Raw genomic sequence first — 56,312 nt, 5'->3', positions numbered from 1 at the left:
TTCGATCCCCGCGACCTATTGGCAGTTACTGCGCACCGCTTGGGTCTACATCGGCTCCGGCGCGCTTTGGCGGTTGATGCGGCTGCGCAAGGGGCCGGTGATCGCGGCGCTTTATCCGGTGGGAATGTTGATTGTGCAGGCGCTGCTGGCTGTTGCGCTTGGCCTGCTGACCTATCGCGCCCTTGGATTGGTGACGGACCATTGGGCGGCGCGGCTCGCCTTCGCGGCAGTGGGCATCGGGCTGGGCATCGCGCTGCTGCGTTGGTTCAAGAAAAAGGACGGCAAGTTTTTCGCCTATTACCTGATGCATGACTACGCCTATTCAGCCGCCACGCGGGGCGCGAACCCGCCGGAGTTGGAAGCCCGCATGGCGCAGTTTGGCGATGACATCGCCGCTGCTCTGACCGAGGATATAGACGAGGTGCTGGTTGTCGGCCACTCATCCGGCGCGCATCTGGGCGTCTCGGTACTGGCCGATCTGATCCGCGCGGGCAGGGTGCCCGCGCGCGGGCCTGCCTTGGGTTTTCTCTCGCTCGGGCAGGTGGTGCCAATGGTGTCCTTCTTGCCCCGGGCCGAGCGTTTGCGAGGCGACTTGCGCTATCTCTCCACCCGCGAAGAACTGGCTTGGGTCGACGTGACGGCCCCCGGCGATGGCTGCGCCTTTGCGCTTTGCGATCCGGTCTCCGTCTCCGGCGTGGCGCATGAGGGGAAACGCTGGCCGCTGGTCTTTTCGGCTGCCTTCACCCAAACGCTCAGCCCCGCACGTTGGAAAGCGCTGCGCTGGCGGTTCTTTCGGCTGCATTTCCAGTATCTTTGCGCCTTCGATCGCCCGCGCGACTATGACTATTTCCAGATCACCGCCGGGCCACAGACCTTGGCCGCGCGCTATGACGGGCGGCCCGCGTCGAAATCCCGGATCGACCACGCGGTCAGCAAATACACCTCTGTCGCCGCATGACCCAACCGCCCAAGCCCCCCGCGCGGCCCGATCGTGTGTCGCTCTGGCGCTATGCCAAGCTGTTTCGCGCCGATATCCTCTCGGCCCAGCCCGCCCGGCTTTATCGCGCGTGGATGGCGGAATTCAAAACGCCGTTCTTCCGCAGCTATTTGATGAACCAGCCCGAACTGGTGAAGACCGTTCTAAAAGACCGCCCCGAGGATTTTCCGAAATCCGACCGGATCGGCGAGGGGCTGCGCCCGCTCTTGGGCAACTCTGTCTTTCTGACCAACGGCGAGACATGGAAACGCCAACGCCGCATCATCGACCCCGCCTTTGAGGGCGGCCGCTTGCGCGAGACTTTTCCGGCCATGTGGGACGCAGCAGAGGCCGCCGCCACACGGCTGGGAGGTAAGGCGGGCCAGGTGGTCGAGATCGAAGCCGAGACCAGCCACGCCGCAGCCGATGTGATCTTTCGCACGCTGTTTTCCTTGCCGATCGAACATGAGGTTGCCCGGGCGGTCTTTGACGAATTTCGCAATTACCAGCGCAGCCAGCCGATCCTAAACCTTGGGGCGCTTCTGCCGCTGCCGCGCTGGATGCCGCGCCTGTTTCGGCGCGACACGCGGGCCAGCGCCGCGCGGATCAGGGCGCTGATCACGGACCTGACCCAAGAGCGGATGGGGCAGATCAAAGCGGGCACCGCGCCCGACGATCTTGCCACCAAGATCATGACCCAAGCCGACCCCGAAACAGGCGAGACCTTCGACACCGAGGAGATGGTCGATCAGGTCGCGATCTTCTTTCTTGCGGGGCATGAAACCAGCGCCTCGGCTCTGGCTTGGGCGCTCTATCTGATGGCGACCCATCCCGAATGGCAAGAGCGGCTGGCGGGAGAGGCACAGGCGCTTGAGACCTGTGATTTCGCGGTGATGGCAAAACTCAAGCTTAGCCGCGATGTGTTTCGCGAGACGCTGCGGCTTTATCCACCCGTGCCGATGATGGTGCGCGAAAACTGCTGCCCCGAAGCGTTTCGCGACCGAAAGGTGAAACAGGGGGCGCAACTGGTGCTCAGCCCGTGGCACCTGCACCGGCATGAACGGCTTTGGGACAATCCTGATGGTTTTGACCCAACTCGCTGGCAGACCGAAAATGGAAAGCAATGCCAGCGCGACGCCTTTATCCCATTCTCTGCCGGACCGCGGGTCTGCACTGGCGCGGGTTTTGCCATGGTGGAAGGGCCGCTGATCCTGTCGCGTATCTTGCGAGACTTTCGCGTCACCGCCCAGCCTGACCGCGTGCCGGTGCCTGTCGCACATTTGACCGTCCGTTCAGATAAGGGCATTTGGTTAGCGCTATCAAGGCGCTAGCTTCTATCATCGGCTTTGCGTTTCAATTAGAAACGCAGCGAACGGAATCAAAATAGGACGTGGGTGACATGGGCTACGACAAGGCGCAACTTGAGCAAATGAACAGCGGCAAAGGCTTCATCGCGGCGCTCGATCAATCGGGCGGCTCCACCCCCAAGGCGCTGAGCCTCTATGGCGTGGAACCGTCGGATTACAACGGCGACGCCGAGATGTTCAAAGCCGTCCACGACATGCGGGCGCGGATCATTCTGGCCGACGATTTCACCTCCGAGAAAGTGATCGGCGCGATCCTTTTTGAGCGCACGATGGATGACAGCATCAACGGAAAACCCGTCGCCAAACTTCTCTGGGAAGACCGGGGCGTGGTGCCTTTTCTGAAGATCGACAAGGGGTTGGAGGAAACCAACAACGGCGTGCAGATGATGAAGCCGATCATGGAGATCGACGACCTGCTGGCCCGCGCGGTGAAACACGGCATCTTCGGCACCAAGGAACGCTCGGTCATTCACGAGGCCAATGAGAACGGCATCGCCGCCGTGGTGGCACAGCAGTTCGAACTGGCCAAACAGGTCTGCGCCGCCGGTCTGGTGCCGATCATTGAGCCTGAAGTGAACATCAACTCCGACACGAAGGCAGAGGCCGAAGAGATCTTGCGCGGAGAGATTGAAAAGAACCTGAACGCGCTGCCCGAGGGCGAAATGGTGATGTTGAAACTGACGATTCCTGAAAAAGCCGGTCTCTATGACGAACTGGCCGGCCACGCCAACGTGCTGCGCGTCGTTGCGCTATCGGGCGGCTACTCTACGGCTGAAGCCTGCGAACGACTAGGCAAGAACCGCACTATGATCGCCAGCTTCTCGCGCGCCCTGACCGAAGGGCTGAACGTCAAGATGACAGATGCGGAGTTCAACGAGGCGCTTGGCCAGAACATCGAGAAGATTTACCAAGCGTCGATCTGCTAAATCGGAATTTTTTGAAAATTCCGGAGCCGTTTTCTTTAAAAGAAAACGGCTAGGCAATCCGCCGGATAGGTTCTCTGTTGCAAAATATGATGACCTGTCCGGCGTTCTCAACCGCTTGGAAACCACGACGTTTCAATTCGTTTTCAAATTCTCGCCGTCCCACAAATTTCTCAATATCGCGCGCTTTACGTCGAATAACTTGACCGCGGATCGCCGCCTTTGAGGCGAAAATATCATCCAACCAAGCGGCGGGTGAAAGAGGGGATGCGAGGGCCATGGCCCAACGCTATTCCGCTTTTGGTAAACGTTCCTTTAACGCGCGCAACACGAACAACCGGATTGCCCCGGCAAGCCCGATGTCCAGCCCGCGCGCCGCATCGATCTCAGCCACCAGCGCATTGATCGGCATCCCCCGCGCGGCAGCAATGGCGCGGAACTCATCCCAGAATTCATCTTCGAGAGAGATTGATGTCCGGTGACCCCGAAGGGTCACCGAATGTTTGCGGGGCCGCGCGTTCATGTCTCGCGCTTATGCGCTTCCAGATTGCGGGCGATCTGCTCGGCGCGGGCTTTCAGCGCGTCTTTCTGCGCTTTGGTCTGGCCAAAACCCACGGCGTTCTCGTTCGCGCGTGCTTTGCGAGACGAACGGTCCCGCTCTTTCTTCACCTTGTTAAGGTTGATGGGCGCACTCATTTTGGTCCGATCATATTTTCGGGCCGCACGACCCGTTCAAAGGTTTCGGCGTCCACGAAGCCCAGTGCGATGGCTTCTTCTTTCAATGTGGTGCCGTTCTTATGCGCGGTCTTGGCGACCTTGGTGGCATTGTCATAGCCGATCTCGGGGGCCAGCGCGGTCACCAGCATCAGCGACTCGCGCATCAGCTTTTCGATGCGGTCCGCGTCGGCCTTGAGGTCGACCACCAGATTATCGGTAAAGGCCGAGGCCGCGTCACCCAAAAGCTGCATGGATTGCAGAACGTTATAGGCCATCATGGGCTTGTAGACGTTCAACTCGAAATGCCCCTGAGAACCGGCAAAGCCAACCGCCGCGTCGTTGCCCATCACGTGAATGCAGACCTGCGTCAGCGCCTCGCACTGGGTCGGGTTCACCTTGCCCGGCATGATCGACGAGCCGGGCTCGTTCTCGGGCAGGATCAACTCGCCCAAGCCGCAACGCGGGCCGGACCCCAGCAGGCGAATGTCATTGGCGATTTTGAACAGGCTGGCGGAGACGGTTTTCAGCGCGCCGGAGATCTCGACCATCGCGTCATGGGCGGCGAGCGCCTCGAACTTGTTGGGCGCGGTGACGAAGGGCAGGCCTGTGATCTCGGCCATGTTATGCGCCACGGTCTCGGCCCAGCCCTTTTTGGTGTTCAGCCCGGTGCCAACGGCGGTGCCGCCTTGAGCCAATTCATAGATGCGGCCAAGTGCGTCGCGCACGCGCGCAATGCTCATGGCGACCTGATGGGTGTAGCCCGAGAACTCTTGGCTCAGCGTCAGAGGCGTCGCGTCCTGCGTGTGGGTGCGGCCAATCTTGATGATGCCGTCGAATTCCTCGACCTTCTTTTGCAGCGCGCCGTGCAGCTTCTCCAGCCCCGGCAGCAGCACGTCACGGGCGGTCATCGCGGTGGCGATATGCATGGCGGTGGGGAAAGTGTCGTTCGACGACTGGCCCATGTTGCAATGGTCGTTGGGGTGCACCGGGTCTTTGGAACCGATGGTGCCGCCCATAAGCTCAATCGCGCGGTTGGCGATAACCTCGTTGGCGTTCATGTTCGACTGGGTGCCCGAGCCGGTCTGCCAGACAACCAGCGGGAAGTTGTCGTCGAACTTGCCCTCAAAGACTTCGCCAGCGGCCTGAACGATCGCTTTGCCGCGTTCCTCGTCGAGCGAACCCTGCGCCACATTGGCCTGCGCACAGGCCTTCTTGATCACGCCAAGCGCGCGCACGATGGCGATGGGCTGCTTTTCCCAGCCGATTGGGAAGTTAATGATCGAGCGCTGCGTCTGCGCGCCCCAATATTTATCGGAAGGAACTTCGAGCGGACCAAAGCTGTCGGTTTCGGTGCGGGTATCGGCCATTTTGTGGCTCCTGCTGTGACTTATCGTTGTCCAGCGGTGTACCTACGCCTTGCGGTCTGCGCAATGCAGGGATGGCGCTAACGGCCAATCCTGCGCTACTTCCGAAAGGAATCGAGCGAGACGATCTCGGCATCCTTGGTGGGCTCTTCCGCAACTTCCAACTCTTCCTCATCGGTTTGGTCAAGCGTGGCCTCGTCGCGATCTTCGTCTTCTTCTTCGGTTTCTTGCTGTTCGAACCGCAGGCCGAACTCAACCGAAGGGTCCACAAAGGTGCGGATCGCGTCGTAGGGAATATAAAGCGGCTCGGGCGCATCGCCGAAGTTCAGCGTGATGGCAAAGCCGTCTGCGCCAACATCAAGCCCATCGTACCAGTGCTGCATGACCACGGTCATCTCATCGGGATAGCGGTCGGAGAGCCAATCGGCCAATTCCGCATCCGGGTGCGAGGTGTCGAAGGTGATGAAAAAGTGGTGATTCCCCGGCAGCCCTTGGTCCGATACGTCCTGCAAGACCCTGCGGATCAAACCCCGCATGGCTTCGTGCATCAGGTTGCCGTAATCAATGCTGCGGCTCATTCTTCTCTCCGGTCCGGGCGATGGGCAGGGGTCAGCATACCCCATTCACAGGCGAGTGAAAGGGGGCGCGGTGCTAAATCGCGCGAAGGAGCAGAGCAACCACCGCGAGCAGGATCATCGTGACGACAAAACCACGCTTGAGCGCCAGCATCAGCACTGCGGCGAGCAAGGTGAGCGCGGCGGCCAGCGGATTGAAGCTTTCCCAAACCGGCGCGGGCAGGGCGAGGTTGGCCCCGGGAGCCACCTTGTCAAACAGCACATGCAGCGAAAACCAGACCGAGAGATTAGCGATCACCCCTACCACAGCCGCCGTAATGGCCCGCAGCGCCCCCGCGATGCGCGGCTGCTCAGAAAGTGCCTCAAGATACGGGCCTGCAAGGAAAATCCACAAAAGACACGGCGTGAAAGTCACCCAAAGCGCCAACAGCCCGGCCGCGAGCGCGCCCGACGGGCCGCTTTGGGCAAAGCCTGCCAGCATCCCGACAAATTGCGTGACAAGGATCAACGGGCCGGGCGTCGTCTCGGCCAAGCCGAGCGCGTCAATCATTTGGTCCGTATTAATCCAACCGAAATCCTGAACCACCGTTTGGGTCATATAGGCCAGCACGGCATAGGCGCCGCCGAAGGTCACCACAGCGAGCTTGGAGAAGAACAGGCCGAGTTGCAGCAGAAAATCCTCGCCCAACAGCGCCATCAACACAAGCGGCGCAGCCCAAAGCCCGCCCCAGATCAGCAGGGTGCGCAGGCTGCGCGCGGGTGGCAGATTTGCCGGTTCAGCCACCGCAGCGGGGCTTTTGGTCAACATCCCGATGGCACCGGCCAGCAGAATGATCAATGGAAACGGCAAGCCCAGAACAAAAATGCCGATGAACGACCCAAAGGCCAGCGCCCAGCCAAGACGCCCATGCAACGCCTTTGAAGAAACCTTTAGAAGCGCTTGGAATACCACGATAATGACAGCGGCCTTGATGCCAAGAAAGGCCGTCTGCACAAGGGGCAACTGCCCATACCACGCATATAGCAAAGCCAGCAAAGCGATGAATGCCGCCCCTGGCACCACGAAGAGCAACCCGCCGAGCAGTCCGCCAGCCACGCCGCGCAGACGCCAGCCTGCATAGGTCGCCAGTTGCATCGCCTCCGGTCCGGGCAAAAGCATACAGAGTGACAGCGCCCGCAGGTAGGTCTGCTCGCTTAACCACGGTCGGTCTTCGACCAGCTCACGGTGCATCACGGCGATCTGTGCTGCCGGGCCGCCGAATGACATCAGCCCGATGCGTCCGAAGACGCGAAACATTTCGGGCCAGCTGGGCGTGGTCATGCGAAATTCCTGCGCGCGATAGAAACCACTGCGGCTTCGTCTCACAACGGATAGGGGCAGGGAAGCGCAGGGTCAAGAACGCCGCTCAAGCAATTGAAATCGCCGGTATATGGAGGGGAAAAGTGCAGGTTTCTGTTGCCAGGTACCTGCGAACCCCGCCTTAAGCTGCAAAGCCTAAGGACTTAGATTTCAGTCGCTGAAACCGCTTACGCGGCCATCGCAACTGGAGCACGATTGTCATTTGCAATTGTACAGTTTGAACCGATAACGGTGGTATCTCACCGAGACAAAGCAACCCCTTTAGACGTTCGTCGATCCTATTTCGGCCCCATGATCCCCAAATGAAGAATGTTTGGTGGAGCCGCCGGGTACCGCCCCCGGGTCCGAACCGCTTATTACGAGCGCGTTTATGTCCATAGTCCCGAAGGACAAGATTAAAGTAGGGCCGTCATGGGTGAATTGCAAGGGGTGCAACGGGGGGAAATTATGACATCAAGGTTCACGCGCACCCTATTGATTTATATGCGAAGCCGCAATTTCTCAGCCGGCCTTTCCGGCGTTCCGCGCAGCACGAGCGGCGAAAACGCTCTGAGCAAGGTCCTGGGTCTCCGCTTCCAGCGCCGTCAAACCTGCCGTTACCGCTTTACCGTCCTGCGCCTCCACCGCATTGGCGATCCCTTCGTGGAGGGCAATGATCCGCGCCCGATCTCTTGCAGTAAAGGTGATCATATTCATCAAGGGCTGCATGGCCTCGACCGCGCCCGCAAGTTGATAGCTCAGCACCGGGTTGCCCGCGCCGTCCACCAACGCCCGGTGGAATGCTACATCGGACGCACAGAACGCTTCATCGGTCAGCCCCGCCTGCGCCTGCCGGTGGATTTCAGCGCGCATTGTGGCAAGGTGATCCGCCGTGCGGCGTTCTGCCGAGAGGGGGGCGCAGGCGCGCTCTAGGGCGAAGCGGGCTTCGCAGGCGGTCTCAAAACTCACCGCATTCATCGACAAGAGCAACGTAGAAGTGGTGATCTGCTGCGCGTAAGCGTCTGGAAAGCTGAGGCGATTCACGAAAGCGCCTCCCGTGGCCCCGCGCTGCGTGCGGATCAGCGATTGCGCGGCAAGGCGCTTCAACGCCTCGCGCACCGTGGGGCGAGAGACCTCAAACTGTTCGGCCAATTCCGCCTCAGATGGCAGGCGTTGGTCGACGATCAGACGCCCGCCGATAATGGCGTCGCGAATGGCAGTGGCGATTTGAGCCGATAGATCGGCGGGGCTGCTTGGATCGATTTTCATATGTCTTACAATTAGTGTTTGCGAGGAGTTTAATTGTCTGACATTAAATCTACAAGAGCACGCAGGGGAGGGCGGCGATGACGGGCATGGTACGGTCAACACTTTGGCTGGGGTTTTTCGCCCTGATTCTAGCGGCTTGGTGGATGATGTACAGCATGGCGATGCAGATGGATGTCGATCTGCTGGGGCGTCCGGGCACGATGGGCGAACGGATGCGGCAGATGGATCCGGGCATGGATATGTATATGCCCATGGCGCGCTTCTTGCCACTTTTTGCAATGTGGGGCGCGATGATGGCGGCGATGATGGTCCCGACCATGGTCCCGACGCTGCGCGCTTACGAAGACCTCATGACCTCGGCCAATGGCACCCGCGCGGGCTGGCTGGCAGTGCTTGCAGGCTACTTCGCGGTCTGGCTTGCCTTTGCGGCGGGGATTGCAGGTCTGCAATTGCTCCTCTTGCACGGCGGGGTCATCGACATGCTGGGCATCGCCAAATCGCGCTGGACTGCGGCGGCGCTGCTATTGGGGGTCGGCCTGTTCCAATTCACCCGCGCCAAGGAGGTCTGCCACGGCGTCTGCCACTCTCCGATGATGTATTTCATGGGTCATTGGCGCCCCGGTGTCGCAGGCGGTTTTCGCATGGGAGTGGGCCTTGGCGGCTTTTGCGCGGGCTGCTGCTGGGGCTTTATGGTGCTGGGTTTTGCCGGTGGGGTGATGAACCTTGCTTGGATGGGACTGGCAACGCTTTTCATGGTCATTGAAAAGTTGCCGCAAATCGGACATTACGTAACAAAACCAATGGGTTTCGCCCTGATCCTCGGCGCAGGCGTCGTGGCGGGTTGGCCCGTGATCACAGGAGGATAATATGCCAAACAGAGAGATGACACCCGCGAATTGGGCCGTAAAAGGCGAGCTTTTCCTCAACTGCTCTTGCGACGTCTTCTGCCCCTGCGTGGTCAGCCTTGGCGCGCATCTGCCGACCGAAGGCCATTGCCATGCGTGGATGGGAATCGTGATCGACGAAGGCCATTTCGAAGGGGAGGATTTGGCAGGGCTGAACGTGGGCCTGTTGGTCGACATCCCGGGCCGTATGGGCGAGGGGAACTGGAAGGTCGCCGCCTATGTGGACGACCGCGCGAGCGAGGCGGCCTATGACGGGCTGTTGCAAATCTTCAGCGGCGCGGCGGGCGGCACGACGGGGCTGTTTACCATGCTCGTGAGTGAAATCATCGGCGCCGAACGCGCGCCGGTTGAGATCATTCGCGACGGCAACCGCCGTGTCATTAACATCGGCCGGAAGATCAACGGCGAGATTGAATTGCTCGCCGGGGCCGAACCGGGCGAGCCGGTAACGATCACCAACTCCAAATACTGGATGGGACCGAATATCGTGGCCGCGCGTGGGGTGAAGTCCAAGGTCCGCGACTATGGGCGGGTCTGGGATTTCGGCGGCAAGTCGGCTGAGGTCTGCGCGATCGATTGGCAGGGTGCTGCGTGATCACCCCCGGTTATGCTCAGGAAATGGCGCGATATAATGCTTGGCAAAACAGACAATTGGCAAGCGTTATTGAGGTGATGGACGAAGATGCGTTAACGCAAGATCGCAAGGCGTTTTTTGGCTCGATCTTGGGCACCCTCAACCATCTTCTTTGGTGTGATCAAATCTGGTTATCCCGTTTCGATCCCGCCTTGCCCAAGCCAGAGGGGCCGGACACCGAACTATGCCCCACCGGCATGGCTTGGCGCGCCGCGCGGCGCGAATGCGACGCGGCGATTAAGGATTGGGCCCAAGGCCTTCGACAGGAGGCTTTGGACGCCGATTTATCGTGGTATTCCGGCATCATGCAGCGCGAGGTTACCACTCCCTTGGCGCAGACCGTCGTGCATTTCTTTAACCACCAGACCCATCATCGCGGCCAAGTGCATGCCATGCTGACCAGCGCCGGGTACGATGCGCCGGTGACCGATCTTATCCTAATGCCGGAGGACGTGTGATGGCTGAACTTTCCCCATCACGCCGGATACGGCGCACGCCCTTTTCTGCCGGGGTAGAGGCGGCAGGCGTGAAGGCCTACACCGTCTATAACCGGATGCTGCTGCCCACCGTTTTTGAAAGCACCGAAGCCGATTACCATCACTTGAAGAAAGCCGTCCAAGTCTGGGACGTGGCTTGCGAAAGACAGGTTGAGCTGCGGGGGCCGGACGCGTCGCGGTTGATGCAAATGCTGACGCCGCGCGATCTGCGCGATGTGGCTCCGGGGCTCTGCGTCTATGTGCCGATCGTCGATGAGACGGGCGGTATGCTTAATGATCCGGTCGCAGTGAAACTGGCAGAGGATCGCTGGTGGATCTCCATTGCCGACAGTGATTTATTGTTGTGGGCCAAGGGGATATGCAACGGCTATCACTTGGATGTGCTGGTGGACGAGCCAGATGTGAACCTGCTGGCAGTGCAGGGGCCAAAGTCCGAAGATCTGATGGAACGCCTTTTTGGCGCGGCGGTGCGGGAGTTAAAGTTCTTCCGTTTCGGTGAATTCCACTTCCAAGGGCGCGCCATGAATATCGCGCGGTCTGGCTACTCCAAACAGGGCGGCTTTGAGATCTACGCAGAGGACGCGGATATCGCCATGCCGCTGTGGGATGCTCTGTTCGAGGCGGGGCGCGATTTCGACGTGCGCGCGGGCTGTCCAAACCTGATAGAACGGATCGAAGGGGGATTGTTGAGCTATGGCAATGACATGACCGACGATAACACCCCACATGAATGCGGCCTTGGCAAGCTTTGCGACACCCATGCCGCGATGGGCTGTATCGGCAGAGATGCGCTGCTACGGGTGGCCAAGGAAGGTCCGGTGCAACAGATACGCCCCCTAGAGATTGCGGGCGATCCGGTGCCGCTTTGTGACCGAGCTTGGCCGCTGATGACAGGTGACAAGCGCGTGGGGCAGGTGACCTCGACCATTTGGTCGCCCGATTTTGGGGTGAATGTCGCCATCGGAATGGTGCGGATGACCCATTGGGATCCGGGCACGCGGTTGCAGGTTCAGACACCCGAGGGCCTGCGGGATGTGACCGTGCGTGAGAGTTTCTGGGCCTGAGGCCCGGCAAATTGAAACCTGAGAAGGAGATGAAAGATGAGCTTTAACGCGTTGATCGTGAACAAAGATGACGATGGCAAGACCCATGCTGAGGTGACCCAGATCACCGAAGATCAACTGCCCGAGGCCGAGGTGACGGTCGCGGTGGAATATTCGACTGTGAACTACAAAGACGGGCTCTGCATTGGGCCCGGCGGTGGTCTGGTCCGCAACTATCCCCATGTGCCAGGGATCGACTTTGCCGGGACGGTCGAGACATCGAGTGACGAGCGGTACAAACCCGGCGATAAAGTCGTGCTTACCGGCTGGCGCGTGGGTGAGGCGCATTGGGGCGGCTATGCGCAAAAGGCGCGGGTCAAGGCCGACTGGCTGGTGCCGCTGCCCGAGGGGCTGGATACGCGCAAAGCGATGGCCGTGGGCACGGCGGGTTTCACCGCGATGCTGGCGGTGATGGCGCTGGAAGATCACGGGATCAAGAAAGGGCCGGTGCTGGTCACGGGGGCCGCGGGTGGCGTGGGCTCGGTCGCGACCGCGATCCTTGCAAATCTTGGTTACGAGGTGGCAGCCGTCACCGGGCGGCCCGAGACCGAGGACTACCTCAAAAGCCTCGGGGCCAGCCGGATTGTCGCGCGCGATGAGATCAATGAAACGGTCAAACGCCCGCTCGAGGGCGAGACATGGGGCGGCTGTGTCGACGCCGTGGGCGGCCCGATGCTGGCCCGTGTTTTGGGGCAGATGGAATATGGCGCAAGCGTCGCCGCCGTGGGCCTTGCGGGTGGCGCGGCCCTGCCTGCCACGGTGATCCCCTTCCTGCTGCGCGGCGTTAACCTCTTGGGCATCGACAGCGTCATGCAGCCCTATGACAACCGTCTGCGCGCATGGGAGCGGGTGGCGAAAGACCTGCCGATGGACAAGCTGGAGGCGATGGTTCAACCTGCGGGTCTCAGCGATTTGCCCCAACTCGGGGCCGACATCCTCAAAGGGCAGGTCAAGGGCCGGGTGGTCGTCGACGTAAACGCTTGATATTGCCTCGGCGCAGGGCGGTGCGGTTAATGGTCCGCGCCGCCCCGACCGCCAGAAGGAGAGCATGATGGCCGCCTATGACGACGACAATATCTTTGCCAAGATCCTGCGCAAGGAAATCCCCAGCTTCAAGGTCTATGAAGACGACAAGACCTATTGCTTTATGGACATCATGCCCCGCGCCGAGGGGCATTGCTTGGTGATCCCCAAGTCGCCTTGCCGCAATATGCTCGACGCCAGCCATACGCAGTTGGCCGATTGTCTGGCGACGGTTCAAAAGGTCGGCAATGCCTGCCTGCGGGCCTTTGGCGCTGATGGCATCACGGTGCAGCAATTCAACGAAGCCGCGGGCGGGCAAGAGGTCTTTCACCTGCACTACCATATCCTGCCCCGCCATGAGGGCGACAAGCTGCGCCCGCCCGGTGTCCAAGGTGACATGGACCGGATTCGCGAACAGGCCGATGCGATTGCAGCGGCGCTCGGGACAGGGTAACCCCGCCAAACTTACGTCGCAGCGGACAACGAAAAGGTCGTTTTAGCCAAGTTTCCAAGGGAGCTTGGCCGCAAGAGCTTGCCCAATGGTCGCAAGCCTCTATCCTTTGCGCACGGATGAGAAAAACAGAAGCCGCGTTCTGCGTGGTGATCTGTCATCAAAGAGGGAACAGATTATGAGCGATACAAATTCGCATGGCATCCCCGAGCCTGAGGGCAAGGCGGATGTCATCAATACCGATTATGAAATCGGTCAAGACAATATCGAGCGGCAGATCGGGCCGTTCGGGCTGGATATTCACAACCCGGTCTTTCTGATTTCGGGGATCGCGGTGGTGATCTTCGTCTTTTACACCATTGCATTGCCAGAGCAGGCCGCTGCGATCTTCTCGGCCATGTTCAACTTTACGACCAAGAACTTTGATTGGTTCCTGATCGGCGCTGCCGATTTGGTGGTGATCTTTGCGCTTTTGCTGATTGTCACGCCTTTCGGCAATGTCCGTCTTGGCGGCAATGAGGCGGTCGCGGATTATACCTATCTGGGCTGGTTCGCGATGCTTTTCGCCGCGGGCATGGGCATCGGGCTGATGTTCTACGGCGTGTCCGAGCCGCTGACGCATTTCTCGACCTCCATGGGCGAAACCACGACAGAGAACGGTTTGCGCACCGATTGGGCCCCTCTGGGCGCGGCAACGGGTGATGAGGCCGGCTCGCTCCGCCTAGGCATGGCGGCGACGATCTATCACTGGGGTCTGCACCCTTGGGCGATCTACGCGGTCGTTGCGCTGGCGCTGGCGTTGTTCACCTATAACAAAGGTCTGCCGCTGACGATCCGCTCGGCCTTCTACCCGGTTCTGGGCGAACGGGTTTGGGGTTGGCCCGGACACATCATCGACATCATCGCGGTCTTTGCCACGCTCTTTGGTCTGGCCACCTCGCTGGGGCTGGGCGCGACGCAGGCGAACGCGGGCTTGAACGAGCTGTTCGGGATCCCGATTGGCACCACCTCCGAGGTCGTTCTGATCTCGCTCATCACTGCCGTGGCGCTGATTTCGGTGCTGCGCGGCCTTGATGGCGGCGTGAAGGTGCTGAGTGAGATCAACATGGGGCTGGCCGCCTTGCTGGCGCTGTTCACCTTGATCGTCGGGCCAACTGTGTTCCTACTGACCTTCTTCTGGGACTCGCTGGTGGCTTACATTGAGTATCTGCCCGCGCTGGCAAATCCCTTTGGCCGCGAAGACGTGAACTTCTCCCAAGGGTGGACGGCGTTCTACTGGGCGTGGTGGATCAGCTGGTCACCTTTCGTCGGCATGTTCATCGCCCGCGTCAGCCGGGGCCGCACCGTGCGCGAATTCATCGTTTGCGTTCTGTTGATCCCGTCGCTCGTCTGTGTGCTGTGGATGTCGATCTTTGGCGGCACCGCGATCCATCAGGTGCTGAACGACGGCTACACCGCAGCCCAAGATGCGGGCCTGCCGCTGCAGCTGTTCAAGATGCTGGACGCGCTTCCGCTGGCCTCGATCACCTCTTTCATCGGCATCGTGCTGGTGGTGGTGTTCTTCGTCACCTCGTCGGACTCCGGTTCGCTGGTCATCGACACGATCACCGCAGGCGGCAAGGTCGACGCGCCGGTGCCACAGCGGGTGTTCTGGTGCATCTTTGAAGGTGCCGTGGCCATCGCTCTGCTGATCGGCGGCGGCTTGGCGGCGCTGCAATCCATGGTGATCTCTACCGGGTTGCTGTTCACGCTGCTGCTGCTGTTCATGTGCTTCTGCATTTTCCGCGGCCTGCAGGACGAGCGTAAAATTCGCTAAGCTCCACAGGCAGTGCGACACCAACAACGGCGGCTCCTCGGGGCCGCCGTTTCCTTTGGGCGCTTGACCTTCGTCGCGCAGCGGTGGACCTTCGCGCCATGCATATTGATTCCGACTGGGTCCGCGCCCAATTCCCCGCCTTCGCCGAGCCGAGCCTTCAGGGGCAGGCCTTTTTCGAGAACGCCGGTGGGTCTTACACCTGCCGCCAAGTGATTGACCGGTTGCATCGCTTTTACACCCAGCGAAAGGTGCAGCCCTACGCCCCCTACGCGGCCAGCCGCCTTGGCGGAGAGGAGATGGACGAGGCCCGCACCCGCATGGCCGCGATCCTCGGCGTGACACCGGAAGAGCTGAGCTTCGGCCCCTCGACCACGCAAAACACCTACGTCTTGGCACAGGCCTTCGGCCAGATGCTGCAGCCCGGTGAGGCGATCGTCGTGACCAACCAAGACCATGAGGCCAACACCGGCCCATGGCGGCGGCTGGCCGAGCGGGGGATCGAAATCCGTGAATGGCAGATCGACCCAGAGACCGGGCATCTGGATCCGGCCAAGCTGGAAGATCTGTTGGACGAGAAGGTCAGGCTGGTCTGTTTTCCCCATTGCTCCAACGTGGTGGGGGAAATCAACCCGGTGACCGAGATCACGGCGCTGGCCCATGCCGCTGGCGCCTTCGTCTGCGTTGACGGTGTGTCTTATGCCCCCCACGGCTTTGCCGATGTCGGGGTGCTGGGGCCGGATATCTACCTCTTTTCCGCCTACAAGACCTTTGGGCCGCATCAGGGCGTCATGGTTATCCGCCGGGCGCTGGCGAAACTGCTGCCGAACCAAGCGCATCACTTTAACGGCGATGTGCTTTATAAGCGGTTCACCCCAGCGGGCCCGGATCACGCACAGATCGCGGCCAGCGCAGGCATGGCGGATTATATCGACGCTTTCCACGCTCACCACATCGGCGGCAGCGCCGATGCGACGGCGCGCGGTGTCGCCGTGCATGATGCGATGCGGGCCCACGAGACGGCTTTGCTGCAACCGCTGCTGGACGCCATGGCGGCGCGGAATTCCGTGCGGTTGATCGGCCCGAGCGATGCAGAAAAACGTGCGCCGACCGTGGCGCTGGCGCTTGACCGGCCCGGTTTAGACGTGGCGCAGGTGCTGGCCGAGCGGGGCATCATGGCGGGCGGCGGCACCTTCTATGCGGGCCGGGCGCTTGGCGCGATGGGGGTGGAGGACAGCAAGGGCGTGCTGCGGCTAAGCTTCACCCATTACACCACCAAGGACGAGATGGATAAACTGCTGAACGCACTGGATGATCTGCTCTGAGCCTTGACCCCGACGCGGGGGCGCTATGTTTCGGGGTCAAGCCAGGAGCAAGACCCCGAACGTGAGTGAAAATTCCCCGATTATCATGTGGTTCCGCCGCGATCTGCGGCTGAGCGATCAGCCCGCTTTGGCGGCGGCCTGCAAGACGGGCCGCCCGGTGATCCCGCTTTTCATCCATGACGACCAGTCAGAGGCTCTGGGGGCCGCACCGAAGTTTCGGCTGGGGCTGGCGCTGGCCTGTCTGGGGGAGACGCTTGCAGAAAAGGGCAGCCGCCTGACCCTGCGGCGCGGGGATGCGCTGGACGTTCTGCGCGATGTGATCAGGCAAACCGGGGCAGGGGCAGTGTACTGGAGCCGCCTTTATGATCCCGCCGCGATCGACCGCGATACCAAGGTCAAAGATGCGCTGAAAGAGGAGGGCATCGAGGCCAGCAGCTTTGCCGGACACCTGATGTTCGAGCCTTGGACGGTCGAGACCAAGACCGGCAGTTTTTACAAGGTTTTCACCCCCTATTGGAAATCCGTCCGTGGCCGCGATGTGGCAGACCCTTTGGCGACCCCAAGCGAGACTGCAGCGCCCAAAGACTGGCCCGAGAGTGACGCCTTGGACGATTGGCAGATGGACGCCGAGATGCAGCGCGGGCGTGATATCGTGCGCCCCTTTGTCCGTCTGGGCGAGGCCGCTGCGCAGGCGCGGCTGGGGGCCTTCATCGCGCATATCGTCGAAGGCTATGATGAAAGCCGCGACATGCCGAGCGAAGACGGCACCTCTGCACTGTCGGAAAACCTCTCTTTAGGCGAAGTCAGTCCGGCGCAATGCTGGCATGCCGGTCAGCGGGCGATGCAAGAAGGCAAGCGCGGGGCAGAGACCTTCCTGAAAGAACTCGCGTGGCGCGAGTTTGCCTATCATCTGATGTACCACATGCCGCGCATCCTTGACCAAAACTGGCGCGAGGAATGGCAGGCTTTCCCGTGGAACGAGGATGAGCGCCGCGCTGAAGTCTTGGCGTGGAAACAGGGGCGCACCGGCGTGCCCTTTGTCGATGCCGCCATGCGCGAGTTGCAGGTGACCGGACGAATGCACAACCGGGGCCGCATGATCGTGGCGAGCTATCTGACCAAACACCTCATGTGCCACTGGCGCATCGGCCAAAAGTGGTTCGAAGAGCACCTGATCGATTGGGATCCGGCCAATAACGCGATGGGCTGGCAATGGGCCGCAGGCTCTGGCCCCGATGCCACGCCCTTCTTCCGCATCTTCAATCCTGAGACCCAGCTTGATCGGTTCGACAAGGGCCGAGACTATACCCGCCGCTGGATCGCCGAGGGCCGCGCGAAGCCAAGCAAGGATGCGCTGGCCTATTTCGGTGCAATCCCGCGCCGCTGGGGCATCAGCCCGGATGACGACTATCCCGACCCGATCGTCGATCTTTCGGAAGGGCGCGAACGGGCGCTTGATGCCTACCGCAATCGTGATTTTTAAATTTTTGCGAAACAACAGCCTGCGGTTACAGTAGGCGCCAAGAACAAGAACGGAACCGAGGTATGAAGCTGACGACAACCGAGGGGCAGAAGGGTCTGCCGCGCTATTTCCCACAGGTCTTTGCCATGGCGCAGGCGATGCAGCATGGGCGGGTCGACTTCGTCTTGCCCGATGGCCGCGCGTTCCGGGCCGAAGGGGCCAAACCCGGCCCGGTGGCCGAGGTGCATATCCACAACGATGACCTCTTTGCCCGGTTGATCCGCGAGGGCGATCTGGGCTTTTGTGACGCATACCTTGACGAATGGTGGTCAACGCCGGACCTCCAAGCCTTCATGGATTTGGTGCACGCGGGGAACGAGACGGTTTACGACGGATTCCCCGGCCAAGGGCTGCTGCGTCAGTTTGAAAAGTTCCGCTTCTGGCTGCAACGCAACAACCGCAAGCAGGCCAAACGCAACATCAGCAAGCACTATGATCTGGGCAATGAGTTCTACGGGCTCTGGCTGGATGAGACGATGACCTATTCCTCGGCTATGTTCGAGGACGGCGCGCAGATGTCGCTAGAGGCCGCGCAGACCGCCAAATACAAATCCATGGTCGATCAGATGGGGGTTCAACCGGGCGATCACGTGCTGGAAATCGGCTGTGGCTGGGGCGGTTTCGCAGAATATGCTGCAGCCGAACGGGGCCTGCATGTTACCGCCCTTACGATCAGCGCCGAGCAATATAAATACGCGGTGGACCGGATCGAGAAAGCCGGGCTATCAGACCGTGTTACGTTTAAACTGCAAGACTATCGCGATGAGCGCGGGCTCTATGACGGCATCGCCAGTATCGAGATGTTCGAGGCGGTAGGCGAGCAATATTGGCCGATCTATTTCGAGACCGTCCGCCAGAGGCTGAAGCCCGGACGCGCAGCCACGCTACAGATCATCACCGTCGATCACGCCCGCTGGGATGTTTACAAGCGCGGCGTGGATTTCATTCAGAAATACATCTTTCCGGGCGGCATGTTGCCCAGCCCCAAGGTGCTGCGCGAGCAGGTGGAACGCGCCGGTCTGGTGGTCGACCGCTCGGTCGAGTTCGGCAAGAGCTATGACATCACGCTGCGCCGCTGGCATGAGACCTTTAACGCAAAATGGGATCAGATCACCGCGCTTGGCTTTGACGAACGCTTTCGCCGGATGTGGAATTTTTACCTCACTTCCTGTGCCGCGACATTTGACAGTGGCAATTGCGACGTGACGCAGATTACGGTACGGCGACCTGTGTGACCGCCCCTGCGGTCCATTCCCGCAAGGAGCCGGAAAATGCCGACTGGTGCACGACTTATGGCAGCGATCTCACTCGCGGTGCTGGCCTTTGTCCTGTCGGGCATGGTGGTGCCCCTGATGCCAGAAAGCACGGATTTCGGGTATTTCCTGCCGCTGAACGTCCTTCTTGGCCTTGTGGTGGGCTGGCGTGTGATGGGCAAGCGCGCCGGGCGCGGCGTGGTGGCCGCGATCAACAACGGGTTGGCCGGGGTCTTTGTGCTGATGCTCTGGGCGATTTTCTTGCAGGCAGCGAATGAGATGGTCCGTCTGGCCCTGCGCAACCGCTATGACGACCCATTCGAAGCTATCGTTGCCGTGTTCCAGATCGGCGCGGAGTTCGGGGTGACGATTGCCACACTTCCCATCGGTGTGGCGCTTGTCGTAGGGGCTGTGATCACAGGTCTTTTGACCGAATTTGCTTTTAACCGTTGGTCCTGATCCCCATGCGACATCTGTTTATCTACGGCACCCTGCGGCATTTGCCGCTTTTGGAATTTGTGCTTGGCCGTTCTGCCGGAGCGATTGACCTGCGGCCTGCGACCTTGCCGGGCTACCGCGTCTCAGCCGCCGCCGAAGGGCCGTTTCCCACGATTGAGACATGCGAGGCCGCGCAGGCCGAAGGGCTGCTGGTTCAAGGGCTGAGTGCGGATGATTTTGCCCGGCTCGATTTCTATGAAGGCGCCTTTGACTATGATCTGGTGCCGGTGACGCTGGCAGACGGGCAGGCGGCAGAGGTCTATCTGCCGCAACCGGGGCGCTGGACGGGTGAGGGGCCGTGGTCGCTTGAGGCATGGGAGGCCGATTGGGCTGCGCTGTCGTGCCACGCGGCGCGCGAGGTGATGAGCTATATGGGCAAGCGCCCCCGCGCCGAGGTCGACGCGATGTTCCCGATGATACGCCGCCGCGCCCACCAACAGGTGCTGGCTGAAACGGGCGCGCATGATCCGCTGGCCCTCGACGGTAAGATTGAGATTACCGGCCGAGATCGCGTTTACGCAAAGTTCTTTGCCCTTGATGAAATTTCCCTCCGCCATGAGACCTTCGACGGTGCCATGTCCGAAGAGATCGACCGCGCGGTCTTTGTCAGCACCGATGCGGCATTGGTGCTGCCTTATGACCCTGCACGCGACCGCGTGCTGCTGGTTGAGCAGATCCGCATGGGCCCTTTGGCACGGGGCGATCACACTTGCTGGCAGTTGGAACCCATCGCGGGCCATATTGATCCCGGTGAGACACCGCAGGCTGCCGCGCGACGCGAGGCGCTTGAAGAGGCGGGGATCACATTAGGTGCCTTGGAACCCGTAGGAAACGTCTATGCCTCTCCCGGCAATGCGACGGAATTCTTTCACATTTTCGTGGGATTGGTGGATTTGCCGGATCATATCATCGGCACGGGCGGTTTGGCCTCAGAGGGTGAGGATATACGGTCGCATTTGATGTCCTTTGACGATCTGATGGCCTTGGCCGACGCGCAGGCGCTTGCCAATGCGCCATTGGTGGCAAGCGCCTATTGGCTGGCCCGCCACCGCGAACGCTTGAGGTCCGAGAGCGCGACAGCTAAACCGGACGGAACATGAACTGGGGGCAAACATGCAGGTTGCAAAAGATCTGGCCGAGGCCATTGGAAACACACCGCTGATCCGGCTGCGCGGCGCGAGCGAAGAAACCGGCTGCGAAATCTTCGGCAAAGCGGAATTCATGAACCCCGGTCAGTCGGTCAAGGACCGCGCGGCGCTGTTCATCATTCGCGACGCCATTGCACGGGGCGAGTTGAAGCCCGGCGGCACCATTGTCGAAGGCACGGCGGGCAACACCGGCATCGGGCTTGCGCTTGTGGGCGCGTCGATGGGGTTCAAAACCGTTATCGTAATTCCTGAGACCCAGTCGCAGGAAAAGAAAGACATGCTGCGGCTTGCCGGTGCCGAACTGGTGCAGGTGCCTGCGGCCCCTTACAAAAACCCCAACAACTTTGTTCGCTATTCCGAGCGTTTGGCCAAGGAACTGGCCAAGACCACGCCCGAAGGGGTGATTTGGGCCAACCAGTTCGACAATACCGCCAACCGTCAGGCGCATATTGAGACGACAGGCCCCGAGATCTGGGAACAGACTGGTGGCAAAGTGGATGGTTTCTGCTGTGCGGTCGGCTCTGGCGGTACGCTGGTTGGTGTGGCCATGGCGCTGCAGCCCAAGGGCGTAAAGATCGCACTGGCCGACCCCGATGGCGCGGCACTGCACAATTACTACACCGGAGGCGAGTTGAAGTCCGAAGGCAGTTCCATTGCCGAAGGCATCGGGCAGGGGCGGATCACCGCGAACCTCGAAGGCTTCAAGCCGGACTATTCTTATAACGTCTCTGACGAAGAGGCCCTGCCGGTGGTCTTTGACCTGCTGGAAAACGAAGGGCTCTGCCTTGGCGCTTCTTCTGGCGTGAACGTCGCAGGCGCCATGCGCATGGCGAAAGAAATGGGGCCGGGGCATACGATCGTCACCGTGCTTTGTGACTTTGGCACGCGCTATCAATCTAAGCTCTTTAATCCAGAGTTCCTGCGCGAGAAGGGGCTGCCGACGCCCGGCTGGCTTGATGCCGCGCCACAATCCATTCCAGGTGTTTTCGAGGATACATGACCCAAATGCTCCGCTTCGCCCTCGGCCTTACCGCGTTGCTGGTCTGGCTGACCGGCGCTGCTGTCGCACAAGAACCGGTCCTGCCGGATTTTGACCAATGGGAATCCGTCGCCTCTTCTGCTGAAGAAGCAATCGACGCGGCAGAGACCACAGAGACCATGCTTGAGGTGCAGCGCGCCCGGCTGGTGGATTATCGCGCGGAATTCGACGCCGCCCGAAACTTGAACGCAGCGCGGATCAACGCGCTGCGGGAACAATTGGCCGCCCTCGGCACCCCGCCAGAAGGCGAAGGGGCCGAACCGGAATCGCCCGAAGTTGCCGCCAACCGCGAAGAATTGAACCGACAGCTCAACACCCTGTTGACGCCGGTTCAGCGGGCGGAAGCGGCCTACCTACGCGCCGATGCGCTGATCGGTCAAATCGACGTGGCTCTGCGCGAACGTCAGACCGAACAGTTGATGGAGGTCGTGCCCACGCCGCTCAACCCGGTGCACTGGCGCACGGCGATCGACGACTTGGCCACCGCCGCCGGTGAAATCGCCGCCGAAGCGCCGGATGATGCCGATACAGCGCGCCGCAGTCTGCGGTCCTCTCTACCCGCGGTACTGGGGCTCACCATACTCGGCTTGGTGCTGATTTTTCGCGGTCACCACTGGTCAACAGCGATCGTGGGACGGCTCCAGCAGTTCGGCGCGCGCGGCTTTGGCATCTGGCGCTTCGTCGTTTCGCTTTTGCGGATCATCCTGCCCACGGTCGGACTGGTCTTGCTGGCCATGGCCGTACTGGCGACCGATTGGCTGGGGCCGCGCGGCTCTGCCTTGGTGCAGCTTATCCCGGTGATCGGCGGTGCGATGCTGGGCGTTCGCTGGGTGGCCGAGCGGGTGTTTTCGCGCGATGATGACGAAGCGTTGATCCTGCTGCCATCGGCCGAGCGCAAGGCGGTTCGTTTCTACGTTAGCATTATCACCGTCACCGTGATCTTGGGCGCTATCATCACAGCCATTTTCGACGGTCAACAACCGGCAGAGACAACCGAAGCCGTGCTGCGCCTGCCTGTGATGCTGCTCAGCGCCTTTGCCCTGTTCCGCATCGGTCGCATTCTGCACGGCCATAGCGATCCGGTGGCGGAGGAAGCCCCGGCCTCTGAAGAGCCGCGCGTTTCGACCCTTAGCCGCGTGGTGCGCGGTCTGGGCTTGGGCGCGATGATCGTGGCCGTGGTGGCACCGCTTTTGCTGATCAGTGGCTATTACAACGCCGCCGTGTCACTGCTGCCGCCTTACGTCACGACGCTGGTCCTCTTGGGACTGGTGATGACGCTGCAACGCTTCTTGGCGGATGTTTACGGTGCGATGACCGGGCAGGGCGTGCAGGCGCGTGATGCGCTGATGCCGGTGTTCTTTGGCCTGATCCTACTGCTGCTCTCGCTGCCGGTGATGGCTTTGGCATGGGGCGCGCGGGTCACCGATCTGACCGAGCTTTGGGCGCTGTTCAGCCGAGGCTTCGCCTTTGGCGAGACCCGGATCCGTCCGACGGACTTCCTGTCTTTCGCGGTGATCTTTGTGATCGGCTATGCCGCCACGCGCCTCATTCAAGGTGCGCTGCGCAGCAACGTCCTGCCAAAAACGCGGATGGACATCGGCGGGCAGAACGCCATCGTTTCGGGGATTGGCTATGTCGGTATCTTCCTCGCCGCACTGCTCGCCATCACCGGGGCCGGGATCGACCTTTCCGCGCTTGCCTACGTCGCCGGTGCGCTCTCGGTCGGTATCGGTTTCGGTCTGCAAAACGTGGTGTCGAACTTCGTGTCGGGGATCATCCTGTTGATCGAACGCCCGATCTCCGAAGGCGATTGGATCGAGGTGGGCGGCCAAATGGGCTATGTGCGCGACATCTCGGTGCGCTCGACAAGGATCGAGACCTTTGATCGCACCGATGTCATCGTGCCCAATGCCGATCTGATCAGCGGCACGGTCACCAACTACACCCGTGGCAATACCGTGGGCCGCCTGATCGTGCCCGTGGGCGTGGCTTACGGCACTGATACCAAACGGGTGGAGGGCATCTTGCAAGAGATTGCCCAAGCGCAGCCCATCGTGCTGACCAACCCGCCGCCCGCGGTGCTGTTCCTGAACTTCGGTGCCGACGCGCTGGAATTCGAGGTCCGCTGTTACCTGCGGGATGTCAATTGGATGATGAAGGTCAAGAACGACATCAACCATGCCATCGCCGCGCGTTTCAACGAAGAAGGAATCGAAATTCCCTTTGCTCAGCGTGATCTCTGGCTCCGCAATCCTGAGGCTTTGAAAAGCGATGCCACGCCCGCGCAGGACGAGGGCAGCGAAAATGCGGAGCCGCAGGCATGACAGGCGAATTGTTTCGAGAGGAAGCCTATCTGCGCGACGCGCCGGCCCGCGTGGCGGCCCATACGCCAGAGGGCGGGGTGATCTTGGACAAGTCCCTGTTCTACCCCACTGGGGGCGGCCAGCCGGGCGACAGTGGCTGGCTGACATGGGACAAACAGGAACTCTCCATCGCCACCACCGTGCGCGACCGTGACAGTGGCCGCATCGCGCTGGTTCCGGCCGAGCCGCGTGCCCTGCCGCCCGTCGGGGCCTATGTGACCCAAGAGCTCGACTGGGACCGGCGCCACAAACATATGCGCGTGCATACGGCGCTGCATCTGTTGTCGGTCGTGATACCGCATCCGGTGACGGGGGGGCAGATCTCGGCCAGCCATGGACGGCTTGATTTCAACATGCCCGATGCGCCCCAAGACCGGGCCGAGCTGGAAGAGGCGCTGAACCACTTCGTCTCTCTGGACGCGCGGGTGAGCGAGGATTGGATCACCGAAGCGGAACTTGATGCGGCCCCGGAACTGGTCAAAACCATGTCCGTCGCGCCGCCGCGTGGGCGGGGTGACATTCGTCTGATCCGCATTGGTGACGCGCAAGACCCCATCGACTTGCAGCCTTGTGGCGGCACCCATGTGGCCCGAACCGGCGAAATCGGCGCGCTTCGCCTTGGAAAGATTGAGAAAAAGGGCCGGTTGAACCGCCGGGTCTATGTCCATCTGGGCGGTTAGATAAATTTATCTGTCTTGGGGGGATTTCGCTCTTGCAACTCACTGTCCCCCCAAGCTAAACCGCGCATCAACGGAGCGGTGGCCGAGTGGTCGAAGGCGCACGCCTGGAAAGTGTGTAGGCGGGAGACCGTCTCCAGGGTTCGAATCCCTGTCGCTCCGCCATTTTCCCTTTTTTGAGAGTATAGTCTTTCAGCCCTTTAGGGCCGTTCGCGGGTGCATGCAAGAAAGCCCGGCACCTCTCGGTCCGGGCCTTCTCAGTCCTATTCACGATGCCTCAGCGGGAGTCGTTACCCGCGCCAAAACCGCCATAGGCAAAACCTTCGCCCAAGCTGCCCTGCAGGCCGTTGGTTGAGAAGGTGGCGACAGGCGCACGTTCGTCCGAGAATGTTTCTAGCCGAAGGTCTGCGGCGCGGTCGTTGGGACGGGTGGCACCGGCCTGCTCAGCGTGCATCACATCAGCAGTGACGGAAGTATCGAGCCGCAGGTCTTCGTAGCGGGTCGACTGACCGGCAAAGCTGGCAGTGGCGATCAGAGTGGCGGCGGCGGTTGCGATAAAAAGTTTCATTTTCAAGTCCTTTCAGGATTGGGAAAGGGCGGCGGCTTACTCGCTCTGGGGAGAGGCGGGGAGGTCGGGAGGCCCGTTCGATACAATGATATTAAAGGGTGACAGAGGGCTGTTACAAAGCAACTCGGTTCACCGCGCTGTGTTGAGGCGAGACGCCGCGCGATTGAATCGTAACAATCGGCAGGAATCTACCAACGCACTGTTTAATATGTATTTTTTTCTAGATCGAAACCTTTGATGCGCACTGCAAGCAGGGGCCAGATGCCCCCTTCAAGCCATGTTACAGACCCGTCGCAGGAACGTGTCCCACGCCACTGCATGGCCTGCTCCTCCGCCCGTGTAGAATGTTTCAATCATTAGGGTTGGTTTGGCGACAGAAAAAAGCCCGAAGCGGATTTTCTCCGCTCCGGGCTTTTGGTTTTTACTGCGGGATCGCTTAGCCCAGCGGCTCGTAAAGCACCACGCGGGTGTTCATCGGTACCCGGTCGTAAAGCTCGGCCATCTGGTCGTTCACCAGACGGGCGCAGCCGTTGGAGACGCGCTTGCCCAGCGTGCTGGGATCGTTGGTGCCATGGATCCGCAGAAAGGTGTCGCCGCGCTCTTCGGTAAAGAGGTAGAGGCCCCGAGACCCTAGCGGGTTGTCCAGACCGCCCTCCATACCATCGGCGTATTTCTCGTACTTTTCCGGTTCGCGGTCGATCATATCCGGCGTTGGCGTCCAGCTTGGCCATTCTTTCTTGGCGCCCACGTAGAACTCACCGGATTCGTAGAGACCGGGGCGACCGACGCCCACGGTATAGCGCCACGCCATATTGTCGGGCAGCGTCCAGTAGAGCGCGAAGTTATCGGGATCGACGTGGATCTCATAGGGCGGGGCACCCGCCGCGATTGGCACTTTGCGCGGCATCATCTCTGGCGGCACATCATAGTTCGGCATTTCCTTGGGTGGATGCGCCAATGCGGGCGTGGCGAGGCCGCCGCTGAATGCTGCGCCGCTGGCTGCGATACCGGTGATGAAATGTCGTCTTCTCATTGCGTCGTTCCCCTATTCTTCAATCTCGTGTTGAAGGGGAAACCGTTTCGGGGCCGGGCTGTTCCATCCTTATGGCGGGATCACAAACTGTTGTAGCTTTCCAACAGCGCTTTAGGCCGACAGCCTTTCAATCACGCCCTGCGCCCAACGGTCGGCGGATTGGCCAAAGCAATCATGCAGCGAATCCACTGCCGTCACGCTGCCAAGCGCCAAACGGCCCAAGAGGCAAAGGCCGGGAATGGGCTGTCCGCCTTGGTCACACAGGGTGCCGTCAGGCGCAATCGCCGCAGCCAAATCGGTTGAGACCGGCGCGAGGAGGTCCTGCGTGATAAGGTCGGGCAGGGGCGGGCCCTTGATTTGGGAGAGGTCTGGCGCGGGAAGCACCGCGTCGATAATAACTGAGACTTTCGCCTCCCGCCCTTCTGAGCTGAGGGTCCAACCTTGCTCTGTCTCCGCGATTTCGGGGTTCATGGAAAACGCCAGATCAACCAATCCCGCGTCGATCAAGGCCAGTAGTTCCCGCGCCGACGACAGGGGCGGCCCGTAAGAATACCGCTTCAGCCCCTCGTCGAAGTCTATCAATCGCTTTGCCGTCTCCGGGGATGCGTGGCCCGGATTGAAGGCCGCGCGCCATTGATCCTGCCATTTGCGCCAAACCTGCCCAAGCGCGTAGCCGGGGCTTGACGCAACCTCTCCGGCGGCCAGGTTTATCCCATAGCGCAGGGCGTCCATCGGGGGTAGACGGTCCTGCGCACCGGGGTCTGACCATTCCGTTTCCAGCCAGTCCGAGATCTGCGCCTCGCTCACATTCTGCGGCCCAAGGATGCGGGCCACCACGGGCACCAAGGCCGCTGAGATAAGCGAGGGCGCCACCTCAGGCCCCGCGCTGACCGCTGCCGTGGCGGCTTGGGTGAAATGGGCGGTCTCCTCCGGTGATGGCTCGAAAAGCGCGTCGAGGGCGGCATTTCCCGGTTTGGGGAAAGGCGGCTGACCGTTGAGCGAGAAGGGCAGAATGCGGCGAGGCTCCCGGCCCGAGGCGTGATAGCCCGCCGCATCGAAACCGCCGCCCTGCGCCTTGGTCAGGCTGCGCAGCACGTCATAGGTCGACAGACCCAAGCCCCGGATGGCGACTTGCTTGCCCTGCCAGCCCGCCGCCATTTCAGCAAGCGCTGCCGCAGGATAAGCCTGCGCGACCTCCGCCTTGGTCTGCGCCGCGTGATCTTGCCAACCGGCCCATTGCGCGTCCGCCTTTACGGGCGGCTGGCCGAGGGTGAGAAGGACCTCATCATAGACCACCTCCGCGCCAGACGTCGGATCGACACGCCAGCCCGAACCTTTCCGAGAGATCCGCGAGACTTGGGCCGGGATCAGCCTGAGCGTCGCGCCGGTTTTCTTAAAACCCTGTGCAAAAAGATCCTCCCAACGCGCGTTCAGGTAGCGACCCATATCGGCGCGGGATGGGAAACTGTCGGGATCGATGGGCCTGTCTTGCCAATCCGCAAAGCGCCCCACGGTCGCTCCTTGCGGCGGCCGGATGGCGATATCGCGGTATGGGATGTTGAGCAGACAATAGGCCGGCTCTGATGGGGCGAAGTTTGGTCCGGCGGCGGGGTAGGGGCCGGGCTCGTAAATATCAATCTGCACGCGGCGGTCGGTGGACTTAAGGCGCTGCGACAGGGCCTCCAACGCGCCAAGGCCCCGTGGCCCGAATCCGATCACCGCAATTCGCGCTGTACCCTTTGCCTGCATGCCACCCCCCCGGCCTTATTCCAGCGCGACCGTAGAGCCGCGCCATGGCAGGGGAAAGCCCGCGCGCACCAAAAGCACCTAACAAAAAAGGCACCCGAAGGCGCCCTTAACAAATCACTCATTTCACCGGAGAGGCTGCGATCAGCCGCCCCAGCTGCGCACCGAGCCGCAGTCCATATGGGTGAAGTTGGAGCCGGAGTAGCGCCCAACACCGCCGCCGCCGCAGGCCATCGCAGCACGGGCCACCTGATGCACCGAGCGCGATGCGAGGCGCAGGTCAGCGGCCTGACCTTTGAGGTGCAGCGAGTTCTTGGCCACACCGCTAGAGCGAGAGCGCAACATCGCGTTGGTTTTTGGGCTGCGGTAGCCGGACAGGAGCATATAAGGCTCATTCACATCCAGCAGGTTATGCGACGCGGCCATGATATCCACGGTACGCAGGTCCATGTTGGTGACCTCATCCGTCCGCCAATCGCGCATGAAGTGGTTGATCTCGGCAAAGGCGTCTTTGATATAGTGACCTTCGATCCAATAGATCATGTCCAGCCGTTCGCCTGTGCGGCCGGAGAACATGCGGATGCGGCGAATATCGCCAGCGCCACGCAGAAAACCTGCCGCGTTAGAGAAGGTGGGAGCTGCTGCAACGGTGGTTGCTGCGAATGCACCCAGAAGGGCGCGTCGGGTCATACCCGAGGAGCTTGTGCCTGTCATGTGTCTCTGTCCCGTCGTCTGCCTAAGTTACCCAAGATGTTACATGGGCCATTCATCTCATCCCCAGATGCAACATTGTTATTGCATAGCGGGAAAATCTGACCAAGGGCTGAATCGGAAAGGTTCCCGAGAGGTACAAATTTAGGCAATTTTTTGCGCAATGCGGTTAAAAAACCCAATGTTTACAGGAAAAACCGATGCCCGATGCGCACAAATCGTTACGGGTTTTTCCTGCGAACGGAAATTTGAATGGACTTGCGCGTAGTATTATTGGCAAACCGGGCAGGCAATAGGCCCGCTCGGCGGCAATGGTATATTTACGGGGAACGACATGGGATTCAGCGCGACATTTTCACGGCATCTGCCCAAACTTATCGCGGGGCTGGCCCTGATGATTACGGCGTTGGTCTTTGCCGTTCCCGCCACGGCGCAGGTCACTGCTTTCAAACAGGCGGTCGCCGAGGCCGCCGCGCAAGACGATGATATCGCCGCTTTCTACCGCGAAAATGACTACGCCGCGATCTGGACAGGCGCCGCCGAAGAACACCGTGCGCGCCGTTCGGAACTGCTGCGGGCGATCACCACGGCGGATGACCACGGCCTGCCGGTGACGCGCTATAACCCCGATGCCGTTCTGGACATGCTGCGCAACGCGCAGACCCCGCGCGACCGGGGATTCGCCGAAGTTGAACTGAGCCGCGTCTTTCTGCGCTACGCCCGCGACATACAGACCGGCGTGCTGATCCCCAAACGGATCATCAGCCAGATCGTGCGTGAAATCCCTTACCGTGACCGCAAGACCTATCTGCAAGACCTGCCCAAATCCACTCCCGCTGCTTATTTCCGCGCCCTGCCGCCGCGCAGCCTTGAGTATAATGCGCTGCTTAAAGAAAAGATCGCGATGGAAAAGCTGCTGTCGCAGGGCGGTTGGGGCCCGTCGGTTCCCGCGGGCAAGCTTGAGCCGGGCGATACTGGCAATGATGTGATCGCACTGCGCAACCGTCTTATCGCCATGGGCTATCTGGAGAGGTCCAACGCCGTTGGCTATGACGCCAGCCTCACCGATGCCGTGCGCCAGTTCCAAGAAGCCCATGGGCTGAACACCGATGGTGTCGCAGGTCCGGCCACGATGAAGCAGATCAACATCGGCGTAGAGCAGCGGCTGCAATCGGTCATGGTGGCGCTGGAGCGCGAGCGGTGGTTCAACACCGACCGCGGCAAACGTCATATCCTTGTGAACATCCCCGACTTCTCGGCCAAGATCATCGACGATGGCAAGACCACCTTCCAGACCCGCTCGGTCGTTGGGGCAGCCCGCCAAGACCGCCCGACGCCGGAATTTTCGGATGTGATGGAGCATATGGTGGTGAACCCAAGCTGGTATGTGCCGCGCTCGATCATCGTTGGGGAATACCTGCCGCAGCTCAAGCGCAACTCCTATGCCGTGAACCATATTGAGATCACAGACAGCCGGGGCCGCAAGGTGAACCGGGGTGCGGTGAACTTCAACAAATACACCGCGCGGACCTTCCCCTTTGCCATGCGCCAGCCGCCCAGCAACACCAATGCTCTGGGTCTGGTGAAATTCATGTTCCCCAACAAGTACAACATCTACCTGCACGACACCCCAGCCAAGAGCCTGTTCGACCGCGATGTGCGGGCCTTCAGCCATGGCTGCGTGCGTCTGGCCGAACCGTTTGAGTTTGCCTATGCGCTGATGGCCCCGCAGTCTGCGGATCCCGAGGGCGAGTTTCAGGCCGTGCTGCGCAGCGGACGCGAGACCCGGATCGTCTTGGCAGAGCAGGTGCCCGTGCATTTGATCTACCGCACCGCCGTCACCAATGCCCGTGGCCATACCGAGTACCGCGATGACGTCTATGGCCGGGATGCGCTGATCTGGAACGCGCTCTCCAAGGCGGGGGTGGCCTTGCGCGGCGTTCAGGGGTAACTCTCGGGCGCGCAACAAGTAAGGGCCGCCCGAAATGACCTATAGTGTTCAGCAAATTGCCAAAGCCGTCGGCGCCACCGCCGAGGGCGACATCGAACTCATGGTCGGCGGCGTTGCCGAACCGGCCAGCGCCAAACAGGGTGAGATGGCGCTGGCGATGGACCCGCGCTATGCCAGCAGCCTTTCTGAGGGTGCCGCCGAGGTGGCGATGCTCTGGGAAGGCGCGGATTGGCGGGCACTGGGGCTGAAGGCCGCGATCCTGCCCAACCGCCCGCGCTATGCGCTTTCCGGCGTGACGCGCATGCTCGACAAAGGGCAGGGGTTCAAACCGGGCATCCATCCTACAGCCGTGATCGACCCCGAGGCCCTGCTTGGCGATGATGTCTCGGTCGGGCCGCTGGCGGTGATCTCTGCCGGGGCGCGGATTGGCGCGGGCAGCGTGATCGGACCCCTGTGTTTTGTCGGCGTGGATGCATCACTGGGCGAAGGCTGTTTCCTGCGTGAACATGTCAGCATCGGCGCGCGGGTCAGCATCGGGGCGCGTTTCATCGCCCAATCGGGCGTGCGCTTGGGCGGCGATGGCTTCTCTTTCGTGACGGCGGAACTTTCGACCGTGGAAAGCGCGCGGCAGACTTTGGGCGATCAGGGCGACGCCGCACCGCAGCCTTGGACCCGCATTCATTCGCTTGGCGCTGTGACCATCGGCGCGGATGTTGAGATGGGCATGGGCTCCACCATCGATAACGGCACCATCCGCGACACCCGCGTGGGCGATGGCACGAAAATCGACAACCTTGTCCACATCGGCCATAACGCGGTGATCGGCAAAAACTGTCTGCTTTGCGGGCAGGCCGGGGTCGGTGGTTCGACCCGTGTGGGCGACAATGTCGTGCTGGGCGGGCAGGTCGGTCTGGCCGATAACATCACCATCGGTGACCGGGTGATCGCGGGCGGCGGGACGGTTGTGTTGTCCAACGTGCCCGAGGGCCGGACCATGCTGGGCTACCCCGCTACACAGATGAGCAAGCAAACCGAAATCTACAAAGCGCTGCGCCGCTTGCCCAAACTGCTGCGTGATGTCGCAGCCTTGCAGAAGCTGGTTTCCAAAGCCGACAAGGCTGACTAAACCTGCCGCGGACATATGTGAGGGACGCCGCCATGAGCACTCAGGATCAGGTCATCACCATCCTCGCCGAACAGGCCATGATCGAGCCGGAGGATGTCGCGCTCGACAGCACGCTGGAGGATCTGGGCATCGACAGCATGGGGGTCGTCGAAAGCATCTTCGCCATTGAAGAGACGTTTGATATCAACGTGCCCTTCAACGCTAATAGCCCCAGCGAAAGCGATTTCGATATCTCGACCGTGCGCAGCATCGTCGCCGGGGTGGAGCGGCTGAATGAAAAGAGCTGAGCCCATGAAGAGAGTTGTCATCACCGGCGCCGGCACGATCAACGCTCTGGGCCTGTCGGTGCCAGAGACGCTCGCCGCGATGCGCGAAGGCAAATGCGGCATCGGCCCGCTTGAGTTCCGCGATGTGGAGCGGCTGGCCATCCGCATCGGCGGACAAGTGCGCGGGTTTGAGGCCGAAGGCCGCTATAACCGCCAGCAGATCGCGCTTTACGATCGGTTCACGCAATTCACCCTCACGGCCGCCCGCGAAGCGATTGAGCAGTCGGGGCTGACCTTCACCGATGAGTTGGCCGCCCGCGCCGGTGTGGTGCTGGGCACGGCGGGCGGTGGCGTGTCGACCTGGGACGACAATTACCGCGCCGTCTATGAAGAGGGCAAAAACCGGGTGCATCCCTTCGTGGTGCCCAAACTGATGAACAATGCCGCCGCCAGCCATGTCAGCATGGAATGGAACCTGCGCGGCCCGTCCTTCACCGTGTCGACCGCTTGCGCCTCGTCCAACCACGCCATGGCGCAGGCTTTCGCGATGGTCCGCTCCGGCATGAGCCCGGTGATGGTGACGGGCGGATCGGAATCCATGCTCTGCTTCGGCGGGGTGAAAGCTTGGGAAGGGCTGCGCGTGATGAGCCGCGATGCTTGCAGACCATTCTCGGCCAACCGCAACGGGATGGTGCAGGGCGAGGGCGCGGGGGTCTTTGTTTTCGAAGACTATGACCACGCGCGGGCACGGGGGGCCGAAATTCTTTGCGAGGTTGCGGGTTTCGCCATGACCTCGGATGCCAGCGACATCGTCATGCCCTCCAAGGCCGGGGCCGCGCGGGCCATGCAGGGGGCGCTGCAGGATGCGGGGATCAACCGCGAAGAGGTCGGCTATATCAATGCTCATGGCACCGGAACGGCGGCGAACGACAAGACCGAATGCGCCGCCGTGGCGGATGTTTTCGGCACCCATGCGGATCGCTTGATGATTTCCTCCACCAAGTCGATGCACGGCCATGTCATCGGCGGCACTGGCGCGGTTGAGCTTTTGGCCTGTATCATGGCGCTCCGCGATGGGGTGATCGCCCCCACCATCGGCTATGAAGAACCCGACCCGGAATGCGCGCTCGACGTGGTGCCCAATGAGGCGCGGGAGGCGCAGGTCGATGTGGCGCTCAGCAATGCCTTCGCCTTTGGTGGGATGAACGCCGTCTTGGCGCTGCGCCGCACCTGATCCCAGAACCGGCAACGAAAAATGCCGCACCCAACGTCGGGAGCGGCATTCAAACTCATGTCACCGGCAGTGTCTTACTGCTCGATCACCGACACTTCGTCATAGCCCGCGGTGAACCCGTCGAGCGAGAGTGTCAGCTTCACTTCTTGATCCGGGGCAAGGGCGGGCACGATGGTCAGCACCGCTTGCTTGCCGCGTTTGAAGGCGCCGATATCGGCATCGGTCAGACCCATGCGCACATAGCAGCCCACCGGGTTGCAAAAGGCATAGGGATAGCGGCGGGCTTTGCCACCGTCGACCGACAGGGTCAACTGCGCGGGCAGGGCAGTCTCAAGCGGGACAACAACCGTGGCACCGGCTTTGGCTTGACCACCATCAGGCAGACGGAAAAGCGAGACTTCGGCAACCGGCGCGCCTTCGCCATCCGCAAGGAGCTGGTACATCTGGCAGGGGTCGACCTCTTCCTCGGTCTTGATGCAGCGCATTTCCCAAGAGCCGATCTCTTTCTTGGTGTAGGGCTTGCCCAGTTCGGGGTCTTTGTCCGCATCTTCGCCAAGGCTCAGCTGTTCTTCGATCTGAGCCGCATTGCCGCTGGTGCCGGGCTGGAGCTGCTGCTCTTCGGTCTGGGCAGGCTGTTCTTCCGTGGCTGTCTGGGCGAAAGCCGTCATTGGGGCCGTCAGTGCAAGCGTTGCACAAAGCGGCAGGGCGGTCATAAACTTGCTCATGTCATATCCACATTTGTTGCGTTACCGCCCCTTACCACGCCGCCCCGGGATTGTCAGTGGTCATGGGGGCATTTCAATCATGGTTCGGGCAATTTCATGCCGACCTGCGAGGGGCAGTTTCCCCACGTTCTCAGGGGATTAGACCCCAAAAATGCAAAAGGGGACGCAGCGCGCCCCCTTTCCGTGTACTTTCTCCCCGTCGGACTGGGCCGACTTATTAATGCCACGTTAGGCAAGCAGGTGATGCCGGTCAACAGGAAAAATGCGACAATCTGTCAGGGGCCCGCGACGGCCCTTGGCAAAAAAAAAGGCCGCACCCGAGGGCGCGGCCAAGTCTAACAGGGAGGAAGTACACCCACCCGAAAGAAGGACATGCGGGCGGGGTGCCTTCACTATGGCGCGCAAAGGTTAAGTTTGTATGCTCTAGTGGAACGGACGAATGGCTAAAATTGACAGAAAGGCCCCAGCGTGAGCAGTGACATCTTTATCGGCGGCGGCGGTCCCGACTATGCGACCAAGCAATTCCTCGACCTCGGCTATGCCAACCGCCACGGGCTGATCGCAGGGGCGACGGGCACGGGCAAGACGGTCACGCTGCAAATCCTTGCCGAGGGTTTTGCCAATGCCGGAGTGCCGGTGTTTCTGTCAGATGTGAAAGGCGATCTGTCCGGCCTTGCAGTCGCGGGAAGCGAGACCGCCAAACTGCATGTCCCCTTCACCGAACGCGCGGCAAAGATCGGTTTTGACAACTATGCCTATCAATCCTTTCCGGTGACCTTTTGGGATCTCTTTGGGCAGCAGGGCCACCCCGTCCGCACCACCGTTTCCGAAATGGGCCCGCTGCTGATCGCCCAATTGCTCAGCCTTTCCGAGGCGCAGGAGGGCATCCTGAACATCGCCTTTCGCGTGGCCGACGAAGAGGGGATGCCGCTTTTGGACCTGAAAGACCTGCAATCCCTGCTGGTCTGGGTGGGCGAGAATGCAAAGGACTTGGCGCTGCGCTATGGCAATGTCTCGACCGCGTCGGTGGGCACGATCCAGCGGCGGTTGTTGGTGCTGGAAAACCAAGGCGGCGCGCAGTTGTTCGGCGAACCGGCGCTGGCGCTGTCGGACCTCATGCGCTGCGATGCCGAAGGCCGGGGACGGATCAACATCCTCGCCGCCGACAAGCTCATGGCCTCGCCCAAGCTCTATGCCACCTTCCTGCTGTGGCTCATGTCCGAGCTTTTCGAAGAACTGCCCGAGGTCGGCGACCCCGACAAACCGAAGCTCGTGTTCTTCTTCGACGAAGCGCATCTGCTGTTTGACGACGCGCCCAAGGCGCTGGTCGATAAGGTAGAGCAGGTGGCCCGCCTGATCCGCTCCAAGGGGGTCGGCGTCTATTTTGTCACCCAAAACCCCGCCGACGTGCCCGACGATATCTTGGGCCAGCTTGGCAACCGCATCCAACACGCGCTGCGCGCTTTTACGGCGCGCGACCGTAAGGAACTGCGCCAAGCCGCAGAGACCTACCGCGAAAACCCGCGTTTCGACACCGAAGAGGCGATCCGCGAGGTCGGCGTGGGCGAGGCGGTGACCTCTATGCTGCAACGCAAGGGCGTGCCGGGCGTGGTGGAGCGCACCTTGATACGCCCGCCGTCCTCACGGCTGGGCCCGATCACGGTGGCCGAACGGGCGACGGTACTGGCGGAGTCCGATCTGGCGGGGAAATACGAGACCGTTCAAGACCGCAACTCGGCCTATGAGATACTGAAGGGCCGCGCGGAAGCGGCGGCCAACGAGGCCGAGAAAATCGAAGCCGCTGCCGAGGCAGAAGATGAAGCCGCCCGCGAGTTTCAAAAAGCCCGTCGCTATGGCGGGGCCCGCAGCGGCGGCGGCAGCCGGTCGGGCCGCAAGGCTTCGGACGGATTTGGCGATGCCATCGCAAGCGCGGTGATCAAGGAACTGAAAGGCACCACCGGGCGCCGCATCGTACGTGGCATCTTGGGCAACTTGTTTAAAGGGCGCTGAGAGGCTGGACAGACCAAAAAAAGGGGCGCGGTAGCAATACCGCGCCCCTTTTCGTGAGGGGGGTCTGGCCCAAAGCTTACCGCTCGGGGATCAACCCGCGTGGGCTGAAGCGCAGCACCAGCAGCAGCACGATGCCCATGGTCAACAGCCGCATATGCGCAGCGCTCTCGATCAGATGCGCCTTCAGTGCCGAGCCTTCGGACATGCCAGCGGTGATCAGGCTCATCAGCCACAGACCCATCGGTTCGACTTGCACCCAGAGGAACCAGATCAGGAAACCACCCAAGATCGCGCCGAAGTTGTTGCCCGACCCGCCAACGATCACCATCACCCAGATAAGGAAGGTAAAGCGCAGCGGCTGATAGGTACCCGGTGTCAACTGGCTGTCCATCGTGGTCATCATCGCACCCGCGATGCCGCAGATGGCAGAGCCGAGGATGAAGACCTGCAAATGCCGCGCGGTGACATCCTTGCCCATCGCTTCGGCCGCGACTTCGTTGTCACGGATCGCCCGCAGCATCCGGCCCCATGGGGAGTGCAATGCACGCTGGCTCATCCACAGCAAAAGGATCAGCACCGCCGCGAAAAGCGCGATATAAAGCAGCTTGACCCAAAGCGTCGAGGCCTCCACCGGGTCAAACCCGAAGCCGGCGGCGCGTTCCACAAAGGAGGTGCTGTTCTGCAAGTCGATCTCATAGGGCACCGGACGGGGCAGGCCGATCACGTTTTTCACGCCCCGGCTCATCCAGTCTTCGTTTTTCAGCACCGCGATGATGATCTCGGCAATCCCCAGCGTGGCAATCGCCAGATAGTCCGACCGCAGGCCAAGCGCCGTCTTACCGATCAGCCAAGCTGCCCCAGCGGCAAAGAGACCACCCACAGGCCAAGAGATCAGCACCGGCAGCCCAAGACCACCGAGATAGCCGCTCTGCGCCGGATTGATCGCTTCCACCGCCTCGACCGCAGGGTCGAGCAGGGCGCGGAAGACGAAAAAGCCGATGACCAGTACCGCAATCACCGCCAGCGTGCGGGCCGTGCCGGGGGCCATGCGTTTCATCAGCATAACCGCCGCGACCACCGTGCCCGCGCCAAGCGCCAGCGCGCCGAGAATGGCAAAGCCGCCGGTGGACCAAGCGCCCTCGGTCGGGGGCATGGAGACCAGCACAGCCGCCAGACCGCCCAAGGCGACAAAGCCCATGACGCCGACGTTGAACAGCCCCGCAAAACCCCATTGCAGGTTCACCCCAAGCGCCATGATCGAAGAGATCAGGCCCATGGCGATGATAAGCAGGGCAGAGTTCCAGCTTTGGGCGAAGCCGGTGTAGATGATCATCAGGGCGATGATCCCGAAAAGGATCGTGTTTTTCACAGTCTGGGTCATACCGATTTCCCCTTGAACAGGCCGGTGGGCTTGATCAGCAGAACGATCAGAAGAATGACGAAGCTGACCGCAAATTTGTAATCCGTGCTCATAAGCTGCACCAAGCCGTCAGGCTGCAGCCCTTCGGGCATCACATAGCCCAATACCTTTTTCCACGCATAGGTGATCGTGACTTCGCTGAATGCGATCACGAAACCGCCCGCGATCGCCCCCACCGGAGAGCCAAGCCCGCCGACGATGGCCGCCGCGAAGATCGGCAGCAGAAGTTGGAAATAAGTGAAGGGTTTGAACGACTTATCAAGACCGTAAAGCGTGCCCGCGATGGTCGCGAGGGCGGCCACGATCATCCATGTGATCATCACCACCCGCTCAGGGTTGATGCCCGACAAAAGCGCCAGATCCTCGTTATCAGAATAGGCCCGCATGGATTTGCCCGCCCGGGTCTTGTTGAGGAACCAGAACAGCACGGCCACAACGATGATCGCGGTGATGATGGTGATGCCTTGGGTCGTCTTGAAGGCCAGACCTTCGCGCAGGCCGGTCATCTCTTTGAAATCACGCGCCGACATGATGAAACGCTGGCCGTCGAGGAAGTTCTGATCGTCCGCGCCGATGATGAAGCGGGTGATCCCGTTGTAGATGAAGGTCACGCCGAGCGAGACGATCACGAGGATCACCGGTTTGGCCTTTTGTTCACGGTAGAACTTGTAGACCACCCTGTCGGTGCCGAGCACCAGCAGCATGGTAAAGGCGATGCCGAAGGGCAGGGCCAGAAGCGCCGTGGGCAGCACACCGAGGCTGAGGCCCATGGATTGGAACAGCCATGTTATCAGGATCGTCGCCATGGTGCCCATGGCCATCGTGTCGCCATGCGCAAAGTTGGAAAACCGCAAGATGCCGTAGACCAGCGTCACGCCAAGCGCGCCAAGCGCCAGCTGCGAGCCATAGGCGATGCCCGGAATGAGCACATAGTTCGAAAGTGCAATGAAAGCGTTGAGCAGATCCATGTTCAGCCCCCCAGAAACGATTTGCGGACTTCAGGATCGGCCAAAAGCTCTTTGCCGGTGCCGGTAAAGGCGTTCGCCCCCTGCACAAGCACATAGCCCTTGTCCGCGATCTCAAGCGCCTGACGGGCGTTTTGCTCGACCATCAGGATCGGGATGCCAGTGCGGGCGACCTCGATGATCCGGTCAAACAGCTCGTCCATGACGATGGGCGACACGCCCGCGGTCGGCTCGTCGAGCATCAGCACTTTGGGCTGAGTCATCAGCGCCCGGCCCACGGCGACCTGCTGGCGTTGACCGCCCGACAACTCGCCCGCCGCTTGCAGCCGCTTTTCCTTGAGGATCGGGAAGAGGTCATAGACCTGTGCCATCGTATCGCGGAAATCATCACGGCGGATGAAGGCCCCCATCTCTAGGTTCTCTTCGACCGTCATCGAGGTGAAGATGTTGGAGGTCTGGGGCACAAAGCCCATGCCCTTGGCCACCCGGTCTTGCGGGCTGAGGTTGGTGATATCCTCCCCATCCAGCCGCACATGGCCCTTGCGCATGTCGAGCATGCCAAAGACCGCCTTCATGCCCGTAGATTTGCCTGCCCCGTTTGGGCCGACAATCACGGCGATCTCGCCGCGGTCCACCGCGATGGTGCAGTCATGTAGAATGTCGGGGCCTGCGCCGTAGCCCGCTGTCATGCTGTCGCCGATCAGGAAGGGACCGCCGGGGGCGAGGTGGGTTTTGCCGCTGGCCTTGGGCATGATGCTGCCTTGGCCCTTTGCGTTGCCGACCGACCAATCTTTGTTGCCGCGGTCGCCGTAGGGATCATTGCTCATGCGCCTACCTTGTCCTTGTTTTTCAGGCCGGTGCCGAGATAGGCCTCGATCACCTGCTCGTTCGCCTTGATCTCATCCAGCGTGCCTTCGGCCAGCACGTGGCCCTCGGCCATACAGATCACCGGGTCGCAAAGGCGACCGATGAAATCCATGTCATGTTCGATGACGACGAAAGTGTAATTGCGTTCTTGGTTCAGGCGGATGATCGCGTCACCGATGGTGTTGAGCAGCGTCCGGTTCACGCCCGCGCCAACCTCGTCTAAAAAGACGATCTTGGCATCCACCATCATGGTGCGGCCCAGTTCCAACAGTTTTTTCTGACCGCCAGAAATCTGACCGGCCTTTTGCTCGGCCAGATGTTCGATGGTCAGGAATTCCAGCACCTCATCGGCTTTGGCTTTCAGCGCGCGTTCCTCATCGGCGATGCGCTTGGTGCCAAACCATGTGTTCCACAGTGTTTCGCCCGACTGGTTGCCCGGCACCATCATCAGGTTCTCACGGCATGACATTGACGAAAACTCATGCGCGATCTGGAAGGTGCGCAGCAGGCCCTTGTGGAACAGCTCATGCGGCGGCAGGCCGGTGATGTCCTCCCCGTCCATGGTGACCCGGCCCGAAGTGGGCTGCAGCACGCCTGCGATTACGTTGAACAGCGTGGTTTTCCCCGCGCCATTGGGGCCGATCAATCCGGTGATCGATCCCTTTTCAATCGACAGGCTTGCCCCGTCGACGGCGTGAAACCCGCCGAAGTGTTTGTGTACGTCGTCTACGACGATCATATGTCCATCCCCGTGTCCGCCACCTTGTGGCTGGTTTTTATTGGTCGTCTTGCGGTGGGCCGCGCATTTCCGCGCTGCCTTACCTGTTTACAGTTTGCTGAGATTCTTGGAAGAGACCGCTGCGGCCCTTTTATGAAGAAAGCTTGCCGCTGCCTCGTTAAAGGCAGATCGCGCAGGATTGCCGAAATCACGCTCAGCAAGATACATGCTCAGAGCCCTGACCGGCACGGCCATCTGTTGCTTTTTCATCCTGTCCTCCCAGACGGGACGTGTTTTCCACGTCCTCAATAGAAGTTTTGTACTGCCTGCCTGAGCGGAAGAAAAGCCGATTTCCCAAGCAAAAGGCCCGATCGCGATGCGACCGGGCCTCTGTAAGTGTTTCAGACGAAGCTTAGATCAGCGGTAGCCGACCGTCACCATCTTACCGTCTTTCATTTCGATCTCACGGTAGCTGCCCGCGCTTTCGCCCGGTCCGATCAGCTCTACCGCCGACGCACCGACATAGTCGACATCGCCGCCGTCTTTGATGATCTGCAGCGCTTTGCCCAGCTCACCCGGCAGGATTTTCTCACCCGGTGCGTTGGCGACTTCCATCACTTTTTCTTTGTACATTGCCGGATCGTTGGAGCCAGCCGCCTGCATCGCCAGCAGCATCAGAGCCGCCGCGTCATAGGCTTCGGGCGAGAAGGCGTTGGTCGGCTCGAAACCGGCTTCTTCGCCCATCTTCTTGTAGTTGTCGGGGCCTTCGCCAGCCGCACTTGGGTTCTGACCAAAGGAGCCATCCGCGATCTCGGCGAATTTCTCTTCCAGCGTGTCGGAGACCATGCCGTCGGGGAACATGAAGGTGTCGAACGCGCCTGCGTCCAGCGCGCCGTTCACGATGCCCGCGCCGCCTTGGTCGACGTAGCCGGCAACGATCAGCACTTCACCACCGGCAGAGGCCAGCGCGCCGACTTCGGCGGAATAGTCCGCTTTGCCGTCTTCATGCGAGGTGTTGATGGTGACGGTGCCGCCGGATTCCTTGAACGCGGTCTCAAAGCTGTCGGCCAGACCTTTACCATAGTCATTGTTGGTATAGGTGACGGCAACTTCTTTGATGCCACGGTCGTTCAGGATGTCGGCCATGACCTGACCCTGACGCGCGTCCGACGGCGATGTGCGGAAGAACAGGCCGTTGTCTTCGACAGTCGACAGGGCAGGCGATGTCGCCGAAGGCGAGATCATCACGATGCCGTTTGGAATGGCGACGTTCTGCAGCGAGGCAGTCGTCTCGCCCGAGCACATGCCACCAACGATGCCGCTGACGCGGTCGGAAGTGATCAGACGCTCGGCAGAGGCCACGGCGAGGCCCGCGTCGATGCAGCCGGTGTCGCCACGCTCGGACGATACGGTGGCACCGTCGAGGAACATGCCGGATTCATTAACTTCGGAAATCGCCAGTTCAGCCCCGGCAGCCATGTCATTGGCCAACGATTCCAGCGGGCCGGTGAAGCCCAGCAAAATGCCGATTTTTGTGTCTTCTGCATGCGCGCCGGTGGCGAGCAAAGCTACGGCCGTTGTGGCCATCAGTATTTTTTTCATTTGGTTCTCTCCCTTAGTTGAACTCTCGTTCTGATCGAACGTTAGGTCGTGGTTTCGAAAAAGAAAAGGCGATTTATCAAGTGTTCTGCGCGGGCGGCTTTTCGCGTGTGCCGAGTGGGATGCTGGAAATGGGTGGCACGCTGGCTATGTCTTGTTCCAAGCCCCCATGCTCAAAGGAGCCTGCCCATGACATCCGCCAAACACTTCGCGACCGCCACTTTCATGGGCCTTAGCAGCCTCTGCGCCGCAGGCGCGGTGAACGCCCAGAGCAGCCTGACGATCACCCCCATGGCCGAGGAACTAGAGGCCCCTTGGGGCATCGCCCCCATGCCCGGTGGCGGTCTGCTGGTGACCGAGAAGGCCGGGCGGCTGATCTACCAAAAAGACGGCGCACGGCATGAGGTGTCGGGCCTGCCCGAGGTGGCCGTGGTCGGGCAGGGCGGTCTGTTGGACATCACCTTGGCCGAGGATTTCGCGCAGAGCCGCCTGTTGTTCCTGACCTATGCCAAACCCCAAGAGGGCGGCGGCGCGGGGACCGCTTTGGCCAGCGCGCGCCTGTCAGAGGATACCCGCAGTCTGGAAAACTTAACCGAGCTTTTCGCCATGAAACCGGGCAGCAACGGCGGACAGCATTTCGGCTCCCGCGTTGTCGAAGCGCCGGATGGCACGCTGCTGGTGACCATTGGCGAACGGGGCGATCGCCCCGCCGCCCAAGACCGCAGCACCCATAACGGCAGTATCATCCGCGTGAACCGCGACGGTTCGGTGCCCGACGACAATCCCTTTGTCGATATGCCCGATGTGCTGCCCGAGATTTGGTCCTACGGCCACCGCAACCCGCAAGGCGCGGGGCTGGATTTGGAAGGGCGGCTTTGGGTGTCGGAGCATGGGGCCAAGGGCGGCGACGAGGTGAACCGCATCACCAAGGGCACGAATTACGGCTGGCCGGTAATTTCCTACGGAGAGCATTATTCGGGTGCGAAGATCGGTGAGGGCACCTCGAGAGAGGGGATGGCGCAGCCCGAATTCTACTGGGATCCCTCCATCGCGCCTGCGGGGCTGGTGGTCTACTCCGGCGCGCAATTCCCCGAGTGGAAAGGCGATATCTTCGTAGGCTCGCTCAAGTTCGACTATATCGCCCGGCTAAGTGGTGACCCGCTGGAAGAGGTCCAGCAGATCAAAACCGCCGAGACTGCCCGCGTGCGCGATGTCGTCGAAGGCCCCGAAGGGGCGATCTGGTTCATCTCAGAGGGCAATGGCACCGTCTACCGGATGACGCCTTAACCCTTAGGCAGGCTGCCGGGTGGATTGGCTGCCGCGCTCGCGATAGGGCGTGGTCTGATAATGCGCCCGGTAGCATTTGGAGAAATGCGAGGGCGAAGCAAAGCCGCAGGCCAGCGCCACGTTAATCACGCTCATATCCGTCTGCATCAACAGGTTACGCGCCTTTTGCAGCCGCAGCTCCATATAGTACCGTTTGGGGCTGCGGTTCAGGTAACGCCGGAACAGCCGCTCCAACTGGCGGGTCGACATGCCAACATCCCGCGCAAGGATCGAAGGGCTGATCGGCTCTTCAATATTACGCTCCATCTGCTGAATGACTTGGCTGAGTTTGGGATGCCGCACACCGATTCGGGTGGGCACCGACAGGCGCTGCGTGTCTTGGTCCGTGCGGATCGACGAATAGATCAGCTGATCCGCCACGGCATTGGCGGTTTCTTCGCCGTGATCATCGGCGATGAGTTTCAGCATCAAATCCAGAGAAGAGGTGCCGCCTGCCGTGGTCAACCGGTTGCCGTCCACCACGAAAACCGATTTCGTCAGGATAACCTCTTCGAATTCCTCGCCAAAGCTGTCTTGATTCTCCCAATGGATCGTCGCGCGTTTGCCATCCAGCAGCCCGGCCTTGGCCAGCGTGTGCGCTGCGGTGCACAGACCACCCACCACCAACCCTTTGCGGGCCTCGCGGCGCAACCAGGCCAACAGCTTCTTGGTGGTCGCCGCCTGCACGTCGAGGCCGCCGCAGATCACAATCGTGTCGTCGCGGCCCAATTCCTCTAACCCGCCATCAAGCGCAAAGACCGCGCCGGCTGAGCTTGTGCAGGTCTCTCCGCTTTCGCCCACGGCCTGCCATTGATAGACCTCGCGTTCGAGCATGCGGTTGGTGATACGCAGGCATTCCACCGCCGAGGCAAAGCTCAGCAGGGTGAAATTCTCCAAAAGCACAAAGACGAAGCGCCGCGGCTTGTCGGTCTGGGGGGGCATGCGGGTGGCCGGGCGCGGTTGGGACATCACGGCGTCTTTCTATTCAGGTCGTCTCTGCCGACATGTGCCATGGCCGCCAGAACTTGCCGAAAACATTGCCCACGGGCCTGTCGCAACGTCAATAGGGCGCATTTCGGTTCTGGTCACTTTACCCGCGCCTTTGTATAGAGAAAGATCACGAAGCGCCGACACTCGGCGCTGTGGAGCGGAGTAGAAAGATGACAGACTGGAGCACCTCGAGCTGGCGCAGCAAACCGCGCGTCCAGATGCCCGATTACCCTGACCAAGCCGCATTGCAAGCGGTTGAGGCACAGCTGGCACGCTATCCGGTCCTCGTTTTTGCAGGCGAAGCACGCCGACTGAAGAAACATCTGGCCGCCGCTGGCCGTGGAGAAGCGTTCCTTTTGCAGGGCGGCGATTGCGCCGAAAGCTTTGAGCAGTTCAGTTCCGACGCCATTCGCGACACATTCAAGGTGATGTTGCAGATGGCCATCGTGCTGACCCACGGTGCCAAAGTGCCGGTGATCAAGCTGGGCCGTATGGCGGGGCAATTCGCCAAACCGCGCAGCGCACCGACCGAAGTGGTCGATGGTGTGGAACTGCCCAGCTACCGCGGTGATATCATCAACGATCTGGCCTTTAGCGAAGCGGCCCGCATTCCGGACCCGCAAAAGATGCTGCGCGCCTACACGCAGGCCGCCGCCACGCTGAACCTTTTGCGCGCCTTCTCCACCGGGGGCTATGCGGATGTGCATCAAGTCCACGGCTGGACCCTGGGCTTCACCGATGACGAAAAGGCCGAGAAATACCGCGAGATCGCGAACCGCATCTCCGACACGCTGGATTTCATGGCCGCCGCTGGCGTAACCGCGGAAACCGCGCATACCTTGCAATCGGTGGAATTCTACACCAGCCACGAGGCGCTGTTGCTGGAGTATGAAGAGGCGCTTTGCCGCCGCGACAGCCAAACTGGCAAATGGTTGGCAGGCTCGGGCCATATGATCTGGATCGGCGACCGCACGCGGCAGCCGGACGGCGCGCATGTGGAATTCGCCAGCGGTGTGCAAAACCCTATCGGCCTGAAATGCGGCCCCTCGATGACCAGCGATGACCTTAAAAAGCTGATGGCCAAGCTGAACCCCGACAACGAGGAAGGCCGTCTGACGTTGATCTCGCGCTTTGGTGCGGGGCAGGTGGGCGATCACCTGCCGCGTCTGATCAAGACCGTGCAAGAAGAGGGCGCAAATGTCGTCTGGACCTGTGACGCGATGCACGGCAACACGATCAAATCTTCGACCGGCTACAAGACACGGCCGTTTGATTCCGTGCTGCGCGAAGTGCATGAGTTCTTTGCCGTGCATAACGCCGAAGGTTCTGTCCCCGGTGGTGTGCACTTCGAGATGACCGGCCAAGACGTGACCGAATGCACCGGCGGCGTGCGCGCGGTCAGCGACGAAGACCTGTCGGACCGCTACCACACCGCCTGCGACCCGCGCCTTAACGCCAGCCAATCGCTGGAATTGGCGTTCTTGGTTGCCGAAGAACTGTCGAACCGCCGCACGGCACAGACAACGCGAGCAGCTGGGTAGCAGACGCGGCCTTGGCCGACCCACGATGAGATCAACGCCGCCCCGCATAATGCAGGGCGGCGTTTTTGCATTTGAAGGGCAGGTTTGCGCGCTATTCCTGCTCTGACTTTACCAGACGCAGGTAGGGCGGCAGATCTCCCGTCTTGGCACTGGTGAAGTTGGCTTTTCCCTCTGCAAATCCGGTTTCCCTTGGCAAAGTCGACTGTTGCAACGAAGCGGCATAGCGCAACTGTCCGGTCGCTCCGCCAATGCCGCTACGCCGCGTCGCCTGCGCCAGATCGAAACGCCGCGGGATTTGGCCGACCTCGCCCTGCACGACCAGACAGCCCAGCACCCGGCTGACATCGCCCAGATCGCTTTTAAGCGGCAAAAGCAGCATGCGCCCCGTCAAAGCCGGTCGCCCATAGGAGCCAGCCGCGCTGAGATGCAGGGTGGTTTGACCGGGCAGTTGAAAGACCTCCTCCAACGCCTCGCTGACCTCTGGACGCGATTGCGTGCCGAAAAAGGCGGTGATTGGCATGCCGCGCACCTCCATCCCCATTAGGTCGCGCAGATGGCCGCCCGCGATACGCAACCGCCCAACACCCACCGCGACACGTTCAAGGATAAAGGCATATTCCAGCGCGGCCTCTATCCCGCGCGGGTCGATATCGGACCGCCGCGGCATCAATCTGTTGCCACGCAAGGCTTCCCAATAGGCTTCGACCTGCGCCAGCGGGCCATAGCCAACATGCGTCCGATGATCTGACATGGCGACAACATTCTGCGCGGTGTGGCCTGTATTGCCCATTAAAACTCACCCATAAGGACCTGGCCAATACAGCTGCCGTTTTTGAAACGACAGCGGCACAATGTGGCCGAAAACATTACCAAATCATTAATACCGCACCGCGAGAAAGAATTCGCCCCGCTTTCGGCGAAGTGGTTAACGACATTGCCTTGGGATCAGCCGCGCCATCGGGGCCGGGGGCTTGCCCCTCGCGGGGGTTTCGCCGTAAGGCAGGACATGACCGCCCTTGCAAGGAACGCACCGATGATCAGGTCCATGACAGGTTTCGCCTCTTCCTCCGGCACTTTGGAGGGCTGGAGCTGGTCTTGGGAACTGCGCGCGGTCAATGGCAAAGGGCTCGACCTGCGGCTGCGTGTGCCCGATTGGGTCGATGGGCTGGAGGTCGCTCTGCGCAAGCAGATTTCGGCTCAGGTGGCGCGGGGCAATATCACCTGTAACCTGCGCATATCCTCGGCTGAGAGCGACGGCAGCTTGCAGGTCAATGCGGCGCATGTCGACACGCTGCTGACCGCCCTGCATGAGATCGAGGCCCGCGCGATGGATGCCGGTGTGTCGCTCGCGCCCTCACGGGCAAGCGACATTCTGACCATGCGCGGTGTGCTGGAACAGGCCGAGCAGGCACAGGACATCGACGCGCTGCGCGACGCTTTGCTGTCGGAAATGCCCGCCTTGCTGAGCGACTTCAACGCCATGCGCGCGCAGGAAGGCGCGGCTTTGGCCACGGTGATGCAAGAGCAACTGTTCAAAGTAGAGACGCTTGCCGCGCAAGCCGCGTCATTGGCAGAGGCGCGCCGCGAGGACACCGCCACCAACCTACGCCGCAACCTCGCGCGGGTGCTCGACAACAGCGAAGGCGCGGATGCCGACCGGGTGGCGCAAGAACTGGCCTTGATCGCGGTCAAAGCCGATGTCACCGAAGAGATCGACCGCCTCGCCGCCCATGTCGCTGCCGCCCGGGCGCTGATCGGGCAGGGCGGGCCGGTGGGGCGCAAGCTGGATTTCCTGATGCAGGAGTTCAACCGCGAAGCCAACACGCTCTGCTCCAAGGCGCAGAGCACGGAATTAACGACTGTCGGTCTGGCCCTGAAGGCGGTGATCGACCAAATGCGCGAACAAGTGCAAAATGTGGAGTAAGACGTGACCAACCCAAGCCGACGCGGCCTTCTGATCATTCTCAGTTCCCCCTCCGGGGCGGGCAAATCGACCATGGCCCGCGCCCTGCGCGCATGGGATCCGACGATCAACTTCTCGGTTTCCGCCACCACCCGCGCCCCCCGTCCGGGCGAGGAGGACGGCACGGATTACCGCTTCGTCGGCGAAGAGGACTTCCGCCAGGCGGTGGCCGAAGGCGAGATGCTGGAACACGCGCATGTTTTCGGCAACTTCTACGGCTCGCCCAAGGCGCCCGTGCAGGCGGCAATCGATCAGGGGCAGGACATCCTCTTTGACATCGACTGGCAGGGTGCACAGCAGATCCGCAACTCGGATCTAAACACCCACACGCTGTCGATCTTCCTGCTGCCGCCCTCGATCACCGAGCTTAAACGCCGTTTGGAAAGCCGTGGGCAAGACGATGCCGAGACGATTGCCAAGCGCATGGGCAAAAGCTGGGACGAGATCAGCCACTGGGATGGCTATGACTTCGTGCTGGTGAATGACGACCTTGATCAAACCGAGGCGCGGCTGAAATCCATCATCACCGCCGCGCGGCTCCGGCTGAGCCAACAGCCTGCGATCAAGGACCATGTCCGCCGTCTGCAATCTGAATTTGAGGAGTTGAAATGACCCTTTACGCCCTTGCTGATGCCCGCCCCGATGTCTCTCCCGATGCTTGGGTCGCGCCCGATGCCAATGTGATCGGCAAGGTCACACTCGGGCCTGAAGCCTCTGTCTGGTTCGGCAGCACCCTGCGCGGCGACAATGAGATGATCACCGTGGGTCGCGGCAGCAACGTGCAAGAGAACTGCGTCTTTCACACCGATATGGGCTATCCGCTGACCGTGGGCGAGGATTGCACCATCGGCCACAAAGTCATGCTGCACGGCTGCACCATCGGCGACAACAGCTTGATCGGCATGGGGGCCACGGTGCTGAATGGGGCCAAGATTGGCAAGAACTGCCTGATCGGGGCAGGGGCGCTGATCACCGAGAACAAGGTGATCCCCGATGGGTCACTCGTCATGGGCGTGCCGGGCAAAGTGGTGCGCGAACTTGATGCGCAGGCGATCCAACAGTTGACCGCCAGCGCCAAACACTATGCCGAAAACGCCGCGCGCTTCCGTCGCGATCTTGAACCGCTCTGACATGGGCAACACCGCCGTGACCCTTGCCGATGTGGTGGCGGCGCTGCCGCTGCCAAGCGTGGCCATCAACGCCGAAGAGCGGATCACCGTTCTAAACGCCCCCGCCGAAGATTTGCTGGGCAAGGGGCTGCTGGGCCGCCACTTTGTCACCGCGCTGCGCCAGCCGGGGCTGGTCGAAGCGGTGGAGCGGTGCCTTTCGGGTGCAGGCCCCTGTCAAGCGCGTTTCACCAGCATTGGCGGCGAACACGGCACCACCTATGACGTCAGCCTGCGCCCGGTGGGCAACCACGGGATTGTCCTGCTCAGCTTCAACGATGTGACCGAGATGGCGCAGGCCGGTCAAATGCGCCGCGATTTCGTGGCCAATGTCAGCCACGAGTTGCGCACCCCGCTGACCGCGCTCATCGGATTTATCGAAACGCTGCAAGGCCCGGCGCGTGATGACACGGCGGCGCGGGAGCGATTCTTGGGAATCATGGCGCAGGAAGCGGAGCGGATGAACCGATTGGTGGGAGAGTTGCTGTCCCTCAGCCGGGTCGAGGCCGAAGAGCGCGTGCGCCCGGAGGTGCCGATCGATCTGCGCGATGTGCTGCGCGGCACCCTGCGCAACCTTGCACCGCTGGCGGATGATAGCAAAGTGACACTGGCCCCGACACTGGGCGATGCCCCGGCGCTTGTGCTGGGGGATGCGGACCAATTGGTGCAGGTCTTTACCAATCTTATCGAGAACGCGATCAAATACGGCGGGCGCGACAACAGGGTCGATATCTCGGTGGAAAGCACCGCCCATGACCCGGCGATGCGCGGACCAGCGGTCTATGTCAGCGTGCGCGACCATGGCCCTGGCATCGATGCGATCCACCTGCCGCGCCTGACCGAACGGTTCTACCGCGTCGACAGTCACCGCAGCCGCGCGCTTGGGGGGACAGGGTTGGGTCTGGCCATCGTCAAACACATCATGAATCGCCACCGCGGACGGCTTAAGGTGACCAGCACCCCCGGCCAAGGGGCAGAATTCCGCGTGATTTTGCCGATGAAAACGGAATCTGACTAAATTTTGCAGAAATTTGGTGAATCAGGCCGACTGTCATGAAACTGTAACGTTGCTGTCACAAAAGCACAGCACCGCCTTCATAGACGGGGCGCAGATCACCATGGGGTGGTCACCAATTCGCATCTGACAGGAGATATCATGTCACTCGCAAAACTCACCACTTCCGCCCTGGCGATTGCCGCCGTATCCGCAACTGCCGCTGCCGCGCGTGACCAAGTACAGGTTGCCGGTTCTTCGACCGTGCTGCCCTATGCCTCCATCGTCGCCGAAGCCTTTGGCGAAAACTTTGACTTCCCGACACCGGTCGTGGAATCGGGCGGCTCTTCGGCTGGCCTCAAGCGTTTCTGCGAAGGCGTGGGCGAGAACACCATCGACATCGCCAACGCCTCGCGCCAGATCAAAGAAGCCGAAGTGGCGGCCTGTGCCGAAAACGGCGTGACCGACATCATCGAAGTGCGCGTTGGCTATGATGGCATCGTCTTCGCCTCCGACATCAATGGCGAAACTTTTGAGTTCACGCCGGTCGATTGGTACAAGGCCCTGAGCGCCAAGGTTGTCGTCGACGGCGAAGTGACTGAAAACCCCTACACAACTTGGGATCAGGTCAACCCCGACTTCCCCGCCCAACCGATCCAAGCCTTCGTTCCCGGCACCAAGCACGGCACGCGCGAAGTGTTCGAGGAAAAAGTGATCCTCGCGGGCTGTGAAGAAACCGGCGATCTTGAAGTTTTCGCCGAAGCTGCGGGCGGCGACGAGAAAGCGGCTGAGAAAGAGTGCATCAGCCTGCGCACCGATGGTAAATCCGTCGACATCGACGGCGACTACACCGAAACACTGGCACGCATCGAAAGCAACCAAGACGGCATCGGCGTCTTTGGTCTGGCCTTCTATGAGAACAACACCGACAAGCTGCAGGTTGCCACCATGGGCGGCGTTGAGCCGACCACCGAAAGCATCGCTTCGGGTGACTACCCCGTGTCGCGCCCGCTGTTCTTCTACGTCAAGAAAGCCCACATCGGTGTGATCCCCGGTCTGAAAGAATACGCTGAATTCTTCGTCGCAGACGAAGTTGCTGGCCCCGACGGCCCGCTGGCCGAATACGGTCTGGTGTCCGACCCCGAGCTGGCCGACACCCAGTCCGTGGTTGCCGACGAAACCGTCATGGGCAGCGGTTCCTAAACCTAACCTAAACGACGCCGGGGGCGGGCAACTGCCCCCGGTTTTTCGCTTTTTGATCCACCGGGGGACATGTGGGACAAATACTGACAACAGGCGCGGTGCTGCCGCTGGTCATCTTGATCGCGGCTTTGGCACTGGGCGGCTACTTCCTTGCGCGGCGTCGGGCTTTGGCCTCTGCCCAAGGCGACAGCCGCAATCTGCATTCGCTGCCAAGCTATTACGGCTATAACGCGGTGATGAGCGTGGCAGTGCCCGCGCTTTTGGTTCTTGGCCTCTGGCTGCTGGTGCAGCCGATGCTGGTGCAATCTTCGGTGGTCGACATGATCCCGGCCGAGGCTGTGCCCGAAGGGTCCTCTGTTAACCTGATCATGAGCGATGTACGCCGGTTGGCTGATGGGCTGGATGCGGCGGTTTCTGCCGGTGCTCTCAGCGCGGGCGACGCGACGGACCTATCTGCCGCGGACGATCTGCGTGCATGGCTGGCCGAACGCGGCGTCGCCATCGGAGCCGAAATCAGCCCCGAAGTCCTCGCTGCCGCGCAGGCCTACCGCGAGATGACGGCCACGGGCAATTTCTGGCGTAACATCGTTGTCGCACTCATCGCCTTGATCGCACTTGTTCTGGTGCTGCGCGAAACTGATGCCGAATTCCGCGCCCGCAACCGGGTTGAGGGTGGCATCAAAGCCCTGCTGATCCTTGCGGCCTCGCTGGCGATCCTGACCACCGTGGGCATCGTGCTGTCGATGCTGTTCGAGACGATCAACTTCTTTAATCTGCATCCGTGGACCGATTTCTTCTTCGGCTCGTCTTGGGCTCCGAATTTCCGCGGGGACAGTGACCTGTCGATCCTACCGCTGCTTTGGGGGACGCTCTATATCTCTTTCATCGCGCTGCTGGTGGCTGTGCCCATCGGGCTCTTCGCCGCGATTTACCTGAGTGAATATGCCGGGCCTAAGGTACGTGCCACAGCCAAGCCGCTGCTGGAGATCCTCGCTGGTATCCCCACCATCGTTTACGGTCTCTTCGCGCTGCTGACGGTTGGGCCGTTCCTTGTGCAGGTCTTTGGCCGGGGGGATGCGGGGGTGCTGGGCGTTGACTGGATGTCTGGCGCGACCTCGGTGCTGACCGCTGGTTTGGTCATGGGCATCATGCTGATCCCCTTTGTTTCCTCGCTGTCGGACGACATCATCAACGCGGTGCCCCAGTCGCTGCGCGACGGCTCCTTCGGCTTGGGTGCCACCCAGTCCGAAACGATCCGTCAGGTCGTGATCCCCGCCGCTTTGCCGGGCATCGTCGGGGCCGTTTTGCTGGCCGCCAGCCGCGCCATCGGTGAGACGATGATCGTCGTGCTGGGGGCAGGGGCCATCGCCCGCATCTCGGCCAATCCGCTGGAAGCCATGACCACCATCACAACCCGCATCGTTAGCCAGTTGACCGGGGACAGCGATTTCGCCAGCCCAGAAACGCTGGTGGCCTTTGCCCTTGGCCTGACCCTCTTCGTCCTGACCTTGGGCCTGAACGTGCTGGCCCTCTACATCGTGCGTAAATACCGGGAGCAGTACGAATGAGCGATATCCCCAACCCCGCAGCCCCTTTTGCAGACCCGCGCGGTGCGTCCCTGCTGGTGCAAGACGGGCGGACCAAACGCCGCAACGCCGCCGAGGGCCGTTTCAAACTCTATGGTATCATTGCAATCGTCATCGGCCTGCTGATGCTGCTGACGCTGCTTTTCACCATCATCTCGCGCGGGACAGGCGCGTTCCAACAGACCTATGTGACGCTTTCCGTGCCACTTCTGGAGGACAAGCTCGACAAGAACGGCAACCGTGATCTGGAAGACATTAAAAAAGTCTCGACCTTCGGCTATTCGCCTTTGCTGAAAGCGGCCTTTGAAAACAAGGTCGAAGCGGCGGGAATCGAGACTGATCTCAAGTCGAAAGACATGGCTGACATCCTGTCGAAAGACGCTGCTGCACAGCTTCGCGATCATGTTCTGGCGAACCCAGAATTGATCGGGACCGCCGCCGAGTTCGAGTTCCTGACCAATAGCCGCGTCGATGGCTACCTCAAGGGCCGTGTGACCCGCGAAAGCATCGCCAACGACAAGAACATTAGCGCCGAACAGCTTGATTTTGTAGATGTTTTGATTGCTGACGGCAGCCTGGAAAAACGCTTTAACCTCGACTTCATCACGGGCGCCGACGCCTCTGATGCGCGGCCCGAAGCGGCGGGCATGGGGGTGTCGATGATCGGTTCCTTTGCGATGATGCTGGTGGTGCTGGTGCTGGCGCTGCCCATCGGGGTCGCCGCGTCGATTTACCTCGAAGAATTTGCCCCCAAGAACTGGATCACCGACATCATTGAGGTGAACATCAGCAATCTTGCTGCGGTGCCGTCGATCGTCTTTGGTATCCTCGGCCTTGCGGTTTTCATCAACTATATGCACCTGCCGAACTCCGCCCCCTTGGTCGGTGGTCTGGTGCTGACGCTGATGACCCTGCCAACGATCATCATCTCGACCCGCGCTTCGCTGAAATCGGTGCCGCCATCGATCCGTGATGCGGCGCTTGGGGTAGGGGCTTCGAAGATGCAATCGGTCTTTCACCATGTGCTGCCCTTGGCCGCGCCTGGTATCCTGACCGGCACCATCATCGGGCTGGCGCAAGCCCTTGGCGAAACGGCCCCTTTGCTACTGATCGGCATGGTCGGCTTCATCGCCTCCAACCCACCGGAAAGCATCGCCGAAGGGCTGATGTCGCCGAACTCCGCCATGCCGGCCCAGATTTACGAATGGGCCAAACGCGCCGACCCGGCCTTCTATGAACGCGCTTGGGGCGGTATCATCATCTTGCTGGTGTTCCTGATCTCGATGAATGCCATCGCCGTGCTGCTGCGCCGTCGCTTTGAACGACGCTGGTAAACAAAGGACGGGACCCATGAAAGACAACAGATATTCGGAGAGTGACGTGACAACCCAACCCGTCAAGATCGCGGCCCGCAATGTGCAGGTCTACTACGGTGACAGCCACGCCATTCGCGACGTGGACATCGACATCAACGATAAAACCGTGACCGCCTTCATTGGCCCTTCGGGCTGCGGGAAGTCGACTTTTCTACGCTGTATCAATAGGATGAACGACACAATTGATGCAGCCCGCGTGACTGGTGACATCCGTATCGACGGCGAAGACATCTATGACAAGCGCGTCGATCCGGTTCAGCTGCGCGCCAAGGTGGGCATGGTGTTCCAAAAGCCGAACCCGTTCCCCAAGTCGATCTATGACAATGTCGCCTATGGCCCGCGCATCCACGGGCTAGCGCGCAACAAGGCCGATCTCGACGATATCGTCGAGCAAGCGCTGCGCCGCGGGGCGATCTGGAACGAGGTGAAGGACCGTCTGCACGCGCCGGGCACTGGCCTGTCAGGAGGACAACAGCAGCGTCTGTGCATTGCCCGCGCCGTGGCCACGGAGCCAGAAGTCCTGTTGATGGATGAACCATGCTCCGCACTCGACCCGATCGCCACTGCGCAAGTCGAGGAATTGATTGACGAATTGCGTCAGAACTACTCCGTCGTGATCGTCACACACTCCATGCAGCAGGCCGCACGGGTGAGCCAGAAAACCGCCTTCTTCCACCTTGGAAACCTTGTGGAATTTGGCGACACCGACGATATCTTCACGCGCCCCCAAGACCCGCGCACCGAAAGCTACATCACCGGCCGTATTGGATAATATCATGTCAGATCAACACATTGCATCAGCATTCGACCGCGATCTGGAAGCGGTTCAAGCCCAGATCCTCAAAATGGGCGGCTTGGTCGAAGACGCCATCCGCCGCGGTGCCCAATCACTTGAAACCCGCGACGAAGAGCTCGCCAATGAGGTGCGGGCAGGGGACAAGGCCATCGACGGGCTAGAAGAGCAGATCAACGAAAGCGCCGCCCGCGTCATCGCTTTGCGTGCGCCCACGGCCATTGACCTGCGGCTGACATTGAGTGTCATCAAGATTAGCGCCAACCTCGAACGTATTGGCGACTATGCGAAAAACATGGCCAAGCGCAGCAGCGTGCTGAACCAGATGGAGCCGGTCAGCGACAGCACCGGTGCGATCCGCCGCATGGCCGGCGCGGTGGAAGCGATGCTGAAAGACGCGCTTGATGCCTATATCCAGCGCGACGCGGAACTGGCGCGTGACGTAATCACCCGGGACGAAGATGTCGACCAGATGTACAACGCGCTGTTCCGCGAATTCCTGACCTTCATGATGGAAGACCCGCGCAGCATCACCGCCTGCATGCACCTGCATTTTATCGCCAAAAACGTCGAGCGTATGGGCGACCATGTCACGGCCATCGCAGAACAGGTCGTCTATCTGGTGACCGGTGAGACGCCTGAGGACGACCGGCCCAAGGCCGACCGCACCTCGATCACCACGAAGGACTGAACCGATGGACGTGACCCGGCCACAGGTTTTGCTGGTAGAAGACGAACCCGCGCAACGTGAGGTATTGGCCTATAACCTCGAAGCCGAAGGCTTTGAGGTACGGCGCGCCGAGGATGGTGAAGAAGCCATGCTGCTGGTTTCAGAGGCCGCACCTGATCTGGTGATCCTCGATTGGATGATGCCCTTAATGAGCGGCATCGAAGTCTGCCGCCAGTTGAAGTCGCGAGAGAGCACCCGGCATATCCCGGTCATCATGCTCTCAGCGCGATCCGAGGAAGTGGACACCGTGCGGGGCCTTGAGACCGGCGCGGATGACTATGTGATCAAGCCGTATAATCTGCGCGAACTCATGGCGCGGGTCCGTACGCAGTTGCGGCGCACGCGACCTGCAGCCGCAGGCGCGCTTCTCAGCTTTGATGACATCCAGCTCGATCCAGAACGCCACCGCGTAAGTCGTGCGGGCAGTGAGCTGAAACTGGGGCCGACAGAATACCGGCTGCTGACAACGCTGCTTGAGAAACCCGGCCGCGTGTTCAGCCGCGACCAGTTGCTCGACCATGTTTGGGGTCGCGATATCTATGTCGACACGCGCACTGTGGACGTTCACATTGCACGACTGCGCAAGGCGTTAACCCGTGAAGGCGGCGGTGATCCGATCCGTACCGTGCGGGGCGCGGGTTATGCTTTGGGCTAAGGCATTTTGTTCATCTTTACGACGCCATTTCTTAACATAATACTGATTATGAGTTTTAGATATGTAGCCGCAAAGCGATAATGTCACCCTTAAGCAAAGCAGAAGTGTCACTCTGTCCTCGGTTTGGGATGAGGATGTGTGGACATGGGATGGGTGATGATGAGCGAGCGCGAGTTGAACCGCGTGGAAGTTTTGGCACAGGTCGATGATGACCGGCTGACCGTTAACAATGCGGCCCACATGCTGGGTCTGACCCGGCGGCAAATCTT

55 protein-coding genes, 1 tRNA gene and 1 other RNA gene (1 of these 57 running past the window's edge) are annotated in these 56,312 nt (G+C 60.9%); 36 read left to right on the top strand and 21 right to left on the bottom strand.

The window, feature by feature from the left end; translation table 11 throughout:
• From J3456_RS15240 to J3456_RS15230, 3 genes are all read left to right on the top strand, one after another.
• Positions 1-958: the 3' portion of a hypothetical protein gene (locus tag J3456_RS15240; RefSeq protein WP_349580975.1), read on the top strand. It extends 272 nt beyond the left edge of the window; 958 of the gene's 1,230 nt are visible here — the last part of the coding sequence; its start codon lies beyond the left edge, outside the window; the stop codon is at positions 956-958.
• Complete coding sequence (locus tag J3456_RS15235; protein WP_349580974.1) at positions 955-2,307, top strand: cytochrome P450; 1,353 nt, start codon at positions 955-957, stop codon at positions 2,305-2,307. The genes J3456_RS15240 and J3456_RS15235 overlap by 4 nt, the downstream gene beginning before the upstream one ends.
• A gap of 68 nt (positions 2,308-2,375) precedes the next feature.
• Positions 2,376-3,269, top strand: coding sequence for a fructose bisphosphate aldolase (locus tag J3456_RS15230; RefSeq protein ID WP_349580972.1), 894 nt, complete (start codon positions 2,376-2,378; stop codon positions 3,267-3,269).
• A 49-nt stretch (positions 3,270-3,318) separates the two neighbouring features.
• Here the strand turns inward: J3456_RS15230 and J3456_RS15225 are convergent, their stop codons facing one another.
• From J3456_RS15225 to J3456_RS15190, 8 genes are all read right to left on the bottom strand, one after another.
• Positions 3,319-3,546, bottom strand: coding sequence for an N-(5'-phosphoribosyl)anthranilate isomerase (locus J3456_RS15225; protein ID WP_349580971.1), 228 nt, complete (start codon positions 3,544-3,546; stop codon positions 3,319-3,321).
• Positions 3,547-3,555: 9 nt separating this feature from the next.
• Complete coding sequence (locus J3456_RS15220; protein ID WP_349580969.1) at positions 3,556-3,789, bottom strand: ribbon-helix-helix domain-containing protein; 234 nt, start codon at positions 3,787-3,789, stop codon at positions 3,556-3,558.
• Positions 3,786-3,962: a DUF4169 family protein gene (locus J3456_RS15215; protein ID WP_067936542.1), complete on the bottom strand. Its 177-nt coding sequence runs from the start codon at positions 3,960-3,962 to the stop codon at positions 3,786-3,788. Before J3456_RS15215 ends, J3456_RS15220 begins: the two co-directional genes overlap by 4 nt.
• Positions 3,959-5,350 carry a class II fumarate hydratase gene (gene fumC / locus J3456_RS15210; RefSeq protein ID WP_349580968.1) on the bottom strand — a complete coding sequence of 464 codons (1,392 nt, stop codon included), beginning with the start codon at positions 5,348-5,350 and terminating at the stop codon, positions 3,959-3,961. Before fumC ends, J3456_RS15215 begins: the two co-directional genes overlap by 4 nt.
• Positions 5,351-5,445: 95 nt before the next feature.
• Entirely contained in the window at positions 5,446-5,925 is a 480-nt protein-coding gene (locus J3456_RS15205) for an SspB family protein (protein WP_349580966.1), read from the bottom strand.
• A 73-nt stretch (positions 5,926-5,998) separates the two neighbouring features.
• Entirely contained in the window at positions 5,999-7,243 is a 1,245-nt protein-coding gene (chrA, locus tag J3456_RS15200) for a chromate efflux transporter (RefSeq protein WP_349580965.1), read from the bottom strand.
• Positions 7,244-7,364: 121 nt separating this feature from the next.
• Positions 7,365-7,712, bottom strand: a transfer-messenger RNA (tmRNA) gene (gene ssrA, locus J3456_RS15195).
• Between the two features lie 71 nt (positions 7,713-7,783).
• Positions 7,784-8,530 carry a FadR/GntR family transcriptional regulator gene (locus J3456_RS15190; RefSeq protein ID WP_349580964.1) on the bottom strand — a complete coding sequence of 249 codons (747 nt, stop codon included), beginning with the start codon at positions 8,528-8,530 and terminating at the stop codon, positions 7,784-7,786.
• Between the two features lie 77 nt (positions 8,531-8,607).
• Between J3456_RS15190 and J3456_RS15185 the strand changes: the two genes are divergently transcribed.
• From J3456_RS15185 to J3456_RS15110, 16 genes are all read left to right on the top strand, one after another.
• A complete protein-coding gene (locus J3456_RS15185) occupies positions 8,608-9,396 on the top strand; it encodes a DUF2182 domain-containing protein (protein ID WP_349580963.1) in 789 nt (262 codons plus the stop codon).
• Between the two features lies 1 nt (position 9,397).
• A complete protein-coding gene (locus J3456_RS15180) occupies positions 9,398-10,030 on the top strand; it encodes a DUF1326 domain-containing protein (RefSeq protein ID WP_349580961.1) in 633 nt (210 codons plus the stop codon).
• A gap of 23 nt (positions 10,031-10,053) precedes the next feature.
• On the top strand, positions 10,054-10,527 hold the full coding sequence (locus J3456_RS15175; protein WP_349580960.1) for a DinB family protein: 474 nt from the start codon (positions 10,054-10,056) through the stop codon (positions 10,525-10,527).
• The gene (locus J3456_RS15170) at positions 10,527-11,630 is read left to right on the top strand and encodes a dimethylsulfoniopropionate demethylase (RefSeq protein WP_349580959.1); all 1,104 of its coding nucleotides are present in this window, start codon (positions 10,527-10,529) and stop codon (positions 11,628-11,630) included. Before J3456_RS15175 ends, J3456_RS15170 begins: the two co-directional genes overlap by 1 nt.
• Before the next feature lie 36 nt (positions 11,631-11,666).
• The gene (acuI, locus tag J3456_RS15165; RefSeq protein WP_349580958.1) at positions 11,667-12,653 is read left to right on the top strand and encodes an acryloyl-CoA reductase; all 987 of its coding nucleotides are present in this window, start codon (positions 11,667-11,669) and stop codon (positions 12,651-12,653) included.
• 67 nt (positions 12,654-12,720) lie between these two features.
• Positions 12,721-13,146, top strand: coding sequence for an HIT family protein (locus tag J3456_RS15160; RefSeq protein WP_349580957.1), 426 nt, complete (start codon positions 12,721-12,723; stop codon positions 13,144-13,146).
• 175 nt (positions 13,147-13,321) lie between these two features.
• On the top strand, positions 13,322-14,959 hold the full coding sequence (locus J3456_RS15155; RefSeq protein ID WP_349580956.1) for a BCCT family transporter: 1,638 nt from the start codon (positions 13,322-13,324) through the stop codon (positions 14,957-14,959).
• A 98-nt stretch (positions 14,960-15,057) separates the two neighbouring features.
• A complete protein-coding gene (locus J3456_RS15150; RefSeq protein ID WP_349580955.1) occupies positions 15,058-16,281 on the top strand; it encodes an aminotransferase class V-fold PLP-dependent enzyme in 1,224 nt (407 codons plus the stop codon).
• Positions 16,282-16,342: 61 nt separating this feature from the next.
• Positions 16,343-17,764: a cryptochrome/photolyase family protein gene (locus J3456_RS15145; protein ID WP_349580954.1), complete on the top strand. Its 1,422-nt coding sequence runs from the start codon at positions 16,343-16,345 to the stop codon at positions 17,762-17,764.
• 62 nt (positions 17,765-17,826) lie between these two features.
• Positions 17,827-19,038 carry a class I SAM-dependent methyltransferase gene (locus J3456_RS15140; protein WP_349580952.1) on the top strand — a complete coding sequence of 404 codons (1,212 nt, stop codon included), beginning with the start codon at positions 17,827-17,829 and terminating at the stop codon, positions 19,036-19,038.
• Positions 19,039-19,074: 36 nt separating this feature from the next.
• On the top strand, positions 19,075-19,515 hold the full coding sequence (locus J3456_RS15135; RefSeq protein WP_349580951.1) for a TrgA family protein: 441 nt from the start codon (positions 19,075-19,077) through the stop codon (positions 19,513-19,515).
• 5 nt (positions 19,516-19,520) lie between these two features.
• Positions 19,521-20,654 (top strand): NUDIX domain-containing protein, encoded by a 1,134-nt coding sequence (locus J3456_RS15130; protein WP_349580950.1) that lies wholly within the window; start codon positions 19,521-19,523, stop codon positions 20,652-20,654.
• Positions 20,655-20,667: 13 nt separating this feature from the next.
• The gene (locus J3456_RS15125) at positions 20,668-21,702 is read left to right on the top strand and encodes a cysteine synthase A (RefSeq protein WP_349580949.1); all 1,035 of its coding nucleotides are present in this window, start codon (positions 20,668-20,670) and stop codon (positions 21,700-21,702) included.
• The gene (locus tag J3456_RS15120) at positions 21,699-24,065 is read left to right on the top strand and encodes a DUF3772 domain-containing protein (protein WP_349580948.1); all 2,367 of its coding nucleotides are present in this window, start codon (positions 21,699-21,701) and stop codon (positions 24,063-24,065) included. Before J3456_RS15125 ends, J3456_RS15120 begins: the two co-directional genes overlap by 4 nt.
• Positions 24,062-24,784 (top strand): alanyl-tRNA editing protein, encoded by a 723-nt coding sequence (locus J3456_RS15115; protein WP_349580947.1) that lies wholly within the window; start codon positions 24,062-24,064, stop codon positions 24,782-24,784. Before J3456_RS15120 ends, J3456_RS15115 begins: the two co-directional genes overlap by 4 nt.
• 72 nt (positions 24,785-24,856) lie before the next feature.
• A tRNA-Ser gene (locus J3456_RS15110) sits at positions 24,857-24,946 on the top strand.
• Between the two features lie 112 nt (positions 24,947-25,058).
• Here J3456_RS15110 and J3456_RS15105 read toward each other — a convergent pair.
• From J3456_RS15105 to mepK, 4 genes are all read right to left on the bottom strand, one after another.
• Positions 25,059-25,349 (bottom strand): hypothetical protein, encoded by a 291-nt coding sequence (locus tag J3456_RS15105; RefSeq protein WP_349580946.1) that lies wholly within the window; start codon positions 25,347-25,349, stop codon positions 25,059-25,061.
• A gap of 436 nt (positions 25,350-25,785) precedes the next feature.
• Entirely contained in the window at positions 25,786-26,382 is a 597-nt protein-coding gene (locus J3456_RS15100; protein WP_502989513.1) for a L,D-transpeptidase, read from the bottom strand.
• A gap of 111 nt (positions 26,383-26,493) precedes the next feature.
• Positions 26,494-28,131, bottom strand: coding sequence for an FAD/NAD(P)-binding protein (locus J3456_RS15095; RefSeq protein WP_349580945.1), 1,638 nt, complete (start codon positions 28,129-28,131; stop codon positions 26,494-26,496).
• Between the two features lie 141 nt (positions 28,132-28,272).
• Complete coding sequence (gene mepK, locus J3456_RS15090; protein WP_120351067.1) at positions 28,273-28,842, bottom strand: peptidoglycan L,D-endopeptidase MepK; 570 nt, start codon at positions 28,840-28,842, stop codon at positions 28,273-28,275.
• A 331-nt stretch (positions 28,843-29,173) separates the two neighbouring features.
• On the opposite strand from mepK, the gene J3456_RS15085 reads away from it, so the two are divergent.
• From J3456_RS15085 to J3456_RS15070, 4 genes are read left to right on the top strand one after another with little or no spacing between them, the layout of a single operon-like run.
• Positions 29,174-30,790 carry a L,D-transpeptidase family protein gene (locus J3456_RS15085; protein WP_502989512.1) on the top strand — a complete coding sequence of 539 codons (1,617 nt, stop codon included), beginning with the start codon at positions 29,174-29,176 and terminating at the stop codon, positions 30,788-30,790.
• Between the two features lie 34 nt (positions 30,791-30,824).
• Positions 30,825-31,916, top strand: a complete 1,092-nt coding sequence (gene lpxD, locus J3456_RS15080) for a UDP-3-O-(3-hydroxymyristoyl)glucosamine N-acyltransferase (protein ID WP_349580944.1) — start codon at positions 30,825-30,827, stop codon at positions 31,914-31,916.
• A 32-nt stretch (positions 31,917-31,948) separates the two neighbouring features.
• Entirely contained in the window at positions 31,949-32,203 is a 255-nt protein-coding gene (locus J3456_RS15075; RefSeq protein ID WP_349580943.1) for an acyl carrier protein, read from the top strand.
• Between the two features lie 4 nt (positions 32,204-32,207).
• Positions 32,208-33,416 carry a beta-ketoacyl-[acyl-carrier-protein] synthase family protein gene (locus J3456_RS15070; RefSeq protein WP_349580942.1) on the top strand — a complete coding sequence of 403 codons (1,209 nt, stop codon included), beginning with the start codon at positions 32,208-32,210 and terminating at the stop codon, positions 33,414-33,416.
• 74 nt (positions 33,417-33,490) lie between these two features.
• Here the strand turns inward: J3456_RS15070 and J3456_RS15065 are convergent, their stop codons facing one another.
• Positions 33,491-34,141 carry an invasion associated locus B family protein gene (locus J3456_RS15065; protein ID WP_349580941.1) on the bottom strand — a complete coding sequence of 217 codons (651 nt, stop codon included), beginning with the start codon at positions 34,139-34,141 and terminating at the stop codon, positions 33,491-33,493.
• A gap of 468 nt (positions 34,142-34,609) precedes the next feature.
• Between J3456_RS15065 and J3456_RS15060 the strand changes: the two genes are divergently transcribed.
• Complete coding sequence (locus tag J3456_RS15060) at positions 34,610-36,151, top strand: helicase HerA-like domain-containing protein (protein WP_349580940.1); 1,542 nt, start codon at positions 34,610-34,612, stop codon at positions 36,149-36,151.
• A gap of 76 nt (positions 36,152-36,227) precedes the next feature.
• Here the strand turns inward: J3456_RS15060 and J3456_RS15055 are convergent, their stop codons facing one another.
• The 6 genes from J3456_RS15055 to J3456_RS15030 form a co-directional block, all read right to left on the bottom strand.
• The gene (locus J3456_RS15055; RefSeq protein WP_349580939.1) at positions 36,228-37,532 is read right to left on the bottom strand and encodes a branched-chain amino acid ABC transporter permease; all 1,305 of its coding nucleotides are present in this window, start codon (positions 37,530-37,532) and stop codon (positions 36,228-36,230) included.
• Entirely contained in the window at positions 37,529-38,539 is a 1,011-nt protein-coding gene (locus tag J3456_RS15050; RefSeq protein WP_349580938.1) for a branched-chain amino acid ABC transporter permease, read from the bottom strand. Before J3456_RS15050 ends, J3456_RS15055 begins: the two co-directional genes overlap by 4 nt.
• Before the next feature lie 2 nt (positions 38,540-38,541).
• Positions 38,542-39,363 carry an ABC transporter ATP-binding protein gene (locus tag J3456_RS15045; protein ID WP_349580937.1) on the bottom strand — a complete coding sequence of 274 codons (822 nt, stop codon included), beginning with the start codon at positions 39,361-39,363 and terminating at the stop codon, positions 38,542-38,544.
• Positions 39,360-40,142 carry an ABC transporter ATP-binding protein gene (locus J3456_RS15040; protein WP_067937161.1) on the bottom strand — a complete coding sequence of 261 codons (783 nt, stop codon included), beginning with the start codon at positions 40,140-40,142 and terminating at the stop codon, positions 39,360-39,362. The genes J3456_RS15045 and J3456_RS15040 overlap by 4 nt, the downstream gene beginning before the upstream one ends.
• Positions 40,143-40,229: 87 nt before the next feature.
• A complete protein-coding gene (locus J3456_RS15035; RefSeq protein ID WP_349580936.1) occupies positions 40,230-40,391 on the bottom strand; it encodes a hypothetical protein in 162 nt (53 codons plus the stop codon).
• 147 nt (positions 40,392-40,538) lie between these two features.
• Positions 40,539-41,723 carry an ABC transporter substrate-binding protein gene (locus J3456_RS15030; protein ID WP_259944275.1) on the bottom strand — a complete coding sequence of 395 codons (1,185 nt, stop codon included), beginning with the start codon at positions 41,721-41,723 and terminating at the stop codon, positions 40,539-40,541.
• Positions 41,724-41,909: 186 nt separating this feature from the next.
• Here J3456_RS15030 and J3456_RS15025 point away from each other — a divergent pair, with 186 nt between their 5' ends.
• Entirely contained in the window at positions 41,910-43,007 is a 1,098-nt protein-coding gene (locus tag J3456_RS15025; protein ID WP_349580934.1) for a PQQ-dependent sugar dehydrogenase, read from the top strand.
• Between the two features lie 3 nt (positions 43,008-43,010).
• Here the strand turns inward: J3456_RS15025 and J3456_RS15020 are convergent, their stop codons facing one another.
• The gene (locus tag J3456_RS15020; protein WP_120351075.1) at positions 43,011-44,015 is read right to left on the bottom strand and encodes a GlxA family transcriptional regulator; all 1,005 of its coding nucleotides are present in this window, start codon (positions 44,013-44,015) and stop codon (positions 43,011-43,013) included.
• Between the two features lie 191 nt (positions 44,016-44,206).
• On the opposite strand from J3456_RS15020, the gene J3456_RS15015 reads away from it, so the two are divergent.
• Positions 44,207-45,577 (top strand): class II 3-deoxy-7-phosphoheptulonate synthase, encoded by a 1,371-nt coding sequence (locus J3456_RS15015; protein WP_349580933.1) that lies wholly within the window; start codon positions 44,207-44,209, stop codon positions 45,575-45,577.
• 91 nt (positions 45,578-45,668) lie between these two features.
• Here J3456_RS15015 and J3456_RS15010 read toward each other — a convergent pair whose 3' ends face one another.
• Positions 45,669-46,328, bottom strand: a complete 660-nt coding sequence (locus tag J3456_RS15010) for a PAS domain-containing protein (protein WP_349580932.1) — start codon at positions 46,326-46,328, stop codon at positions 45,669-45,671.
• A gap of 282 nt (positions 46,329-46,610) precedes the next feature.
• Here J3456_RS15010 and J3456_RS15005 point away from each other — a divergent pair, with 282 nt between their 5' ends.
• The 10 genes from J3456_RS15005 to phoB all read left to right on the top strand — a co-directional run bounded on the left by J3456_RS15005 (position 46,611) and on the right by phoB (position 56,043).
• On the top strand, positions 46,611-47,501 hold the full coding sequence (locus J3456_RS15005) for a YicC/YloC family endoribonuclease (protein ID WP_349580931.1): 891 nt from the start codon (positions 46,611-46,613) through the stop codon (positions 47,499-47,501).
• 3 nt (positions 47,502-47,504) lie between these two features.
• Positions 47,505-48,152: a guanylate kinase gene (gmk, locus tag J3456_RS15000; protein ID WP_349580930.1), complete on the top strand. Its 648-nt coding sequence runs from the start codon at positions 47,505-47,507 to the stop codon at positions 48,150-48,152.
• Complete coding sequence (locus J3456_RS14995; RefSeq protein ID WP_259944290.1) at positions 48,149-48,670, top strand: gamma carbonic anhydrase family protein; 522 nt, start codon at positions 48,149-48,151, stop codon at positions 48,668-48,670. Before gmk ends, J3456_RS14995 begins: the two co-directional genes overlap by 4 nt.
• Before the next feature lies 1 nt (position 48,671).
• On the top strand, positions 48,672-49,724 hold the full coding sequence (locus tag J3456_RS14990) for an ATP-binding protein (protein WP_349581098.1): 1,053 nt from the start codon (positions 48,672-48,674) through the stop codon (positions 49,722-49,724).
• A gap of 138 nt (positions 49,725-49,862) precedes the next feature.
• Positions 49,863-50,903, top strand: a complete 1,041-nt coding sequence (locus tag J3456_RS14985) for a substrate-binding domain-containing protein (RefSeq protein ID WP_349580929.1) — start codon at positions 49,863-49,865, stop codon at positions 50,901-50,903.
• A gap of 98 nt (positions 50,904-51,001) precedes the next feature.
• The gene (gene pstC / locus J3456_RS14980; protein WP_349581097.1) at positions 51,002-52,471 is read left to right on the top strand and encodes a phosphate ABC transporter permease subunit PstC; all 1,470 of its coding nucleotides are present in this window, start codon (positions 51,002-51,004) and stop codon (positions 52,469-52,471) included.
• The gene (pstA, locus tag J3456_RS14975; RefSeq protein ID WP_067628609.1) at positions 52,468-53,823 is read left to right on the top strand and encodes a phosphate ABC transporter permease PstA; all 1,356 of its coding nucleotides are present in this window, start codon (positions 52,468-52,470) and stop codon (positions 53,821-53,823) included. The genes pstC and pstA overlap by 4 nt, the downstream gene beginning before the upstream one ends.
• A gap of 16 nt (positions 53,824-53,839) precedes the next feature.
• Positions 53,840-54,637, top strand: a complete 798-nt coding sequence (gene pstB / locus J3456_RS14970; protein ID WP_120351083.1) for a phosphate ABC transporter ATP-binding protein PstB — start codon at positions 53,840-53,842, stop codon at positions 54,635-54,637.
• Between the two features lie 4 nt (positions 54,638-54,641).
• Entirely contained in the window at positions 54,642-55,349 is a 708-nt protein-coding gene (gene phoU / locus J3456_RS14965; protein ID WP_349580928.1) for a phosphate signaling complex protein PhoU, read from the top strand.
• A 4-nt stretch (positions 55,350-55,353) separates the two neighbouring features.
• Positions 55,354-56,043, top strand: a complete 690-nt coding sequence (gene phoB / locus J3456_RS14960; protein WP_093926199.1) for a phosphate regulon transcriptional regulator PhoB — start codon at positions 55,354-55,356, stop codon at positions 56,041-56,043.
• Positions 56,044-56,312: the final 269 nt, after the last annotated feature.

This window comes from Sulfitobacter sp. NFXS29, assembly GCF_040148765.1.
In the GTDB taxonomy this organism is placed as follows: domain Bacteria; phylum Pseudomonadota; class Alphaproteobacteria; order Rhodobacterales; family Rhodobacteraceae; genus Sulfitobacter.
This window is presented reverse-complemented; position numbering and strand designations above follow the sequence as displayed.

Coding starts and splice junctions, on each gene's coding strand:
- J3456_RS15180 (WP_349580961.1), top strand. CDS start 9,398: ATGCCAAACAGAGAGATGACACCCGCGAATTGGGCCGTAAAAGGCGAG.
- J3456_RS15020 (WP_120351075.1), bottom strand. CDS start 44,015: ATGTCCCAACCGCGCCCGGCCACCCGCATGCCCCCCCAGACCGACAAG.
- pstA (WP_067628609.1), top strand. CDS start 52,468: ATGAGCGATATCCCCAACCCCGCAGCCCCTTTTGCAGACCCGCGCGGT.
- J3456_RS15125 (WP_349580949.1), top strand. CDS start 20,668: ATGCAGGTTGCAAAAGATCTGGCCGAGGCCATTGGAAACACACCGCTG.
- J3456_RS15015 (WP_349580933.1), top strand. CDS start 44,207: ATGACAGACTGGAGCACCTCGAGCTGGCGCAGCAAACCGCGCGTCCAG.
- J3456_RS15085 (WP_502989512.1), top strand. CDS start 29,174: ATGGGATTCAGCGCGACATTTTCACGGCATCTGCCCAAACTTATCGCG.
- J3456_RS15040 (WP_067937161.1), bottom strand. CDS start 40,142: ATGATCGTCGTAGACGACGTACACAAACACTTCGGCGGGTTTCACGCC.
- fumC (WP_349580968.1), bottom strand. CDS start 5,350: ATGGCCGATACCCGCACCGAAACCGACAGCTTTGGTCCGCTCGAAGTT.
- phoB (WP_093926199.1), top strand. CDS start 55,354: ATGGACGTGACCCGGCCACAGGTTTTGCTGGTAGAAGACGAACCCGCG.
- J3456_RS15170 (WP_349580959.1), top strand. CDS start 10,527: ATGGCTGAACTTTCCCCATCACGCCGGATACGGCGCACGCCCTTTTCT.
- J3456_RS15070 (WP_349580942.1), top strand. CDS start 32,208: ATGAAGAGAGTTGTCATCACCGGCGCCGGCACGATCAACGCTCTGGGC.
- J3456_RS14995 (WP_259944290.1), top strand. CDS start 48,149: ATGACCCTTTACGCCCTTGCTGATGCCCGCCCCGATGTCTCTCCCGAT.
- J3456_RS15025 (WP_349580934.1), top strand. CDS start 41,910: ATGACATCCGCCAAACACTTCGCGACCGCCACTTTCATGGGCCTTAGC.
- J3456_RS15235 (WP_349580974.1), top strand. CDS start 955: ATGACCCAACCGCCCAAGCCCCCCGCGCGGCCCGATCGTGTGTCGCTC.
- J3456_RS15140 (WP_349580952.1), top strand. CDS start 17,827: ATGAAGCTGACGACAACCGAGGGGCAGAAGGGTCTGCCGCGCTATTTC.
- J3456_RS15160 (WP_349580957.1), top strand. CDS start 12,721: ATGGCCGCCTATGACGACGACAATATCTTTGCCAAGATCCTGCGCAAG.
- lpxD (WP_349580944.1), top strand. CDS start 30,825: ATGACCTATAGTGTTCAGCAAATTGCCAAAGCCGTCGGCGCCACCGCC.
- chrA (WP_349580965.1), bottom strand. CDS start 7,243: ATGACCACGCCCAGCTGGCCCGAAATGTTTCGCGTCTTCGGACGCATC.
- J3456_RS15055 (WP_349580939.1), bottom strand. CDS start 37,532: ATGACCCAGACTGTGAAAAACACGATCCTTTTCGGGATCATCGCCCTG.
- J3456_RS15220 (WP_349580969.1), bottom strand. CDS start 3,789: ATGAACGCGCGGCCCCGCAAACATTCGGTGACCCTTCGGGGTCACCGG.
- J3456_RS15190 (WP_349580964.1), bottom strand. CDS start 8,530: ATGAAAATCGATCCAAGCAGCCCCGCCGATCTATCGGCTCAAATCGCC.
- phoU (WP_349580928.1), top strand. CDS start 54,642: ATGTCAGATCAACACATTGCATCAGCATTCGACCGCGATCTGGAAGCG.
- J3456_RS15225 (WP_349580971.1), bottom strand. CDS start 3,546: ATGGCCCTCGCATCCCCTCTTTCACCCGCCGCTTGGTTGGATGATATT.
- J3456_RS15230 (WP_349580972.1), top strand. CDS start 2,376: ATGGGCTACGACAAGGCGCAACTTGAGCAAATGAACAGCGGCAAAGGC.
- J3456_RS15155 (WP_349580956.1), top strand. CDS start 13,322: ATGAGCGATACAAATTCGCATGGCATCCCCGAGCCTGAGGGCAAGGCG.
- J3456_RS15120 (WP_349580948.1), top strand. CDS start 21,699: ATGACCCAAATGCTCCGCTTCGCCCTCGGCCTTACCGCGTTGCTGGTC.
- J3456_RS15095 (WP_349580945.1), bottom strand. CDS start 28,131: ATGCAGGCAAAGGGTACAGCGCGAATTGCGGTGATCGGATTCGGGCCA.
- J3456_RS15115 (WP_349580947.1), top strand. CDS start 24,062: ATGACAGGCGAATTGTTTCGAGAGGAAGCCTATCTGCGCGACGCGCCG.
- J3456_RS15130 (WP_349580950.1), top strand. CDS start 19,521: ATGCGACATCTGTTTATCTACGGCACCCTGCGGCATTTGCCGCTTTTG.
- J3456_RS15075 (WP_349580943.1), top strand. CDS start 31,949: ATGAGCACTCAGGATCAGGTCATCACCATCCTCGCCGAACAGGCCATG.
- J3456_RS15135 (WP_349580951.1), top strand. CDS start 19,075: ATGCCGACTGGTGCACGACTTATGGCAGCGATCTCACTCGCGGTGCTG.
- J3456_RS15010 (WP_349580932.1), bottom strand. CDS start 46,328: ATGTCAGATCATCGGACGCATGTTGGCTATGGCCCGCTGGCGCAGGTC.
- J3456_RS15100 (WP_502989513.1), bottom strand. CDS start 26,382: ATGAGAAGACGACATTTCATCACCGGTATCGCAGCCAGCGGCGCAGCA.
- J3456_RS15205 (WP_349580966.1), bottom strand. CDS start 5,925: ATGAGCCGCAGCATTGATTACGGCAACCTGATGCACGAAGCCATGCGG.
- J3456_RS14990 (WP_349581098.1), top strand. CDS start 48,672: ATGGGCAACACCGCCGTGACCCTTGCCGATGTGGTGGCGGCGCTGCCG.
- J3456_RS15050 (WP_349580938.1), bottom strand. CDS start 38,539: ATGGATCTGCTCAACGCTTTCATTGCACTTTCGAACTATGTGCTCATT.
- J3456_RS15035 (WP_349580936.1), bottom strand. CDS start 40,391: ATGAAAAAGCAACAGATGGCCGTGCCGGTCAGGGCTCTGAGCATGTAT.
- J3456_RS15215 (WP_067936542.1), bottom strand. CDS start 3,962: ATGAGTGCGCCCATCAACCTTAACAAGGTGAAGAAAGAGCGGGACCGT.
- mepK (WP_120351067.1), bottom strand. CDS start 28,842: ATGACAGGCACAAGCTCCTCGGGTATGACCCGACGCGCCCTTCTGGGT.
- J3456_RS15045 (WP_349580937.1), bottom strand. CDS start 39,363: ATGAGCAATGATCCCTACGGCGACCGCGGCAACAAAGATTGGTCGGTC.
- J3456_RS15105 (WP_349580946.1), bottom strand. CDS start 25,349: ATGAAACTTTTTATCGCAACCGCCGCCGCCACTCTGATCGCCACTGCC.
- J3456_RS15175 (WP_349580960.1), top strand. CDS start 10,054: ATGGCGCGATATAATGCTTGGCAAAACAGACAATTGGCAAGCGTTATT.
- J3456_RS15030 (WP_259944275.1), bottom strand. CDS start 41,723: ATGAAAAAAATACTGATGGCCACAACGGCCGTAGCTTTGCTCGCCACC.
- J3456_RS14985 (WP_349580929.1), top strand. CDS start 49,863: ATGTCACTCGCAAAACTCACCACTTCCGCCCTGGCGATTGCCGCCGTA.
- J3456_RS15150 (WP_349580955.1), top strand. CDS start 15,058: ATGCATATTGATTCCGACTGGGTCCGCGCCCAATTCCCCGCCTTCGCC.
- J3456_RS15185 (WP_349580963.1), top strand. CDS start 8,608: ATGACGGGCATGGTACGGTCAACACTTTGGCTGGGGTTTTTCGCCCTG.
- acuI (WP_349580958.1), top strand. CDS start 11,667: ATGAGCTTTAACGCGTTGATCGTGAACAAAGATGACGATGGCAAGACC.
- J3456_RS15005 (WP_349580931.1), top strand. CDS start 46,611: ATGATCAGGTCCATGACAGGTTTCGCCTCTTCCTCCGGCACTTTGGAG.
- pstB (WP_120351083.1), top strand. CDS start 53,840: ATGAAAGACAACAGATATTCGGAGAGTGACGTGACAACCCAACCCGTC.
- J3456_RS15065 (WP_349580941.1), bottom strand. CDS start 34,141: ATGAGCAAGTTTATGACCGCCCTGCCGCTTTGTGCAACGCTTGCACTG.